Genomic DNA, 57,075 nt, shown 5'->3' with positions numbered 1-57,075 from the left:
CGGCACCAGTTTGCCGAAGGCGGACAGCACCAGATTGAACGAGCAACCCGACAGGCCAAAACCGATCAGCAGTCCAGCACTGATATTCAGCTCGAGCGGTGTCGAGGAATAGCGCATCATCAGCAAACCAGCCGCATAGAGGAAGGCGCCGATGCAGATCACGCGCACGCTGCCGAACTTGTCGGCGACGGCGCCGGCGAAAGGCTGGCCGATGCCCCAGAGCAGGTTTTGCACGGCGAAGGCGAGCGCGAAAACGTCACGACCCCAGCCGAACTCCTGGCTGAAAGGCTGCATGAAGAAGCCGACGCTGGAACGCGGCCCGAAGGTCAGCATGCCGATCAGCGATCCGCAGATGATGATCACCAGCGGCGTACGCCAGCCAAAACCAGATGCCGGGCGCGTCGCGCCGTCAATTGCCGCCATGTCGTTTCCCCGGATCAAATTCGGATTGAAAATTCAGCCGGCCCGAGAGCACAAGCCCGGTCCGGATTAGACTGGAGATTAATGCATTCGCATGGAAATCCCAATGGCGATGATGGGGATTTCGGGGGATGCATTGCTGGGATGCAGGGCCACGCAGACGTCATCCCGGCCCAGGGTCGGGATAACATTCTGCGGAATCCGGAATGAAAAGAGCGATGCCGGGCATGGCATCGCTCTTGGCAGGCTCGGAGGTAAAGTCGTGGCTGCTACGGCTTGATTTCGGAGAGCTTGGCGGAGATTTCCGCCGTCTGCGCCGCAGTGCCCCAGCTCGGTGCTTCGCTGCCGTCGCCCCAGTTACGTGGGCGATAGAAGGAGTGCACGCCGGTCTTGTACATCTTCTTCATCTCGCGGACCCAGGACGGATGCACCCAGTATGCGTGGTAGTGCGTGGACTTCGCGACTTCCGGCAGCCAGATCCGGCCGTCCAGCGTCGCCTTCGCGATCTTGCGGGCGCGCTCCCACATATCCGGCTCTTTCACGACATCCGGAATGCCGTCGCAGGCGAAGGTGAATTGGCAGGCCAGGCGGCGATGCTTGTTCTGATAGACGACGCCGCAGACGGTTGTCGGATAGAAACCTGAGAACACGCGATTCATCACCACCTGCGCCACCGCCATCTGGCCGCGCACCGCCTCGCCGCGGGCCTCAAAATAGATGGCTTCCGTCAGACACTTTTCCTGCTTGCCGCGGGTCTGCTCAGTGAGGCCCATACGTTCGGCCGGCGTCTTCGCACGCTGATTGGCGCTGTTGACCTCGCCCTTGCCGGCAACGCTTTCGCCGCCGTCGGTCGGGTTGATCGCCGCACTCGGCACCACCGCCGTAGCCTTCATGTCCGGATCGAGGCTTGAGCCCGGCATGGCCATGCCTGGCACGGCTGTGCCCGGCACAGCTGTGCCTGGCATTACGATGGTCGGCTCTTCGCCGGGCTGCCAGCGTTCCATTGTCTCGACCGATGCGCCAAGCGACGAGCTACCGAAAAACAGGCTCGCGGTCTTCACAGAGAAGCCGTCCTTGGCCGGCGCCGGCTCGACGGGGATCACCGCTGCATCGGTCTTGGCGTCCTCGGTGGGCTGCACGGGCTGCGACGTGTCGTATTGAGCGAGCGGCGGGGCACGCAGCGCTTCATCGAGTTCGGGATCGAGCGGGGCATGCTGCACGGATGGCAGTGCATCGACGGTCTTCGCGCCCATCACCGATCTGTTGTCGTCGAAAGAGTCCTGTCTGGCCGGCTCATCGGGCGCCACGGTCTCCGGCGTGCGGATGGCGAGGCGATCGCCCTTCAGCGAGCGATCCACTTTTGGAAAATCTGCAGCTTCATAGCGGCGGGGCGGCTGCGCCAGCGGATTGCGGGTCAGTGCACCGGTGATGTCAGTCAGCGCTCCGCTGGCGGCGATGCCGGAATTGTCGAGGCTGGCGAGTTGCAAAGTCGGATTGCGCGAGCCCGTGCCCATCGGGCGGCCGAACGAGAATGTCGCAACCTGGATGGAGGAGACGGCGGGCGCGAACACGCGCTTCTGCCAGCGTTCGGTCACGCCCGGCTGGCGAGCCAGCAGCGAGGCGATGTCCTGATAGCCAGATTCTGTCGGGGCCAATGCGAAAACGCAGAGACCGAAGCCGAAGAACGCGCCACGCGCGCCCTTCGGCCGGTTACGCAGTACTAACATCGATACGCTCACGCAACGCTTACACCAGCATCGCCCTGCACGGCACTAATCTGCACATCCGTACATTTCGATCTATTTCGTTAGTACGGAATCAAAGTTGCCGCGGAGTTAATCGGCGATGCAACGACGCCACACGCAAGCTGTACGAGCGCAGCGCAAAATCATTCGAAAGCCTTGGTAAACCGCGGCTCCACAAAAGTAGTAAACATCGCGTTGACAAAGATGATGAAGAGAAATTCGCGGATGCGTAAAAATGTTTGCGAGTTCCATTCCGACGCACGAACAAACACGGCATGAGGCACGCAATAAAAATGGCCGGGGAACTCCCCGGCCATTTTTCAGATCATGAAATCAGCGAAGCACTTACGCCTGGCTGGAAATTTCCTTGCCGAGCGCAGCCTGTGCGGCAGCGAGACGCGCGATCGGCACGCGATAGGGCGAGCACGACACGTAGTCGAGGCCGATCTCATGGCAGAAGGCTACCGATGCCGGATCGCCGCCGTGCTCGCCGCAGATACCAACCTTGATATCAGGTCGAGTCTTGCGGCCACGCGCGACGCCGATCTTCACCAGCTCGCCGACGCCGCTGCGGTCGACCGTGATGAACGGATCGACGGGCAGAATGCCCTTGGCGATATAAGTACCGAGGAAGCTCGCGGCGTCGTCACGGCTGATGCCGAAGGTCGTCTGCGTGAGATCGTTGGTACCGAACGAGAAGAATTCGGCGGTCTCGGCAATCTCGCCGGCCAGCAAACAGGCACGCGGCAGTTCGATCATGGTACCGACCGAATAGTTCAGCTTGCCGCCGGTCTCCTTCATCACCGACACCGCAGTGGCATCGATGCGCGCCTTGATGAGATCGAACTCCATCTTGGTGACGATCAGCGGCACCATGACTTCGAGGCCGACCTGTTCGCCAGTGCGCTTGCCCGCTTCGATCGCGGCTTCGAACAGCGCGCGCGCCTGCATCTCGGCGATTTCCGGATAGGCGATCGCAATGCGTACGCCGCGGAAGCCGAGCATCGGATTGAACTCGGCGAGATCACGCGCACGATCCGCAAGCTTGCGCGGATCGGTGCCCATGACACGCGCCACTTCCTCGACTTCGCCCTGGGTGTGCGGCAGGAATTCGTGCAGCGGCGGATCGAGCAGACGGATCGTGACGGGCAGGCCCTTCATGATCTCGAACAGCTCGACGAAGTCGGCACGCTGCATCGGCAGCAGCTTGGCGAGCGCGGCGCGGCGGGCCTGCTCGTCTTCGGCGAGGATCATCTCACGCACGGTGCGGATGCGGGTCTCTTCGAAGAACATGTGCTCGGTGCGGCACAGGCCGATGCCTTCAGCGCCGTACTTGATGGCGGTGCGGGCATCTTCCGGCGTGTCGCCATTGACGCGGACCTTGAGCTTGCGGACCTTGTCGGCCCAGCCCATCAGCGTTGCGAATTCGCCCGACAACTCCGGCTCGATCATCGGCATGCGGCCGGACAGCACATGGCCAACCGAACCGTCAATGGTGATGACGTCGCCCGCCTTGAACACGCGGCCACCAATGCTCATGGTGCCGCGGCCATAGTCGACGCGGACAGTGCCGCAGCCAGAGACGCAAGGCTTGCCCATGCCGCGCGCAACCACCGCCGCATGCGAGGTCATGCCGCCGCGGGTGGTGAGAATGCCTTCGGCGGCATGCATGCCGTGAATGTCTTCCGGCGAGGTTTCGACGCGAACAAGAATAACCTTTTTGCCGTCAGCCTGCAGCTTGGCGGCTTCATCCGACGAGAACACAATCTCGCCCGATGCGGCGCCCGGCGATGCCGGAAGGCCGGTGGCGATGACGTCGCGATTGGCTGATGGATCGATGGTCGGATGCAGGAGCTGATCCAGCGACGCCGGATCGATGCGCGATACCGCATCCTTCTGCGAGATCACGCCTTCATTGGCGAGTTCGACCGCGATGCGGATCGACGCCTTGGCAGTACGCTTGCCATTGCGGGTCTGCAGCATCCAGAGCCGGCCCTGCTCGACCGTGAACTCCATGTCCTGCATGTCGCGGTAGTGCTTCTCGAGCTGGGTGTAGATGCGCGTCAATTCCTTGAACGCCTCCGGCATCGCCGCTTCCATCGACGCCTTGTCCGAACCGCTCTCGATCCGCGCGTCTTCGGTGATGTCCTGCGGCGTGCGGATGCCCGCCACCACGTCCTCGCCCTGCGCGTTGATCAGGAATTCGCCATACAGCTTGCTCTCGCCGGTCGACGGGTTGCGCGTGAACGCAACGCCGGTGGCCGAGGTCTCGCCCATATTGCCGAACACCATGGCCTGCACGCTGACGGCGGTGCCCCACGACTCCGGGATATCGTGCAGGCGGCGATAGGTCACCGCGCGGGTATTCATCCAGGATGAGAACACGGCGCCGACGGCGCCCCAGAGCTGCTCGTGCGGATCCTGCGGGAAGTCCTTCCCCGTTTCGCGCGCGACGGCTTCCTTGTACTGGCCGACAAGTTTGACCCAGTCGTCACCATCGAGATCGGTGTCGAGCGTGTAGCCCTTGTTGTCCTTGTAGGTGTCGAGAATGTCCTCGAAGTGATGATGCTCGAAGCCGAGCACCACGTCGGAATACATGGTGATGAAGCGGCGATAGCTGTCATAGGCGAAACGCTTGTCGCCCGAGAGTTCGGCCAGCGCTTCCACCGTGGTGTCGTTGAGGCCGAGATTGAGGACCGTGTCCATCATGCCCGGCATCGAGGCGCGGGCGCCGGAGCGCACCGAAACCAGCAGCGGATTTTTCTCGTCGCCAAAGCCCTTGCCGGTGATCTTGCCGACGGCCTCGAGCGCCTTCTCCACCTGCGACTGCAATTCCTTCGGATAGGATTTGCCGTTCGCGTAGAAATAGGTGCAGACCGAGGTCGGAATCGTGAAGCCGGGAGGCACCGGCAGGCCCAGATTGGCCATTTCGGCGAGGTTCGCGCCCTTGCCGCCGAGCAGGTCGCGCAGGCCAGCCTTGCCCTCGGCCTTGCCGCCGCCGAACGAATAAACCCACTTGCCAGCCTTGATGACGTCGGTCACCGGCTTGCTGGTGGCCTTCTTGACGGCCTTGGTCGCCGAAGTCTTGGCTGTAGAAGATTTGGCCACAACCGCCTTCTTGGATGCGGGAGCCTTTGCAACAGGCTTCGGAGCAACCTTTGCTTTCACAGCCGTTTTGGCCTTCGCCGCGGATTTTGCTGCAGGTTTTGCAGCTGACTTCTTAAGCGCCTTGCGGGCCACCGAAGCTACTTTGGGCGCAGCCTTGGACAACTTTGACTTCGCAGGGGCTTTCTTGGACTTCGAGGCGGTTTTGGCCATGGTTCTCAATCAATCCGCGAGAGGAAACGACAGGGAAATGTGCCGCGTTACACCACGTTTCAGGGACGTGGCGCAAGCAGCCCGGAGGTACCGCTGTAGGTAACGGCCGTGTCGAAATTTAGCCGATTTTCAACATCCTGAAGACGCCGAGTCCGGCCAGTCCGACGAAGATCAGATAGATCGCCACCACCAGATTGAGAAACCGCGGCATGATCAAAATCAGAACGCCAGCGATAAGCGCGACAATCGGCTGGATGTGAGCTGCCGTGATGACCATGAAGTGTCTCCGTGAGGGAATCGATTCGGGTGCGATGCGCCGCGGGGATTTAGCAGCATAAAGACGCCCTGCCCATCAATGGGTTCCCGCATACCTGCCTGCAGTGCATCAAAAACCAGCAATTGCGCGTGGAAAATTCCGGAACGATCGCTGGCGGCATGCATTGGCCGACGGTGAATAAATCAGACCAGGCTGGATGGCACAGACCGGCGCGGCAAGCCGGACATCGTTCACGAAGGAGACGATCATGCGAAACAAACTTATTGCAGCAGCGGCCCTTTTCGGCGCGCTCGGCGCACCGCTGGCCGTGCAGGCTCAGGGCGTCACCGTCGGTGTATCGGGCGGCGATCGCGTCATCGTCGACAACAACGATCCCGATGGCATCACCGTGCAGGAGCGCCCGGCATTCCGTGAATATGTGGTGCGCGAACGCGTGCCGACCTTCACCGTGCCCGATCGCATCGTCGTCGGCACCACGCTGCCTGAAGCCGGCGTGACCTATTACGACGTGCCGCAGACGGTTGCGACGACGCCGTATCGCTACACGGTGGTGAATGGTCAGACAGTGCTGGTGGAGCCGCGCTCGCGCCGCATCGTGCAGGTCGTCGACTAGCACGTCACGTTGAAAGAAGATTCGTTCGGGCGCCGCGAATGGCGACCGGGCGAAGAAGCCCCGCCCCGGTCATCCCCCACCGGGCGGGGCTTTTTTTGTTTGCGCATGACGCCACAAGCTCCGCCTCATGGTGAGGAGCGCGACTTCGCGCGTCTCGAACCATGAATGGGTGAGCGCCGGCGTTTGCAGCCATCCTTCGAGACGCGGCGAAGATGCCGCTCCTCAGGATGAGGACGGAGTGTTGCAGCACCTTCCTGTATCGACGCTTATCCGCTCTTCAGCAGCGACAGGATGTGATTGGTCGACTTGTAGCTCGCCACTGCATTGTCGCGGAAACTCGGCGTCCAGTTGGAAGCGGTCCGCTCCTCATCGCTCATCGCCGAATAGGTATTGAGAATGCCGAGGCTGAACTGGCTGGGATCGCCGCTCTTCTGGCTTGCCTGCAATGCCTCGAGAATACTGGTGCGATTGCGTGAATCGAGCACCTGCTTGGCGGCAAAGCTCTCTTCCTTCGAGAACAGACCATCCTGATTGAGCGAGATCGCTGACAGCGAACGGTTGTCGACGGCGGAGAAATCCGCGAGCTGGCCGGTCTTGCGGCGGCTGTCGTAAACGAGTTCGCCCTTGCCCGCCTCTTTCGCCGCCTTGGCCTGCGCATCCAGCGCCGCACGCACGCTCTTCGCAACGGTGGCGATGTCCTGCACGGGCGTCGTTGTATCGGGCTGCGCGAGATAGGCTGCGACGGGATCGTTGGCGATGCCTGATGGCGCCTTGGTCGGTGTCTGCTCGGTCGCCTGAATGCCCTTCAGCACGGCCTCGCGCTGCGCGGACCAGGCCGCCGAGGCTTTCTCTTCGCTGCCGGCGGCATCGAGATAATCCAGCGCGGCCTTGTAGATGCCGCTGAAATCGCCGGTCAGCTTGGCCGTGCCTGCAGCAGGCGCCAGCGCCGCGTTGAAGCGATTGCCCAGTTCGGCCTGGGCGACCTTCTGCTCGTCGGCGGTGAAGGTGCCGCCATTGTTGGTGGCCATGGCGTAGAGCGAACGGCGATCCAGCGTCGAGAGATCGATGGTCAGCTTGCCGTTGGCATCCAGCGGCCCCGTCGCTTTCGCGGCCACATATTGGGCCGCCAGCTTCGCCCGCAGATCCGTGACGACGGTCGCGATATCCTTGTCGGAGCCGGAGCTCGCAAGCTTCGCCCGCGCCGCCTCCGACAGCGTCAGATTGGTCGCCGCATCGGACGAAGACGACGATGCGCTCTCATTGCTGTTGAGCGCATTGGCCAGCGATGGCTGGGCGGTGGCGGCGGCCCGCGCATAGGCGGAGCCGTAATTGGCATAGGGATTGAGGCCGGTATTGACCGAAGTCATGGGGCGATCCTTGGGCAGTCCTGCCCGCGCTGGGAAGCGACGGTTAAGAAACCGTTACGGAACCGGACCATTTCAAGGGATGGTTAATGTAAGGTAAATGTTTCGGGAGATTGCTGGAAATATCGCGTCAGCCGACGACTGCCGCGCCCTCGGTTCAATCTCCGTCATGCCCCGCCTCGTGCCGGGTATCCACGCCTCGGCACAGAGAAAGACGTGGATGGCCGGGTCAAGCCCGGCCATGACGTGGGGAGAGGCCCGTGTGTAAGCCTTAGTCCTGGATCTTCGAGAAATCCGCCACCGCACGCGTTGCCGCGCGGATCTCGTTCAGCAGCTTCAGACGATTTTCGCGGACCGCCGCGTCGTCGTCATTGACCTTCACTCTGTCGAAGAACGCATCCACTGCCGGACGCAGCTTGGCCATGGCAGTCATCGCGCCGGCGAAGTCTTCCTTGGCCACGGCATCGCTTGCTTCCGGACCGACCTCGGCAATCGCCCTGGCCAATGCCTTTTCTTCATCGAGCTTGAACAACGCAGCATCTGGCGCGCCGTCGAACTTGCGCTTGTCCTTCTTCTCCTCGATGGCGAGAATGTTGTTGGCGCGTTTGGTGCCGGCCAGCAGGTTCTTGCCGTCGTCGCTGTCGAGAAACTTGCCGAGCGCCTCGACGCGGCGGACAACCATCAACAGATCGTCCTGACCGCCGAGCGCGAACACCGCATCGACGAGATCGTGACGCGCGCCTTGATCGCGGAGCTGGCCTTTGAGGCGGTCGGCGAAGAAGGCGAGAAGGTTGTCACACAGCGCTTTCGCGGCTTCGGTTTCAGCATCGCTAAACTGTTCGCCTTGTTCTTGAACTCGCGCATTCCAACTTGGAATGATGGGAGAAATATCGATCTTAGTCGCCAGCTCAGCTAACGGAGCGTTGCTGACCTGCGCAATTTGAGCGATACGCGCTTCCACAAAGGGGAAGAGTGCGCTGAGGAACGTTCGCCACAGCGAAATTCGCTTTTCGTTATCAACAATGAGCCGGATTACGCCGAGCGCCGCACGGCGCAGCGCGAACGGATCTTTCGAGCCGGTCGGCTTTTCGTCGATGGCCCAGAAGCCAACAAGTGTATCGAGCTTGTCGGCAAGCCCCACGGCGATACTAACGGGATCGGTTGGCACACTGTCGCCCGCGCCCTGCGGCTTCCAGTGTTCTTCGCTCGCGGCGGCGACAGCAGCACCCTCGCCCTGAGCCAGAGCGTAATACTTACCCATCAAGCCCTGCAGCTCGGGGAATTCGCCGACCACTTCGGTCAGCAAATCCGCCTTGGCGAGCTGCGCCGCACGCTTGGTCTTTGCCGGATCGGCGCCGACCAATGGCGCGATCTCGCCAGCCAGCTTTTCGATACGGGCGATACGCGCGGCCTGGGTGCCGAGCTTCTCATGAAACACGATCTGCTCGAATTTCGGCAGCCGCGCTTCAAGCTTCGTCTTTAGATCCGTCTCGTAAAAGAACTTCGCGTCCGACAAGCGCGCGCGGATGACGCGCTCGTTGCCGGCGATGATCGCCGTGCCGCCGTCGCTCGCTTCAATATTGGCGGTGATGATGAACTTGTTGGTCAGTTTCTGCGTCTTGGGATCGCGGACCACGAAGCACTTCTGATTGGCGCGAATGGTGGCGCGGATCACCTCGTCGGGGATCGACAGGAAGTCCTTGTCGAACGAGCCCATCAGCACCACCGGCCATTCGACCAGGCCCGCGACTTCGTCGAGCAGCGCGGGGTCTTCAACCAGCTCATAGCCCTGCGCGAATGTGAGCTGTCGCGCATCGGCCAGGATGATCTCCTTGCGGCGCTCGGGATCGAGCACGACCTTGGCGGCCTGCAGCTTCGCCACGTAATCGTCGAAGCGACGCACCTGGATCGCATCAGGCGCGAGGAAGCGATGGCCGTAGGTGGTCTGGCCGACACTGACGCCGCTGAGGTCGAACTGCACCACTTCCGGCTCTTCGGTTTCGATACCGAAGGTCGCAACGATGGAATGCAGCGGACGCACCCAGGTCAGCGCACTGGACTTGGCGGAGAGTTCGCCCCAGCGCATCTGCTTCGGCCACGGGAAGGTGCGGATGATAATGGGGAGGATCTCGGCCAGCACGTCGACCGTCGGCTTGCCCGGCTTTTCGGTCAGCGCGATGTAGAAATCGCCCTTCGGGTCGCGCTGGATCTTGGCCTCATCCAGCGAAGCGAGGCCGGTCGCCTTGAGGAAGCCCTGGATCGCGGCTTCGGCACCGCCGACGCGCGGTCCCTTGCGTTCCTGCTTGAGGTCGGATTGGCGCGCGGGAATGCCATGCACCGTGAGCGTCAGACGACGCGGCGTCGCGAAGGCTTTTGCGCCTTCATAGACGAGACCTTCGGCAACCAGTCGGTCGGTTACCATGCGGCGCAGGTCTTCCGCCGCCTTGGCCTGCATGCGGGCGGGGATTTCTTCAGAGAACAATTCGAGGAGAAGATCAGGCATTACTGGTTCTCCCCATGGGAAGACTTACCCTCCCCTGGAGGGGGAGGGTCTCCCGCCTCTTGCGGGCGGGGTGGGGTGACAGCGGTCATGTTATGGATAACTTCCAGCACAGCGTCGGTCCTGCTCATCACGTCATTGTTCCAAAATCGTATCACTCGGTAGCCTTCCGACTGCAGCCAGCGCGCGCGGCTTTCGTCGTGGGCAAGCCCCTCATCGTCGCCGTGTTGCGAACCATCGACCTCGATAATCAGCCGCGCCGCGAGGCAGGCGAAATCGGCGATATAGGGTCCAATCACAACCTGCCGTCTGAAATGGCTTCCCTTCACATCGAGTCTTCGCAAATGCCGCCAGAGAATTTGCTCGGCAACCGTCGTATTTTCGCGCAGCCGTTTCGCACTTTGGCGTTTGAAGTCGCTGATGGGCCGCTTGACCATATCACCACCGCTGTCACCCCACCCCGCCCGCAAGATGCGGGCGACCCTCCCCCTCAAGGGGAGGGTAAAGAAGAACCGGCTTCGGTATGCACCCACGCTTCGCCGCAGGCCTTGGCGAGTTCGCGGACGCGCATGATGTAGCTCTGGCGTTCGGTGACCGAGATCACGCCGCGCGCATCGAGCAGATTGAAGACATGGCTGGCCTTGATGCACTGGTCATAGGCCGGCAGCGCCATCAGATGTTCTTCGCGCTTGTCGCTCTTCCAGCCGGCGTCGAGATATTTCTTGCAGGCGGCCTCGGCCATCTTGAACTGCTCGAACAGCATCGCGGTATCGGCATGTTCGAAATTGTGCCGCGAATATTCCTGCTCGGCCTGCAGGAAGACGTCGCCATAGGTCACCTTGTCGGCGCCGTCGCGGCCATTGAAGTTGAGATCGTAAACGCGGTCGACGCCCTGCACATACATCGCAAGACGTTCGAGACCGTAAGTGAGTTCGCCCGCCACCGGCGCGCATTCGACGCCCGCGACCTGCTGGAAGTAGGTGAACTGGCTGACTTCCATGCCGTCGCACCAGCATTCCCAGCCAAGGCCCCAGGCGCCCAAAGTCGGGCTTTCCCAGTCGTCCTCGACGAAGCGCACGTCATGCAGCGCGGTGTCGATGCCGATGGCCTTCAGCGATTGCAGATAGAGATCCTGCAGGTTCGCCGGCGACGGCTTCATGATCACCTGGAACTGGTAATAATGCTGCAGCCGGTTCGGATTCTCGCCGTAACGGCCGTCCTTCGGCCGGCGCGACGGCTGCACATAGGCGGCCTTCCAGGGCTTCGGCCCCAGCGCGCGCAAGGTCGTCGCGGGATGGAACGTACCGGCGCCCATTTCCATGTCGTAGGGCTGCAGGATCACGCAGCCCTGCTCGGCCCAAAACCGCTGCAGAGCGAGAATGAAGCCCTGGAACGAACGTTCCGGGCGCATGTGCGGAGGCAGGGAGTCCATGGTGGTTTCTGGGCCGTTTTTCCGGGGATTCGCCAAGGGGATCAAGGCGGATCAAAGCGCGCGGACCGTATCGGCGCGGCCTTGCGGAATCAAGGCAATGTGGCCCGATTTGGCGGTAACCGACGGGTAACCGCGCCGGCACATCGCCTGATCAGCAGGGGCAGTCGTTAAGTCCCGCGCACTATCCTGAATGGCATCGGTGGGAACGAACCCGGTCGTCGGGACTTGCCCCATTGAACGGTCCGGCAACGACGGTTGCACGGACCGGAGACCTCCAAGTCTTAAGTTGTCCAAATCTCCAGGGCCGAAGGACCTCCAAGCCTGAAAGCCCAACTTTGTCGCCGGTCTCAAGGACGTGCCCCGTCCTCAGGCCGGCGCAAATGTTTTGGGGCCCAATTTACGGCGGCTAGCCCGGCCGATACGCGCCCGTGACGGGATCGCGGCGCAGGGTCGGGACTTCCGTGGTCCCGCTGCGTTCAGCCACCCGCGCCTGGCGGGCTTCTTCCAGTTCATGATTGATCCGCTTGGCGGTTCTATAGGCCCAGCGGACAACGGCTGCGCTCCCAAGCGCGCCTGCAAGTGCGACCAGCGGCGGCATGTGTCGATTCCTGTCGTTCATCTCAAGCCCCCTGCCAATAGTCTCGCGCAAGTGCCGGATTCCTGCAATTAGCTTTTAAGCCACCAAATGCCGCGCAATACCGTCCTGCTAAAAGCCGTATTTGGACCACAGCGCGCGAGTCTCCAGCGCCGAGATCAGCTGCTCCGGTAATCCCGAAAATCCGTCGAGCGAGAGCTGCGAGCCCGCGCCCGATTTGCGGCCGAGCAGACCCGACAACATGCCGGATGGCTGCGCGATCACCGGCATCTGCACCTTGTCGCCATAGCGCGCGCGCAGCACCGAGCGCAGATCGCCAATGGCATCGCTGAGGCCGAGCGCGATGGATTTTTCGCCGGCCCAGTATTCGCCGGAGAACAACACATCCTCGGCGCCCTTCAGCCGGGCACCGCGGCTCTCCTTCACGAGATTGATGAAGATGGCGTGGATTTCGCGCTGAAGCGATTTCAGCCGCGCCACATCATCGGCATCTTCCGGCAGGAACGGATCGAGCATCGCCTTGTGCTCACCCGCCGTATAGAGGCGGCGCTCAACGCCGATCTTCTTGATCAATTCCTGAAAACCGAAGGTGCCGCCGACCACACCGATCGAGCCGACGATCGATGACGGATCGACAAAGATTTCATCGCCGGCGCAGGCGATCATGTAACCGCCGGATGCGGCGACGTCCTCGACGAACACGAACACCGGTAGTTTCTTCTCCGCCGCGAGCTGGCGGATGCGCAGATAGATCTGCCGCGACTGCACCGGCGAGCCGCCCGGTGAATTGATCACCAGCGCAACAGCCTTGGCATTCTTCGTCGCAAATGCCTTGTCCAGCAGCCTCGCGACGCCTGCGAGCGACAATCCCGGCCGCAGCGGCGTGACGGCGCCGATCGTGCCGGACAGACGCACCACCGGCACGACTGCAGTTGCGCGACGGAAACGCGCAGGCAGCAGCCTTGTGATCGCCGCTTTTAAATTGGATTCGCTCATTCAAATTTCCTCGACATTAACCAACTTTTATCACGCTGCTGTCATTGAACCGAGAGACGCTTTCAGCGTTTGAAAACCATAACAGGCCTTTACGCCGCAGCGGGAGAAGACATGAAAATCTATCTGCTCATGCTGATCATCGGTACGCTGCTCACGGCGGTCCACTTCACGTCGGCGCCGCAGAAACGTTCCGAAACAGCTCCTCAATAAACAATACGCTGACTGCGGCATCGCCTAGAGCGATGCCCGAAGCGACGACCATGGCAGAACCGCCTGCCCGGCCAGCACGCGCTGGATATGGAGATCAGGCGCGCCATCCGCATCCCGCAGCGAGATGCCGGGCTCAATTGCCGCAGGCGCGCGGCCACCCTTCACAGCACGCACCAACACCCTGATCGCCGGCGCCTCCGCATCGCCATGCACCGGCATGATTGCGACACTCCCGAAGCCGCGACCCAGCGCCGCCAGCACATCGGCCAATCCGTCCGCTCGCCAGATCAATGTCAGCACGCCGCCGGATTTCAGCACGCGGCGCGCCGCGTGAATCCATGTCTGCAGCGTGTCCTCCGTCGCGACATGGGCGATCTCGCGCGATTTGTTCGGCGAGGCGCGATGGCGCGCGGGATCGTTGAAGGGCGGATTCATCAGTACCGCGTCGGCGCTGTCTTGCGGCAGGCCTGCGGCAGCGAACAGCTCCGCGCTTGCGGCAATATCGAGCGTCACGACATCCGCAGCAATACCATTCGCTGCAGCATTTTCCCTCGCCAGTTCAGCCAGTTGCGGATCGATCTCGACCAGCGTCAGGGACAGGCCGGGGACACGCCGCGCCAGCGCCAGACCGGCCGTCCCCACGCCCGATCCGAAATCGACGACCTTGTGTCCGGCTTGCGCCGAGGTTGCAGCAGCCAGCAGGATCGCGTCATGGCCGGCGCGATGACCGGATTTCGGCTGCCGCAGCCGCAACTGGCCACCCAGGAAGCCGTCCTCCGTGGTCACGATCGCGTCAGCCATAGGCTTAATCCTGCACCCGCAGCTCGTGGGCCAGCCCGGCATCCGTCAGCACACGGCGCGCCTGCAGGTCATCGTCTTCATGCACCAGGATCCGGCGCGGAATGATGCCCAGCGATCCTTCGATCACGCTCATATTCTGGTCCAGCACCAGATGGTGGATATTCGCGCCGTCGAGCAGCGCGCCCACCGCCGAGACCAGCACCACATCGTTCGTCCGCATGATTTCGCGCAATTGGAGGTCACTCCCTGCCAGTAACCGGGTGTGTATCTATGGGGAAGTCAAGGTTCCGATGCCCTTGCCGCGCCGCTGCGCAGTTTCTATTGTGCGGCCCGATATCGGTCGACGGCAATTCAGCAGATGGGGACACCTGTTTTCAACGTGAATTCGCCCTATTTGAATATAAGCGCTGCCAGTGCCTGCCTTTTTCATGGCCCGACGAAGCGCCCTTGTAATTCGGAGAGCCCAGCGTGGCGGTGATTGTTCCCTTCGAGAGTCACGCGACAGCGTCGATCGACCAGTTGGTCAGCCTTGTCGCCCCTGACATGGAGCGCGTCAATGCGACGATCCTGTCGCGGACCGGCTCGGAAGTCACCATGATCCCCGAGGTCGCCAACCACCTGATCTCCTCGGGCGGCAAGCGGCTGCGCCCGATGCTGACGCTCGCGATGGCCAACCTCACCGGCTACACCGGCGACGGCCATATCAAGCTCGCGGCGTCCGTCGAATTCATGCACACCGCGACGCTGTTGCATGACGACGTGGTCGACCAGAGCGAACTGCGCCGTGGCAAGCTGTCCGCGCGTATGCTGTGGGGTAACGAGGCCAGCGTTCTCGTCGGTGACTTCCTGCTCGGCCAGGCCTTCCGCATGATGGTCGAAGTCGGCTCACTGCGCGCGCTCGATATTCTATCCTCGGCTGCCGCCACCATTGCGGAGGGCGAAGTGATGCAGCTCGCCGCCGCCAAGAACACCGCCACCACCGAAGACGAATATCTCGCGGTCATCCGCGGCAAGACGGCCGAACTGTTTGCCGCCGCCTGCGAAGTTGGCCCGGTGATCGCGAACCGCCCGAAGGCCGAGCAGACCGCGTGCCGTTCGGTCGGCATGAATCTCGGCATCGCCTTCCAGCTGATCGACGACGTGCTCGACTACGGCGGCAAGGCCGCCAAGCTCGGCAAGAATGTTGGCGACGATTTCCGCGAGGGCAAGATCACCCTGCCCGTGGTGCTCGCCTTCCGCCGCGGCAACGACGCCGAGCGCGAATTCTGGATCAAGGCGCTGGAGCGCGGCGAGATCGGCGAAGGCGACCTCGATCACGCGATCGGCCTGATGACCAAGCACCGCGCACTGGAAGACACGATCAACCGCGCCCAGCATTACGGCGCCATGGCGGTCGATGCACTGGCGCTGTTTCCGTCGTCGCCGATGAAGACTGCACTGGAGCAGGTCGTGGCGTTCTGTCTGGCACGGACGCACTAAGGCCAGACCTCACTGCACCGCGATGACCACCTTGCCCTTCGCGCGGCCGGTCTCGACATAGGCCAGCGCATCCCCGGTGTTCTCGAACGGGAACACCTTATCGACGACCGGCCGGATCACGCCGGCTTCGATCAGGGACGTAATCTCGCTCAACTGCTGCCCCTGCGCGCGCATGAACAGGAATGAATAGCGTAGGCCGAGGCGCTCGGCTTTTTTCCTCACGCCACGGCTCAGCAGACGCATGATCAGTTTCAGGAACAGGTTCAGACCGGCTTCCTTGGCGAAAGCCGGATCGGGCGGACCGGAAATGGAAATGAGCTGGCCGCCCGGCTTGAGCACACCCAGAGATTTATCGAGCGTCTTTGGATCCTGACTATTCAGCACAAGATCGTAGCCCGACAGGACCTTCTCGAAGTCCTGCGTCTTGTAGTCGATGACCACATCCGCCCCGAGACTTTTGACCAGTTCGGCATTCTTTACACTGGTTGTCGTCGCAACTGTAGCGCCGAGATGCTTGGCGAGCTGGATTGCAAAAGTCCCGACACCACCGGAGCCGGCCTGAATGAAGACCTTCTGGCCGGGCTTCACCTTGCCCACTTCGACCAGCGCCTGCCACGCCGTTAGCCCCACCAGCGGGATGGATGCCGCTTCCGTCATGCTGAGATTTTTCGGCTTCAGCGCCACGTCAGCTTCATTGATGGCGATGAATTCGGCGAATGTACCGACCCGATGATCGCGCGGCCGCGCATAGACTTCGTCGCCCACCTTGAACCGGCTGGCCCTGGATCCTGTCCTGACAACCGTTCCGGCGACGTCGTGACCCAGGATAAAAGGCGGACGATAGGGAAGAATAAGCTTGAACTCTCCATCCCGGAGCTTGGAATCCAGCAGGTTCACAGCTGTGGCGTGAACCCGGACCAGAACATCAGTGTCCTGCACTTCCGGTTCGGGCACGTTGGCCAGGCGCAGAGCGCCCTTCTTTTTGTACTTATCAACGACGAATGCCTTCATGGGCTTTCTCCAATCTCAAGTTAGCAGCGGCGCCAATCGCTCAGGAAGGAAAGAGCCTTCGGCACGAAATCAGCGTGGTACTGGAATATCCCGCCATGCCCGGCGTCTTCGTAGATCACCAGTTGCGCTCCGGGGATGCGTTCGGCCAAGTCGGTGCTGTTCACAGTCGGGACCATGATATCGTTGTCGCCATTCGCGATCAGGACGGGGATCTTGATACGGCCGAGATCCTGAGGCGCCTGTCGGCCCCAGGCTTTGATTGCCTTGAGTTGCCGCAGGAAGGCGCCAGGAGTCGGGCCCTTGTCCCTGTCCGCCTTGCGTTCCTTCAACCGCTTCAGAAAGGCCTTCGCGGCCTGGCGACCATTGGCCGTAGATGTGAAAAACAGATACAATTTCGGGTCGTGTAGCGTCAGCAGACCCTTGATCATGAGCGGCCAGGACACCGCTCCGACCTTATCGATACCTTTGCCGCCCGCAGGACCGGTGCCAGTCAGGATGAGCTTTCGCACAAGACCGGGAGCTTTAAGCGCAACATCCTGCGCCACAAATCCGCCGAGGGAAAAGCCGAGCAGATCGACCTTCTCGAAACCCAGCGCCCGGATCAGGGCAATCGCGTCGCGCGCCATTTCGTCGATAGTCACAGGTGCTGTTCCGCCCGACGCGCCGATGCCGCGATAGTTGGTCGCGATCACGCGGTGTTTGCTGGCGAGGCCGTCAACGATCCGCGGGTCGAAATTGTCCAGCACTGCTCCCCAATGATTGAGGAGAATGAGCGGCACGCCGCCCCGGGGGCCTAGATCTCGATAGGCAAAGGCAGTTCCTCCGACGTTGATGGAGAGATTGGGCGCCTCAACGTAGCGCGCACCAGATCCAACGTTGCCAGGAGCACTCGTCATTGTTTGCTCCATTGCCGCAGCACCTGTGCTGTCACCAACCCGACACGGCTGCGCTCTCCTGTACTCATCGCTTCTGCCTTCATTTTATCGTGGAACATCCTTGGAGACGGTGTTACTATCGAATTAATAGTAAGTCACTACTAAAAAGATACCGACATGAAGAATCTTTCGGACCAGCCATGCCTGATTGCCCGAAGCCTTGCGGTAGTGGGGGACGCATGGAGCATGCTGATCATGCGCGACGCCCATGCGGGGCTGACCCGCTTCGATGATTTCCGCAAAGGCCTCGGTATCGCGCCAACGATGCTAACGGGGCGTCTTTCAGCCCTGACCGACGAAGGGCTGCTGGAGAAACGTCGCTATTCCGAGCGTCCGCCACGGGACGAATATGTGCTGACGGAAGCCGGCCGCGACTTTCTGCCGGTGCTATTTGCGATCGGTGCGTGGGGACGCAAGCATCGCGGCGGGGGCGACGTCACCCGGTTCTTCGACGCAGAGGCCGGAACGGAGATCGATCCCGTTACCATCGACCGCGAGACCGGCGCTCCGGTCGGAACACGTCCCATTCGCGTCACCGCAATCGAATGAGCCGCGCGGCATTCCGGCGCCATGGCCGGCAATGCGCTGGCGATCACGCCACGGAGCGTGCCTTGTCACGCGCAGCCTCGATGTCGCGTACCGGCGGCGCGCCGAACATGCGGCCATATTCCCGGGTGAATTGCGGCACGCTCTCATAACCGACGGCGAAGGCCGCGCTGCTCGCGGTCGCGCCCTCCCACAGCATCAGCCGCCGCGCCTCGATCAGACGCAACTGCTTCTGAAATTGCAGCGGCGAGAGCGACGTCACGCTGCGGAAATGCTGGTGGAATGATGACGGGCTCATGCCCGCAACATCTGCAAGACGCTCGACCAGCACCGGCCGCGCGAAATCGGCGCGCAACACCGCGACCGCGCGCGCGACACGTTGTGCGTGACTATCCGGCCAGCCAAGCCGTCGGATCGCCGGCCCGTGGCGACCAGCCAGCAGCCAGTAATGCATCTCCCGCACCAGCTGCGCGCGCAGCACCGGCAATGACGCCGGACGATCGAGCAAGCGCATCAGCCGCAACGCCGCGTCCGCAACTTCGGCATCGGTGGGCTCGACCCGGACACGCGCGAGATCAGCGCTTGGCTCCGCTTTCATCTCAACAACCAGTTCGGCGATCACGGCCAGATCAAGTTCGAACACCAGCGAGAGATAGGGCGCGGCAATGCTCGCCCGCGTGATTTGACTGACGATCGGAACATCGGCCGTGATGATCAGCGAATCCCCGGCGGCGAAGACAAAACTCTCCGTGCCCATGGTGACATGCTTGGTGCCCTGCACGACGAGGCAGATCAGCGGCTGGAAGATCGCGTGGATAATGTCGCTGGGTGTGGTTGCGCGCACGGCAGCAAGGCCAAGGATCGGCGTAGTCGCGATGCCGGCACTATCAGCATGGGTCTCTGTGTAACGGCGAACGGCATTGAGAAGCGTGGTCATGAGGCTCAGCCTACATCATCGTAAATGCGCCAGCACATGATTTTGGAGGATTAGGCAAGGAACGTCGAGCTTCGGGCAACTAGCCCTGGTTCGTCGGGGCGATATCGGAATGGTCACACCACAGGAGCTGACCATGACCAAGATTACCCTCATTACCGGCGCCAGCCGCGGTCTCGGCCGCAATACCGCTCTCAACATCGCCCGTCACGGCGGCGATGTCGTCCTCACCTATCAAAGCCGCAGCGAAGACGCACAGGCTGTCGTCTCTGAAATCCAGCACATGGGCCGCAAGGCGGTGGCGCTGCAACTCGACACCGGCAAGATTGCCGGCCTCGCCAAATTTGCTGGCCGTCTGCGAACAGCGCTGCGCGAAACCTGGTCGCGCGAGACGTTCGACCATCTCGTGAACAATGCCGGACACGGCGATTATGCACTGATCTCCGACACTACCGAGGCGCAGTTCGACGGGCTGGTGAACGTCCATTTCAAGGGCGTGTTCTTTCTCACGCAGGCACTGCTGCCACTGATGGCAGACGGCGGTCGCATCGTGAACCTGTCGTCCGGACTGACCCGCATGTGCCTCCCGGGCTACGCCGCTTATGCCGCCATGAAAGGCGCCGTCGAGGTGATGACCATGTATATGGCGAAGGAACTGGGCAGCCGCCGGATCACCGTGAACACGGTCGCGCCCGGCGCAATCGAAACCGATTTCGGCGGCGGTGCCGTGCGTGACAATCCAGACATCAACAAGACGATCGCCGGCATGACCGCCCTTGGCCGCGTCGGCCTGCCCGACGATATCGGACCGATGATCGCGAACCTGCTGTCGGAGGACAATCGCTGGGTGAACGCGCAGCGGATCGAGGTGTCGGGCGGACAGGGGCTGTAGACAAAACAATCCCGGCGCTGACGAGCGGCGCCGGGATACGTCTCACATACTCAAATTGCTGGTCTGATTCTAAATCCGCGCGACCAATTCCTTGATCAGCGTCGTGATCCGCCCCGTCGGCGATTCCAGCTCTTTCATGATCGAGAAGTGATCAGCGCCCGGGATCTCCTCATAGCTCACCGGCAAACCGTACTTTGCCCGGTGCACGGCAAGGTCCGCCGTCTGCTGGCGCAGGATCGGCAATTCGCCGCCGCCAACCACCAGCGCGAGCGGCTTGTTCGGGCCGCCATCCTGCAGCAGCGGCGACTGCCGCTTCGACATCGCCTCGTCCAGCTTCAGCTTTTCATTCAAATAGGACGCGCGGATCGGCTCGAGATCGTAGATGCCCGAAATGGCGACGCCGCCCTTCACCTTCGGATGCGACAGCGTCGTCGAGGTGAGATGACCACCGGCGGACCAGCCGGACACCACGATGCGGTTCGGATCGCCGCCGAGCGAGGGAAGCTTCTCAACCAGCGCATCGACGCCGGCATGCATCTCGGCCACGATCTCCTCCAGCGTCGCATCCGGCGCGAGTGTGTAACCAATTGCAGCGACGTTGATACCGTGGGCGATGGGACCTGCAGCGAAGCAGGTGAAAAAATCCTTCGAGCGCATCTGCCAGTAGCCACCATGGATCAGCAGCAGTGTCGGCCCGCCGTCGGCGGCCTTGATGAAATCGAACCTGTTGCGCTCGCGCGGGCCATAGGCGACGTCGAGATGCGCGGGATACTTCGCCTTCATCGCGTCAGAGCGCTGGCCCCATCCGGCGGCGATGTCGGCGCTGCCCGCAACGGCAGTCGAGTTGTTCAGACCGGCATCGAGCTGCTCGCGCGTCATCGCGCGCCAGTTGGAATCGCCGAAAGGCTTACTCATGGTTGCATCCCTGCATTGTGTGAGGCGACACTGCCTGCGAGTCCCATTTATCCAGAAAATGGTCTACACGGCTACGTCGGGATCGACATCCCAAGCATACGAATTGCTCTGCATCCGAAATTGGAGACGTGCGTGGCCTCTCAGCAAGATCTCATCAAAGCAACGGCCTGCGCCGTGGTCGATCAACTCAATGCCGGGACGGTAACGCCGCTCGACCTGCTGGACGCGCTGGAAGCGCGCATCAAGGAAGTCGATGGCCAGGTCAACGCGCTGCCGATCCTGTGTTTCGATCGCGCCCGCGATCACGCGAAGGAATTGATGAAGAAGCCGCTCGGCGAACGCGGCATCCTTGCCGGCCTGCCGGTGCCGATCAAGGATCTCACCGCCGTCGCCGGCGTGCGCACCACACAGGGCTCGCCGATCTACAAGGACGTGGTGCCGACCAAGTCCAACGTGCTGGTCGAACGCCTCGAAGAAAACGGCGGCGTGATCTATGCGAAATCCAACACGCCTGAATTCGGCGCGGGCGCCAATACGTTCAACGAAGTGTTCGGTGCGACGCTGAATCCGTGGGACCTGTCGAAGTCGGCCGCCGGCTCGTCCGGCGGCGCCGCGGCAGCACTTGCCAGCGGCACGGCGTGGATTGCCCATGGCTCCGACATGGGCGGTTCGCTGCGCAACCCCGCCAGCTTCTGCGGCATCGTCGGCCTGCGTCCGAGCGTCGGCCGCGTTGCGTCCACGCCCGCCGTGGCGCTCGCCCGGATGGTGAGCGTGCAGGGCCCGATGGCCCGCACCGTGGAAGACCTCGCATTGATGCTCGACGCCATGAGCGGCGAGCATCCTGCCGATCTGATCTCGCTGCCGAAACTGCCGACCTCGTTCCGCTCCGCCGTGCGCGCAGGCACCAAGCCGAAGCGGATCGCCTATTCGCCGGATCTCGGCATCACCCCCGTAGACCCTGAAGTGGTCGCCATCACCCGCAAGGCAGCGATGGCATTCGCCGACGCCGGCGTCATCGTCGAGGAAGCACATCCCGATCTGCGCGAAGCCCACGAATGCTTCCATGTGCTGCGCGCCTATGACTTCGCGATCTCGAAGCTCCAGCTGCTCCGCGACAAGCGCGATCAGCTGAAGCCGGAAGTGATCTGGAACATCGAGCAGGGCCTGAAGCTCACGGTCGATGACTTGGCGAAGGCGGAAGCGCAGCGTGTCACGCTGGCGGCACGTGCCTACGAGTTCTTCCAGACATACGACCTGCTGCTGTGCCCCGCGACCATCACGCCGCCGTTCCCGATCGAGCAGCGCTATCTCGCCGAATGCAACGGCACCAAATTCGATAACTACGTGCAGTGGCTGGGCATCGTCTATGCGATCACGCTGACCTGCTGCCCGGCGCTGTCGATGCCCTGTGGCTTCACCTCAAAGGGTCTGCCGGTCGGTCTGCAGGTCGTCGGCCCGCCGCGCGGCGAAGCCTCGCTGCTCGCCGGCGCGCGCGTGCTGGAAGACATTCTGGGCCTGCGCGACTCCACGCCGATCGATCCGCGCCCGGCGAAGTAACGGAACTCCGCCCTCATACTCGCTCGTCCTGGCTGGCCTTGTGCCGGCGAGGACGATGCCTTGGGGCAGCGCCGCCCGGAGTACCGCTACCCTTCATAGACTTTTGTCTAAGCCACATTGTCGCACATCGCGGCTAGTCATGCGTGGCCGCAGGCGGGATGCACGCATCGCCTGACAGAACGATCCTGCCAGCAGCAATGCATTCCGCGGCATTGGCTTTTCGTGCCGAGCGTGGCAACGGGACATTTCATTTCACGGAATACGAGGGTTCTACGTGGCAGATTCATTCGCACCGCCGGCGGACGGCAAACTCCATTTCGACGACGCCAAGAAACGCATCAAGGCGATCTTCATCGGCTCAATGGGCAATCTCGTCGAATGGTATGACTTCTACGCCTACACCGCCTTCGCCCTGTATTTCGCGCCGGCCTTCTTCCCGAACTCCGACCCCGTCGTTCAGCAGCTCAATGCGGCCGTGCTGTTTGCCGCCACCTTCCTGATGCGGCCACTCGGCGGCTGGCTGTTCGGCTATCTCGCCGACACCTATGGCCGTCGTATATCGCTGACGATCTCGGTCCTGTGCATGTGCTTCGGCTCGCTGATCATCGCCTGCACGCCGACCTATGCCACCATCGGCATCGCGGCACCGATCCTGCTTGCGCTCGCCCGCATCATTGAAGGCCTCAGCCTCGGCGGCGAATACGGCGCCAGCGCCACCTATCTCTCGGAAGTTGCCGATCCCAAGCATCGCGGTTTCTATTCGAGCTTCCAGTACGTCACCCTGATCGGCGGCCAGCTGACCGCGATCATCGTTCTCCTGCTGCTGCAGAAGGTATTCCTCACCGAGCAGGAGCTAAAGGACTGGGGCTGGCGCATTCCGTTCGTGATCGGCGCAGGCCTTGCGGTCTTCACCGCCGTGATGCGTCGCGACATGCACGAGACTGACCAGTTCGTTGAAGCGAAGAAGCAGGCCAAGCCAATGGGTTCGCTGCGCGCGCTGATGGCCTATCCGCGCGAATTGCTGCTGGTTGTCGGCCTCACCGCCGGCGGCACCGCAGCGTTCTATACCTTCACCACCTACATGCAGACCTTCGTCAAGCTCTCGGTCGGCCTCACTGCGGACCAGACCACCACGGTGATCTTCGGCACGCTGATATTCGCCTGCCTGCTGCAGCCGATCTATGGCGCGATCTCCGACCGCATCGGCCGCAAGCCGCTGCTGATCTTCTTCGGCGTTGCCGGCACGCTGGCGACTGTTCCGATCCTCACCACGCTGCAAACCACCAAGTCGCCATTCACAGCGTTCCTGCTGATCTGCGGCGCCTGGGTGTTCGTCGCCGGCTATACCTCGATCAATGCGGTGGTGAAGGCCGAACTGTTCCCGACCAATATCCGTGCGCTGGGCGTCGGCGTGCCCTATGCGCTGACGGTGTCAATCTTCGGCGGAACGGCGCCGGCGATCGCGCTGTACTTCAAGCAGATCGGTCATGAACAGTGGTTCTACTATTACCTGTCGGGCATGATCTTCCTGTCGCTGCTGATTTACGCCACCATGCGCGACACCAAGCACAAGTCGGCGATGCACCGTCACGAGTGATGGTCAACGTCTAGCCAAGGAGCGTCAGCCATGACCGAGGATCACACCCCGCCGGAATCCAAGCTGACGCAGACCAAACAGCGCTGGGCGCGCGAAGGCCGGTTTCTCACCGGCAAGATTGCGCGCCCGGACGACCAGCGGCTCCCGCCCGGCCAGCACCTGACCCAGGATTGGCCGGTACTGGATCTGGGCATCACGCCAAACATCCCTCGCGAGCGCTGGCGCCTCGATGTCTACGGCGCCGTCGAGACGCCGCTGTTCTGGGATTTCGGCCAGTTCAGCGCGCAGCCGCAATCGACCTTCATCTCGGACATCCACTGCGTCACCACCTGGTCGCGTTACGACAACCAGTGGGAGGGTCTTTCGACCCGCGCGCTGCTCGACGCCTGCCAGCCGAAGCCCGAGGCACGCTTCGTGGTGCTGGAATCCCATGACGGCTACACCACCAACCTGTCATTGGAAGACTTCGCTGCCGAAGACGCACTGCTGGCACATTCGTGGCAGGGCTCCCCGATCGAGCGCGACCATGGCGGCCCCGTGCGCGTGATCGTGCCGCATCTGTATTTCTGGAAGAGCGCCAAGTGGCTGCAGCGCATCCAGTTCGTCGGCGACGACAAGCCCGGCTATTGGGAAGTCCGCGGTTATCACAACCGCGGCGATCCGTGGCAGGAGCAACGGTATTCGGACGATTGACGACTGCGCGTTGATGGAATTCTATTTCACCACTTCGCAAACGCTGCGATGGTCCTGACGTATAAGTCCCTCGGTGCGACAAGAGACTTTCGCCCACCAGCCGTCGAGCGACTCGCGATCGCAATGCAGCTTCACGCTCATGCCATCGGCAAATGCGATCCATTCGGCGAAGCGATGCGACGGCACGGCGATCACCACGGGGATATCGCTAGAGAGCGCGCGCTCGATCAGATAAGCGAGCCCCTTGCCCTCGCGCTCCTGCTTGCCGAACCGGTTGATGATGACCAGATCGGCGCCCTCGTCGATGGCGTCGGCGACCTGCGTGCCGGCATCGAGCAATTGTCCGACATCGAGCTTGCAGCCCTTGGCGCCGGGACCGAGATCCTGAAACAAGCGCACGTGCGCACCGGTGTGCAGCATGACCGCAGTCAGCTTCGGCACGTCGAATTCGCGATGCCCGAGTTGCACCAATCCGACGGCGCGAATGCCCTGCTTGCTCAAATCCGCCGCGAAGGTGTGCAACACTGCGTCGGGATCCTGATCCTTGTCATAGACAAGCGCAGCCAGATCGCATTGGGCGTCGAACATTGCGAAGTTCCAGTTTAGACCACGGCGCGCCACGAGCGACCAAGGATGGATCAATCCTATTCCAGAAAAGAGCCATTCGAAAGCGCGATCGGGGTGACCGTCACGATATATTTATCCGGATACAACGGTGATACCGCCGGCTGGACCGGTTAGAACCTGCGCTTCTTGCCGATGTCGCCCTTCAGCGCCAGCAGCTCCTTGCGCGCGGCGGTGGCCGCAGCGTTTTCGATGCCGCGATAGCGCTTGATGAGCGTAAGGCCGAATGGCGTGAGGAGAGCTCCGCCCCCATTCTTGCCGCCAGTCTGGCGCTCGACGGCAGGCTGCCCGCAGATCCGGTTCAGTTCATCCACCAGATCCCAGGCGCGCTTGTAGGACATCGCCATGGCGCGGCCAGCGGCCGAAATCGAACCGGTGGCATGAATATGTTCGAGAAGCTGAATCTTGCCCGGTCCGATCCGTCCCTCGGGATCGAGGTCGATGCGGATACTGAGGGCTGGCGCGGGCGGGCTGGCTGGCTTCGACATAGCCGAAGTCTACGTCCCCAGACGCAACGTTGCCAGTCCAACAATCGAGGAACGTTTCAGTGTTGGCGGCATTCGGGGCAAACGACTTCGCCCCTGGTCACATGCGCGATGCCGCGACAAAGCCATTTCCGGGCCATCGCGTGCAGCGGCCGCCGGGCCAGCTGATAGATGAAATACACGTCGAGCATGATGAAATCGAATCCGTTTGTTCCAGCATAGATAAGGCGGCGCTCTGCAATCAGAACGCCGCCTTTCTCTTGTCAGCCATCTCTTTTTAGTTAGCCACGCAGCTTAACCGTGAAGTTTCTTCGCGGTCTCGGCGATCGCCTTGCCCTGATAGCGGGCACCGGCCAGCTCGTTGGCCGAAGGCTGGCGGCTGCCGTCGCCACTGGTCAGGGTGGTCGCGCCGTAAGGCGAACCGCCGGTGACTTCATCGAGCTTCATCTGGCCCTGGAAGCCGTAATTGAGGCCGACGATGGTCATGCCGAAATGCAGCAGGTTGGTGATGATGGAGAACAGCGTGGTCTCCTGGCCGCCATGCTGGGTCGCGGTCGCGGTGAAGGCACCGCCGACCTTGCCATGCAGCGCGCCCTTCATCCACAGGCCACCGGCCTGATCGAGGAAGTTGGCCATCTGCGAGGACATGCGGCCGAAGCGGGTGCCGGTGCCGACGATGATGGCGTCGTAATTGGCGAGATCGTCGATGGTCGCGATCGGGGCAGCCTGGTCCATCTTGTAGTAGGACGCCTTGGCGACCTCGGCAGGCACCAGTTCAGGCACGCGCTTGATATCGACAGTGGCACCGGCTTCGCGGGCACCTTCGGCGACGGCATTGGCCATCGCTTCGATATGGCCGTAAGCGGAATAATACAGAACGAGTACTTTGGTCATGGTCAGTCTCCGTTGGATTGGGATGAATAGGTCGGGTTGATGATTGGTGGGCGCCTTTGACTTGCGTCAGGCGGCGTCCACCAGAACGAGTTCGGAATCTTCCAGCGCCTTGATCGTGACGTTTGCTTCATCACGGATGGCGACGCCGTCGCGGGCGTTGACGCGAATGCCGTTGATCTCAATCGCGCCAGCCGCCGGCACGAGGTAGCCGTTGCGCGAGCTACCCAGCGGATATTGCGCGGTCTCACCGGCCTTCAGCGTCGTTGCCAGCACGCGGGCGTCAGCCCGGATAGGCAGTGCCCCAGCGTCGTCCTTGAAGCCACTGGCAATGGTGACGAACTGGCCGGAGCGATCGGCCTTCGGGAACGGCTTGGCGCCCCAGCAAGGCTGGCCGCCCGTTTGTGTGGGCTCGATCCAGATCTGGAAGATCCGCGTGGTCGATGCCTCCAGATTGTATTCGGAGTGCCGGATGCCTGAGCCCGCACTCATCACCTGGACGTCGCCAGCCTCGGTGCGACCCGTGTTGCCCAGACTGTCCTGATGCGTGATCGCGCCTTCGCGGACATAGGTGATGATTTCCATGTTGGAATGCGGATGAGCCGGGAAACCGGTGTTCGGCGCGATCTCGTCGTCGTTCCAGACGCGCAAGCTGCCGTGGCCCATATTCTCGGGGTCGTAGTGGCTGCCGAACGAGAAATGGTGCTTAGCCTTGAGCCAGCCGTGGTCGGCGCCGCCGAGTTTGTCGAAAGGTCTGAGGTCGATCATGACGAAATCTCCGTCGTTTGATGCATTTGCATCCTGGGCATCTGGATATGGCCTCTCAGATGGCGCATAAATAGAAATGATTGAAACTCATCGTTTCGGATTTTGAGATGTCAAAACTTCCCGACTTCGAGGCGCTGGCGATTTTCGCCAAGGTGGTCGAACTGCGGTCCTTTGCGGCGGCGGCAACCGAGCTGACCCTGTCCAAGGCCACCGTCTCCAAGGCGGTGAGCCGGCTGGAGGACCGCCTCGGTGCCAGGCTGTTCAACCGGACCTCGCGGCGGCTGGCGCTGACCGATGCAGGCCGGACGCTGGCGGTGAAGGCTGCGCAATTGCTGGCGGACGGCGAAGCGCTCGAGAACGAGGCGCTGGCGCAGTCGGCGACGCCGCGCGGGCTGGTACGGCTGGCCGTGCCGATGACCTACGGCACCAATACGGTGGCGCATCTGCTGCCGGAGTTCCTCGCCAAATATCCGGAAGTCTCCATCGACCTCAGCCTCAGCGACGCCACCGTCGATCTGATCGGCGAAGGTTTCGATGCTGCAATCCGCATCGCCACGCTGCCGGACTCATCGCTGATCGCGCGGCGGCTCTGCCCGGTGAAGCGCCACATCGTGGCAGCGCCGTCCTATTTCGCAAAATACGGCCGGCCGACGCACCCCATGCACCTCGCCGACCACAAATGCTTTGGCTACACCTATCTCTCGACCCCCGGCGTCTGGCACTTCACCAATGTAGCCGGCGAACAGGCCAGCGTTCGGCCGGCCGGACCGCTCCGCGTCAACAATGGCGAGGCGCTGCTGCCTGCGCTGATCGCGGGATTGGGGATCAGCGATCTGCCGGATTTCATCGTCGGCGATGCATTGGCGAGCGGCGCGCTGGAGGCCGTGTTGCAGGACTGGTCGCAATCGTCGAGCGGTGTCTACCTCGTCACGCCACCGGGCGGTCCCCGCCCTGCCCGTGTCGAAGTGCTGCTGGAATTTCTTGCTGACAAACTCGCTGCCACCGGCAAGCGCGCGCGCAAGACATCAGGCTAGCTCACCTTCATCATCTGCCCGTAGATGCCGAAATACTGGTCGCGCATATTGGCGATATCGAATTCGGTGACGAAATCCTTCGCCGTCCTTGCGATCTTCGCGGCAAGCTCAGGCTGCGCCGCAAGCGCCGCGATCTTGTCGGCGAGATCCTCGGCGGATCCGACCTTGAATTTGATACCGTTCGAGCCGTCCACCAGCAGTTCGGCCGGGCCATCGACATCCGCGGCGATGACAGGCAGGCCGACCGCCATGGCTTCGAGCAACACCAGTCCGAAACCTTCGAAACGCGATGGCAGGACGAAGATATCGGCCTCGTCCAGCGGACGGCGCACATCGGTACGCCCGCACAGGAAGCGAACACGATCGGCGACATTCTCGGCGATCGCCTGCGCCTTCAAACTCAGGAGGGTCGACTCGTCGCCCTCCGGTGGGCTGCCGACGAAATCGCAGCGAATGTCGAGCCCACGCGCGGCGCAGAGGCTGACCGCCTTGATCAGGATGTCCTGGCCCTTCTGCTTGGGATAGATGCGGGCGACATTGATCAGACGCAGAGCCGGTCCGAGGCGACGTTGCCGCGCCACTCTATCGAATGTCGCGAGCGGTATGCCGTTATGCACCTTGAACAGGCGCTTCAGTTTGACAGATTCACATTCACGCTCGACCGCAGCAGAGATCGCGATGTTCCAATCGACGAACCGCTGATGCAGCCGAAGCTTTACGCGGTCCCACGCGTTGACGAGGCCGGTATTGTGAATCGTGTAGCCGACGCTCATCGGACGATACAGTTTACTCAACATGGCGAAGTGCTTGGCGCCGCTGTCATGCGCATGGATGATACGAATATCGTGACGGCGGATGATGTTGAGTAAACTTAGAATGACACGTGGATTGCGGTTCCCGGGTGGACGCTTGAGGAAGTAGACCGGATGACCTGTCGCGGAGAGCTCGGCAGCAAGATCGGGATGGAAAAAGTCGTTAATCACGACGAAAACCTGCGGAATGTCCTCTCCCGGCGTGCAACTGGCAGCGAAATTGATCAGCAGTCGCTCGGACCCGCCCACGGTCAGCGACGAAATCAATTGAAGCACACAACCCACTTTGAAATGCTCCCGGCCCGAATGCCGGGCGACTTCCAAATCCGTCGCGCTCCAAACGGCCCGATTGCGAAATAGCGCCAGGGTTTTTGTCTGTTCGGAGTAATCCATTCCCTATTTCGGCTGACGCTCGTGGCTATTCTGCGGCGCACCAAATGCGCCGCGGAAGGGAATTCTGGCGGAAAGGCGGCAGAGTTGGGCGGGAATACGCACGCAGGTTGACGGTGGGCCAAAACACATCAGACTTTCTGAAAGTGCAAAACTTCCACGCCATTTCCAGCAGCGCTACATTCGTTGCTTTCGCTCGATGATATTCAGTCAGCCATTTCATTGACTGAATCCGTGTCGGACGTAGCTTTGATGCTCGCCATTGCATCAGAGAAAGTGACCATGACCACCGCCTCCCCTACACGCCGTTTGCTATCAACGCTCATCGCCGCAGCCTTCAGCGCAACGCTCGCCACCTCCGCTTTCGCGGCAGACCAGATCACGCTGCGCGTTGGCGACCAGAAGGGCGGCAACCGCTCGCTGCTGGAGATCTCCGGCTTGGCGAAGGACTTGCCCTACAAGATCCAGTGGTCGGAATTCCCTGCGGCAGCGCCGATTCTCGAAGCCATCAATGCCGGCGCACTCGATGTCGGTTACACCGGCGACCTCTCGTTCCTCACGGTCTATGCCAACGGCGCACCGATCAAGGCGATCGGCGGCACACGCTCCAATGCGGACACACAGGCGATCCTGGTGCGCAACGATTCACCGATCAAGACCGCAGCCGACCTCAAGGGCAAGCGCCTCGCAGGCACCCGCGGCGGCTGGGGCCAGTTCCTGATTGAGGCGACGCTGGAGAAAGCCGGTTACAAGACCAGCGAAGCAACTTTCGCGCCGCTCGGTCCCGTCGATGCCAAGATTGCACTTCTCGCCGGTTCGATCGACGGCTGGGCCGTATGGGAACCCTACATCTCCTACGCCGTGCTGAAAGACAATGCACGGGTGGTTGCCGATGGCACCGGTCTGACCCCGACCCTGACCTTTATCGTCGCTTCCGAACAGGCGATTGCCACCAAGCGCGAGGCCGTCGCCGACCTGTTGCAGCGGCTTAACAAGGCCCGCACCTGGTCGCGCGAGCATGTCAATGAATATGCCAAAAACACCGCCGAGCTGACCAAGCTGCCGGAAGACGTGCTGGCGCGCGCCTACAAGGCGCAGGACACACGGCCGATCGCCATCGACGATGGCGTGGTAAAGGAATTCCAGGAAGCCTCGGATCGCGCCACGCGCTACGGAATCCTGTCGAAGCAGGTCGATGTCAGCAAGGCCGTCGATCGCAGCTTCACGCAGGCTGCGCCGGCATCGAACTAGCGGGCGGTTGCGCGGCGAGAATGCGCATCGTTGCAATCGCCGCGATCAGCGACAACACTGTGGCGATGCTGAACAGCGTCCCATAGCCGAGCAGGTCGGCAATGCGGCCCGACAGCATCGAGCCGATGAAGTAGATGATCAGCTGGGCGCAGGCGAGAATCGTGAAGTCGGTGCCCGGCTGATCCTTCGATGCCGCCGCCATGAACAGGCTGTAGAGCGCAACGATCTCCATATAGCGGATCAAGGTCTGGAATCCGGCCGCGCCGAAAATCGGCCAGATGCCGATCACGACACCCAGCGCATGCGCCGTGAACAGCGCAAAGCAGATGGTGCGGAGAATGCCCAGCAGACCCAGCGTCCAGCCGGTGCCGCAGCGTTGCAACAGCCATGCTGCGCCAGCGGCACCCGCGAGACCCGCCGTCGTCGCGGCGCCGCCGGAAAGATAACCGATCTGTTTGAGCGGCACGCCGGCATCGACGAGGTAGCTGCCCTCCATCGCCTTCACGAGGCCCTCGCTCATCCGGTAGATCAGTGCGATCCAGAGAATGTTGCGCACCTCGCGGCGGCGCAGGAAGGCCATCACGGAAGGCCGCGGCTTCGACGGATCGATCTGCCCGGCTTCGTCCTCGCGCATGGCGAAGGCGGCAAAGAGCGGGATCAACGAGAAGCCGGCGATGGTCAGCAGCATACCGGTCCAACCGATCTGCGCATACAGCACCAGCCCGAGCGTGCCTCCGATCACGACACCGAACGCGACCGAGCCGCCCTGGATGGCGTTGCCGATGGCACGATCCTCCGGCGCCAGATATTTCGCAGCATAGCCATCGGTGGCGATATCCTGCGTCGAGATCAGCAGTGAACCGAACAGGCCCACCGTGATGATGCCCCAGATATTGGTTGCGCCGAGCGGAATCAAACACAGCAGGCTGATGATGACCCCGGTTTGGGTCACGATCACCCAACCGGCACGATGTGCGCGCGCGAACGGGCGGATGCGATCCACCACCGGCGCCCAGAAGAACTTCAGCAGCAACGGCAGAAACCAAAGGCTGAGATATCCGATCTCGCTGCGCGAGACGCCGGCTTCGCGCATGATCGGCGGCAGGGCGGCGGCGAACAGATAGGACGGGATCGCCTGTGCCAGATACAGCCCGCCAAGCACGACGAACAGACGCTTGCGTCCCATGACGGCGACCGGCGCAGATGCGTTAAGCTCCGCGGTGCTCATGCGAGGCCGCGATGTTCGGCGAGAAAGGCGCGCGCGGCGATCTCGTCCTCGAGCGCCACCAGCGGCATCGGCCAGAGCTTCCGAAACGTCTCTTCCATCTTCTTGTTGGCGCCGGGGCGTACAATCGCCACAGCACGGCAGCGCGCGGAGATATGGCCGCGCGTCGCCTTGAACCACAGCGCCTGCTCCCGCTCGCCGGCGACGGACAGTTTCCCGCCGCCCCCGAACACGGTCAGAAGTTCGAATGGCGCATCATGCTCGCCGACCCGGGCCAGCGCGGCCAGATAATCGCGCTCGTCCGACTCCGCATAAGGCGGCAGGAACCGTAGCGTCAGCAGGCTCCCATCAATCTCCAGATCCACCATGATGGCAATTAGAACTCCCTGGGAAGTGGCCTTGGAAGGTTTGGTCTTAGAACGTCTTGCGATAGCCGACCGTCACGGTGCGACCCCAGGAATAGACCGGCAGGTTGCGCACTGAGGTTGCGGTCGGGTTCTGCAATTCCGCGTCGAACAGGTTGTTGACCGCAGCATAGGCCTCGCCGCCATAGACCGGCCCGCTCAGCGCGGCATTCATCGTAAAGCCGCCTTCAATGGGATAGACCGTATTGGTCAGGTTGATGCCGCGATTGCGAGCGGCATAGCCCTCGCCCTCGAGGCGCAGTTTGATGCCGTTGTCGAAGCGATAGTCGCCGAAGATCAGACCACGCACCGGACTGCCGATCCTGTTGTTAGGAAGCCAGCTATCGAGCACGCCATCCTTGTTGGTGTCGTAGCGGCCTTCCTTGTAGCCGATCGTGGTACCCAGCGTGAAATTCCGGTTGATCGCCATCTCGCCGATATATTCGACGCCGTAGATCATTTCTTTCTGCTGCGAGATCAGGTTGGTGACGGGATCGAAGGTCACGCCCTTCTCGGAGGTGCTGACAAAACCGGTGATGCTGCCCTTATAGGGGCCGTCGCCGCCGCGGATGCCGATTTCGTAGTTATTGACGATCTGGGCTTCCGGCGCGATCGAGGTGAAGGAGATGGTCTGGCGTGCCAGCGGCAGGCAGTTCGGCGTCGCTACCGGACAGGCAAAGGCGGTGGATGACAGGCCGGCGCGGCGCGTATAGGCGCCAACATCGGGCAGCGCATAGCCCTGCGAGAAACCGCCGAACAGATCGATCTTGTTGTTGAGCTTGAAGGTCGCGCCGAGATTGTAGGTCGGCGAAGCATATTCGTACTGGCCGCCGATAACATTGAGCGCCGGCAGAACGAAGCGCGTCACGGGCGAGATCGCGGCATAGGCGGCCGGACGCAGGAAGTCGTCGACACTGAGATCGAAATGCTCGTAGCGAACGCCGCCCCGCGCGGTCAGCCGATCGGTGATCGGGACTTGTACCAATGCAAATCCGGCGGTCGTCACCTGGGTCAACGGCGTGAACACATCGCGGCCATCGGTCAGCGTCTGCCATGTCTTGTCATGAACGACGTCGGTGCCCCAGGTCACCTTGGCGCCGTTCCAGATGCGGTCGAGCGGCGTATCGATCGTCAGATTGACGCCACCGCGTTCGGAATACAGCGTGGTCTGGTTGGCGGGGCTGGTCGGGCTCAGCGGATTACCGGAATAGTAGACCAGCGAGTTGTAGGGATAGGAGAACTCCGAATAGTTGAAGCGCTTCTTGATGTCATTGTAGAAGCCGACCACGCTGAGATTGCCGAGCACGAAGTCCGTATCGCTGTAGCGCAATTGGAACGAGCGCGAATCTTCCAGTACGCTCTGCCCGGTATAGGGCTTGGTAAAATCCGGCTTCGCATAGGCGCCCGAATAGTCGGTAAGATATTTTGGCGTCTGGTCAAGATAGAACTGGCTGATCGAGGCTTCGATGCGCTTGCCGCCATCGAAATCGTAACCGATCTTGCCCAGGAAATTGCCGCTGGCGAGACGATCGCCACCTCCCTGGCCGAGCATGGCATCCGATGGCAGCTCGCGGCCCGCGCCATCATAAGTCTTCTGCGCGCCGCGACCGCTGCCGACGAATACATAGTCGATGCCATTCGTGCCCTTGCCACTGACCGTCGCCGACATTTCCGGTGCCAGCGAACCGCCGGGATCGGCGGTGAAGGTGCGCAGCGCCGTGTTGACGCTGACGCGCGGACCGCCCGGCTGCGCTTTCTTGGTAACGAAATTCACCGTACCGCCCGTCGCGCCGGCGCCATACAGGCTCGATGCACCGGCGACCAGTTCGATGCGCTCGACGGAATTCAGATCGATCAGCGACAGGACGCGCGAGACGTCGCGGAGCGGCGTCGTCAGCGGCACGCCGTCCATCAGCACCAGGAGGTCGCGGCCGCGGTAGCTTTCGGAAGCGCCGGAGATGGTCTGGTTCGACACCGAGAAGCCCGGCAGCAATTTGGCCAGCAGCGCGGATGCGCTGCCGCTTTGCTTGAGCTGTTCGTCGATCTCCTTCTGGTCGATCACCTGCACGGTCTGCGGAATATCCGAAATCGAGCGCTGGGCACGCGCGGCCGTTACCGTGATCTCGTCGAGCGTGACGCCCGCGCTCTGCTGCGCAACGGCCTGCGACGACATGAGCCCGACGGCGGGGATGAGAAGGAACTGGCTGTAACGCATGAGCTCGGGGTCTTCCGTATGTTCGTGGCGACGAAGCACTGGAGAGGTCGAGCCGGTCAATTCGACCGATGCCGCAGCAGTTTGGAATCAATGTAAATTCCAACCGCGGCTTTACTCTTCTTACGCCTGTGCATTCCGTCTATCGTCACAGCGATACGGCACAGCCCATGGCATGACTTGGACTCGGTGAATTGATAGTCGGACTGGAGCGAACGAAGCGGTTTGGATTCGATGCTGTGGCAAACGCGCATCAGTCGCGGTCTCCATCCTGCGTCGATGCCGCTCCCGATTGCCCTCTCGTCCCGCTCTGGCTGGTTGCGGACGATATCGATGACATCCTGCGCAAGCCGCTTGAGAGCCGCCTGCCGTGGAAGACCGTGCAACGCAATTCGCTGGGATCGTTTCGCGCCGCGCCGTTCCAGTCGAAGGCGATCCTGCGGATGCAGCCGCACCTCGGACTGATGTCGTGTTTCGATCCCGCGCCGCTCTGGACCATGCCCGACAACGACCCGTCGCAGGATATCCTGGTACTGCGACCATCCGATGGCGTGGTGATCGTCCAGCAGGATGGCCAGCGCCAGACATGCATGCCACGCGAGGCGATCATTCTCGATCCCAGCCGCGCCACCACCTTCATCATGAATGATGTGAGCCGTGTCGATTGCCTGCTACTCCCCAGCAATGGCCATACCGGATTACGCCACATCGCCCATGACAATGGCGGGCTGATCGCGCTCGGCCATTACGCCGCTGCCGTAATGCGCGGTCTGTTGCCGATGAATTCCGCTGCGCTGACGGGTCTTGCCATCGATTATATGAACGGCCTCGTCGCCACCATGATCGATGAAGCCGATGCGCCGGCGCGGCGTGGCGCATGGCGCCAGGATCGGCCGACTATCAGCCTGTTGTCGCTCAAGGCCGATATCGAGGCCAGCCTCAGCCAGCCGACGCTGTCACTGGAGCGGCTCGCGACCACCCATGGCGTCACCGCGCGTTATTTCCAGAAATTGTTCGAGGCCGAAGGCCGGACGTTTTCGGACTACCTGCTGGAGCGCCGTCTGGAACGCGCCTTCCACATGCTGCGCGACGGCAACCGCGGGGATCGCGCCGTCAGCACCATCGCCTTCGAGGTCGGCTTCGGCGATCTGTCTTATTTCAACCGCACCTTCAAGAAGCGTTTTGGCGCGACACCTCGCGAGATACGTGCGCGATTTGAGACGATGCTGCTGGATACGATGCCGGATACGGACGCCTGAAGCGTCAGTTCACCTTCGCAACCGTCGTCCCGTTGCCCGGCAAAATCTCCACCGTCGCCGTGCGGCCCGCGACCAGCGTCGTACCTGCCGGAACAGCGTCGAGCGCGATGCGCACCGGCACGCGCTGGGCGAGACGGACCCAACTGAAGGTCGGGGTCACATTGGCGAGCAGGTTGCTACCCTCTGCGCGGTCGCGGTCCTCGATGCCGGCGGCAACGCTCTCCACATGGCCGGTGAGCTTGGCGGCATCACCCATCAAGTGAATGTGGACGGGATCGCCGACGTGGATCCGCGACAGCTTGGTCTCCTCGAAATAGCCGTCGACATGCAGGCTCGACGTATCGACCAATGCCATCACGCCCTTGCCTGCCGAGACATAGGTACCCGGGCGCAGATCCATGTTGGAGATCACGCCCGAGACCGGCGCATGAACCTCGCTGCGATCGAGATTGAGCTGCGCCACCGCCTGATCGGCGACGGCCTGATCCACTGACGCCTTGGCGAGCAATTGCGTCGCCAGCACCTGCTCCTTCTTCTGCTGCGACACAGCCGCGGTGGTGAGATCATTGTAGCGCTTCAGATCCAGCTCGGCCTGTTCGAGGCTGGCCTTGCGACCGGCCACAACGGCGTCGGCCTGCTGCAGTGCCAGCGCGAAACGTGCGCGGTCGATCCGCATGATGACATCGCCGCGGGCCACCTTCTGATTGTCCTTCACCAGAATCTCGGTAACGAAACCGGACACATCCGGCGCCACTGTCACCACGTCAGCGCGGACGCGGCCGTCACGTGTCCATGGTGCATCCATATAATAGACCCAGAGATAGTGCCCGACGGCGAGCGCGGCGACGACGGCCAGCGCGGTGACGGCGAAACGGCGAATAAAACTCACAGCGTTTTTCATGACAGCAATCCGGAGGATAAATAAACCACGCCGCCCAGCAGGCAGACATACAGAGCAAGATCGAACAGCGCGCGGTGCCAGACATAGCGATAGAGGCCGGAGCGCTCGATCAACGGGCGCAGCAACGCGCCGATGGCGTAAGTGATGACCAGCCACAGCATCAGCGATGGCAACAGCACACCGAACAGATCGATTTCATATCTCATGCCGCCACACTCCCGGCGAGAAGGCCCGATTCGGGCAGATAGGCGGGTGCTGTCGGAAACAGACCGCGGCGAATGCCGACAAGCCCGATCAGTGCATCCGCGCGCCCTGCCCCGCGCTCGCTGATGGCCTCCGACAGCGCGTGATCAACCTTCGCCAGCAGTGGCTCTGGCATCGCTCCGCCTTTGTAGTTGCGGAAGCTCACGGCCAGTTCGTCCAGCATCGCGTCCATGGCACCGAGCGTCGGTGACGACAGGTAATGCCGCGCACGGCGCAGATCGACGATGTTCAGCCCGACGCGCAATTCGCGCAGGTTGTCGACAGCACGCAGCGGCGAAGCCTTCAGCGCCGTCAGCCGCGGCGCGAGAAGGCCGATGCGATTCAGCATCAGGCCGGCAAAAGCCGCGCGGTCGCGGTTGCCGCGCTGTTCGGCAGCCTGCGCGATGGCGATCCAGCCGCGCCGCATCAGCCGCTTCACACTCCATTCGGAGCCGACTGAGCGGATCAACTGGATCGAGATGACGGACAGCTCGGTGCCGACGAAGAAAGCCACGCTGGAATTGGCGAAACTTGCGAAGTCGGCATTGTAAGTCGTCTGCAACGCCATCAGCGTCGCGGTATTCGCCGCCAGCAGCATGCCGATGAAGAAGGTGGCGGGGCGTGCGATGAGATAGCCGAACAGCAGGAACGGCGGCGCCAGCACGGCGACCAGCACTTCGACATCGGTGATGGCCGGCAGGATCGCGAACAGATAGAGCGCGATGATCACCATCGCGGCCAGCGTCCATTTGGCAAAGCCGCGCAACCCCACCGCGGGATCATCCATGCTGGCGAAGAACGAGCAGCCGACAGCCGCCATGGTCGGTGCTGTCGCGCCATCGGTCCAGCCGGTGGCGATCCAGAACGCGCAGCAGACGAGGATGGTAATGAACACGCCGGCTGCGGACCATAGCGCCATGCCGTGATCGACATGCCGCACCGGGGCCACACCGGCTTCAGCCTGAAAGGCGAGTTTCGCGCCCGGCGGACGGCCGCCTTCGGCAATCGCCTGATTGAGGACCCGGCAATCCGCTGAGATATCGACGAGCTCGCGCATCCGCATCAGCAGACTCGCGATCATGATCTCGTTCCACGACGACGACGCGTTCAGCTTCGGCTGCTGCGCGGCGATCATGCTGCGCAGCCGCTCGGCGGGTTCACGGTCGGTGCTGTTGTCAGCAATCCAGGCGGAGACGTCGTCGATCAGCGCCATCAATTGCGGTGAGGTCGTCCGCGCGTCTTCGCCCAGCGCGTCGATGCGATCGCCCATGGATGACAGCAGCGGCAGGAATGTCAGCATGCGCGTGCGCAGGGCGCGCATCCAGCGTGAGGTCTCGCGTCCGCCGAGCCGATCATAGGCCAGATGATCGGCGAGCGTATCGATATCGACGGCATCGGCGGCGAGCTTGAGGCGCAGATCGCGCGTGGCCGGATCGGCGCTGCGGCCGGCCAGCACGTCTTGGGTCAGCTTGCGCGCACCGGCGAGCCAGCTATCAACCCGCGCTGCAACCGCCGGACCGACGCTGCGCGGCAACAGGATCGTGGAGACCAGTGTGGCACACAGGATGCCGACAATGATCTCCTCGCTGCGCGCCACGGCGGTATCGAAAATGGCTGCGGGTTCGTTGATCGAGGGAAAGCTGATCAGCGCACAGGTGTAGCCTGCCAGCATGAACATGTAGCCGCGCGGCGTCCTGTCCAGCAGCGACACATAGAGACAGAGACCGACCCACAGCGCTATGGCGAGGCTGAGCAGTTCCGGCGAATTGACGAGATTTGGCACCAGCACGACGCTGGCCGAAGCCCCAACCAGTGTGCCGATGACGCGAAACAGCGCTTTCGAACGCGTCGCGCCGGCCAGCGGCTGCGAGGCGATATAGACCGTGGCCAGCGCCCAGTAGGGCCGCGGCAGATCCATCGCGAAGCCGATCAGCAGCGCCATCATGCCGGCGATGAAGGTTTTCACGGAGAAGATGATATCGGCGTGACGGACAAGAAACGGCGGTTGGGCAGCAGCGGAAGTCATGGCAGTGCGTCCGCCTCCTCGGCGGCCTCATACAGGCGATTGGCCGATTGCTCGATCCGTCCGAGCACATCGAAGGCAATAGCGAGTTCATCGGGCGCGATGCCCTTCATCAGGTCACCGCGCAGCCGGCGCATGACACGCCTGATCTCTTCGGCCTTGGCTTCGCCGAGCAGCGTCAGATGCAGCACCTTGGCGCGGCGATCGGTCGGGTCCTCGCGGCGCTCGACGAGCCCTTCGGCCGCCAGCAGGTCGATCAGCCGGACCACCGACGGGCCCTCAAGCCCCATTTCGTCGGCCAGCACGCCCTGACGCACATTCTCCCGTCCGGGACGGGACAGGATCAGCAGCGGATGGGCCGTGGCTTCGGACAGGCTATGCGCCGACAGGGTCTGGTCAGCCTTGCGGCGCCAGACCCGTGCCAGTCGCGCAACCAGCAGGCCTAGCTCGGCCTGGATATGCGCTTGGGAGTGGGGCATGGAAATTAGATAGGACCCTATCGATTAGGCTGCAATCTATTTTGTGCGTCGCATCAATCACGGTGTGGTGAGCGCCGCCGGGGACCCCGGCACCTGCAAGCCCGGTCAGGTAGCCGTAACGCGGGAAACAACGCCGGCAGCCAAATATTGAGAATTTCCCAATGATTTCCGTGGGCCATATCTTTCAGCGATTGAAATCCCCCTTGTTTATGCCATGTTCGCGCCCAAAGCAGGCATCGGGTAGTGTTCTCCGGCGCGCGAATCTCCATCGCGCGGATGCTCCAGTTGAAAGCGGCAAAGGAATTCCATGGCGAAGCCAGCAGTGATTGTCGTCGGCGCGGACAAGGGTGGGGTCGGCAAGACCACGGTTTCGCGGACGGTTCTGGACTATTTCAGCGCCAACAACGTCCCGACGCGCGCTTTCGACACCGAAGCGCCGCGCGGCACGCTGAAGCGGTTCCATTCGGACATCACCGAAATCGTCGACATGACGACCACATCCGACCAGATGAAGATCTTCGATACGCTCAACAGCGCATCGCCCTCGGTGACCGTGATCGACGTCCGCGCAGGCCTGCTGTCCCGGGCGCTGGCCGATCTGCGTGACATCGGCTTCCTCGATGCCGCCAAGTCCGGCCAGATTACCTTTGCCGTTTTCCATATACTCGGCCCGTCGATCGCCTCCCTGGACGAGATCGCCGAGACCGCCGGCTTCATGGACGGTGCGAAGTATTTCCTGGTGAAGAACTTCATTAACAACACCAGCTTCTTCGAATGGGACCAGGCGACCTACAACTCCTATTTCCACCGCATCAAGGGCGCCACCGAGATCACCATCCCGAAGCTGAACGAAATGGCCTATGAGCAGGTCGAAGTCTCCAGCGTGCCATTCCTGAAATTCGTCGCCAACAAGGGACCGCATGACGAGACCGCGAATTATTCGTTCGTGCTGCGCGGCTATGTCCGGCACTGGCTGGCCAATGTCTGGAGCGAATTCGACCGCATCAAGCTGACCGACATCGTCCACGACAAGCCCGGCGCCCGCAGCCCCGGCGAGAAGTAAGTCCATTTAACGATTGGAGCGGCGTCGGATTCGCCTGATATTGCGCCGATGCGACGCACGCCTGTCTATATCATCTGCTCGACGCGACCGATGGTCGGCAAAACCCTCGTCGCGCGCCTGTTGTGCGAATTCCTGAAGCTGCAGCGCGGCGATGTCACCGCTTTCGATATCAGCCTCAAGGAACCTTCGCTGCTGGATTTCCTGCCGAAGCTGACCGAGACCGCCGACGTAAATGACACGTTCGGCAAGATGTCGTTGATGGACCGGCTCATCATCAATGACGACATCGCCAAGGTGATCGACCTCGGCTATTTCGCCTTCGACGAATTCTTCAAAATGACCGGCGAGATCGGTTTCGCCAAGGAAGCCGCACGCCGCGGCGTGGCGCCCATCGTGTTCTTCATGGGCGACAGCGACCGCGCCTCATTGCGCGGCTATGAGATGCTGCAGCAGCAATTCACCCGCAATTCGCTCTATGTGATCGACAACGAACACGTGCTGCGCGGCGAAATCCCGGTGGCGCTGGCGCAGGGCCGCATGCTGCGCATCGCGGCACTGCCGGTGTTCCTCAAGACCTATATCGACCGGCTGAATTTCTCCTTCACCGGCTATTTGCGCTCGGAGCAGGATTCATCCACCGAGCTGCATCAGTGGATCAGGAAGAATTATTTCAGCTTTCGCGAGATCGAGCTGGGGCTGCTGCTGCAGGGGTCGTGACGGGCAATCAATGCCCGTCGAACGTCATCAACGTCCGCACCGGCACATTCATCGCCCGCAGCTTCGCCGCGCCGCCGAGATCCGGCAGGTCGATGATGAAACAGGCTGCCATTACCTCCGCACCGATCTGGCGCATCAGCTTGACCGCACCTTCAGCCGTGCCGCCGGTGGCGATGAGGTCATCCACCAGGATCACGCGCTCACCGGGCTTGATGGCGTCGGCATGCACTTCCATCTCGTCGATGCCGTATTCGAGAGAGTAAGCGATGCGCACGGTGGTGTGCGGGAGCTTGCCCTTCTTGCGGATCGGCACGAAACCGGCCGACAACTGATGCGCCACCGCGCCGCCGATGATGAAGCCGCGCGCTTCCATGCCGGCGACCTTGTCGATCTTCAGCCCCGCCCAGGGCTGCACCAGCTCATCCACCGCGCGGCGGAACGAGCGCGCATCACCCAGCAATGTGGTGATGTCGCGAAACAGGATACCCGGCTTCGGATAATCCACAATGGTGCGGACGGAGGCTTTGAGATCGTGCGCGAGTTCGGGTGTCATCAGGGTCTTTCGATTCTTCAGATGGACATCAGTTGGGGCGTTGCCCCAACCGAAATGCGTTTTCGACAATGCGTAAGCCGACCTCGCCGCCAAGCGACATCAGCGATTCCGGATGAAACTGCACGCCGCCGACCGGCAGCGTCTTGTGTTCGATGGCCATGGCGACACCGTCCTCGGTGGAGGCCGTCACGGTGAGCACATCGGGCATGCTGTCCTGCTCGACGAATAGCGAGTGATAGCGGCCGATGACGATTTCATTGGGCAGACCGTTCATCAACTTTCCGCCCCGCACCTGTACGCGCGACGGCCGTCCATGCGCCGGCTGCGCGAGCTGGCCCAGCACGCCGCCGAAATATTCGCCGATCGCCTGCACGCCCAGGCAGACGCCGAACACCGGCAGTTTCTTGTCCAGCGCGGTATCGAGCGTCTTGCCGATGCCGAAATCGGCGGGACGTCCCGGCCCCGGCGACAGCACCAGCAGGTCGAAACTCTCGCGGTTCAGGACGGTCTGTGCATGGACATGACGAACCACGCTGACGGTCGCGCCGACCTGACGGAAGTAATCCGCCAGCATGTGCACGAAACTGTCGTCGTGATCGATCAGCAGCACCTTCTTGCCCGAACCGGTTGCATCCGGCGCGAAGGCCGACAGCCGCTTCGGCGGATCGCCGCGCAGCGCCTGGAACAGGGCTGCGGCCTTGGTCTGGCATTCCTTCTCTTCGGCCACAGGATCCGAATCGAACAGCAGCGTCGCGCCGACGCGCACTTCGGCGAGGCCATCCTTCATGCGGATGGTACGGATGGTAATGCCGGTATTGATGCCGCCATCGAATGACACGGCACCAATCGCGCCGGCATACCAACGCCGCGACGAGCGCTCGTTATCCTCGACGAACTGCATCGCCCACAGTTTCGGCGCACCGGTCACCGTCACCGCCCAGGCATGGGTCAGGAACGCATCGAGCGCGTCAAAGCCCGGCCGCAGCATGCCTTCCACATGATCGACAGTATGGAACAGTTTTGAGTAGGTCTCGATCTGCCGACGCGCCAGCACCTTGATCGTGCCGGGCACGCAGACGCGCGCCTTGTCGTTACGATCGACGTCGGTGCACATGTTGAGTTCGAACTCGTCTTTCTCCGAATTCAGCAACTGCCGTATCTGTTCAGCATCGCCGATGGCATCGACGCCACGCGCAATGGTGCCGGAGATCGGACAGGTCTCGACGCGGCGACCGTCGGAGCGCACGAACATCTCGGGCGAGGCAGCGACGAGAAACTCGCCATCGCCGAGATTCATCAGCGCGCCATAAGGTGACGGGTTGATGATGCAAAGCCGCTGGAACACTTCCGCCGGCGAACGTTCGCAGGGCTCGGCGAACAACTGACCGGGCACGGCCTCGAACAGATCGCCGCGTGCAAAGGCGGCACGGGCGTTCTCGACCGTCTTCTGATATTCGCCGGGCGCATGATCGGCAAAGCCCTGGCGCGGCGCCTTGTTATAGCCGCTGTCAGGCGTATCGCGTGGCAGGCCCTCGGTCGAGCGATCCTTCCAGGTGAAGTCATAGGACATCACCACGCCGCGGCCGGTAGCGCGGTCATAGGCCAGCAGCGTGTCGGGCAGATACAGCACGATGTCGCGCTGGTCGGCCTCGCGCGTGCGCTTCTGCTTTAGGTCTTCCATCTGGAACACGAGGTCATAGGCGAAGGCGCCATAGAGCCCGAGCATGGAATCGTCTGAGGAGAACAATTGCGCGACCATGTCGCGCACCAGCGACATCACGCTGGCGCGGCGCGTGCGCTGGTCTTCCTCGACCGGCGCCTCGCCGCGGATGATGTGGCCCTTGAGCTTCGACATCGTCCGCCCGTCGAGCGCGATACAGGGATCCTGCAGCGTGTCGGCGAGGAAGGCGATCAACACCTGGCCACGCTTGTTCAGCGCCGTCAGCGTGAAATCCGTCCCGGTGGTTTCCAGCAGCAGCGGCGGATCGGCGAAACCGAGATCGAAGCTCTCATAGCGGCCAGGCACCGTGGTGCCCGACGACAACACCACACCGCGGCGCTGGTCGAGCCGGACGATCAGATCGTCCAGCGCGGTGCCGCCGGTGAAATAATCGACATGGCGCGCCACGGAGAGACCCGCGCGGGTCTTGTAGGCGCTGTCAGCGGGGAGCGAAAACACAGTCCTGTTCATGGTGTCCTCTTAGGAAACATGCCGGAGGGGGCGCCACACAGAACAAACAAGCAAAGGCCGTCGCACTGCGATGGCGGCCTTCGACGATTGAAAATAAGCAAATCGCACCGACCACCTCTTCAGGAGGTGCGCCACCAACGACGGCTGTTGCGGACAGGGGTGCTCATGGCCGGCAAATCACCATGGCCGGCCCGGAACGTCAAGGGACTAAACGGCCCCCGGCCGCTCCCGGACGAATACCGTCAGTTTGAGCGCCCCGACGCCGTCCTCGATCGGGGTCCAGCCGATGCTCTCGTACCAGGCCCGACGGGGCGGGGCAGCGCAGAGATAGACCCGGGCATGCCCCCGGGAGAAGGCCTCCAGGCAGGCCCGCTCGATCAGCGCCGGGGCGATGCCCTGTTTGCGGGCATCTGGCTCGGTCCAGACCGCCGCGACCCAGGGCGTATATTGCGGACGCTCGTCGAGATCGGACACCAGCAGCGACGCCGTTCCGAGAAAGTCTGGCCCACGATGGGCCACCAGCGCGATCGGCAGGTCGGTCCCCTGCATGTTCTCGCGCAGCCGCTCCACGATATAGGCCTCGGGCACGCCATGGCGCTTCCACCACGCCTGCCAGATCCGATCGGCGACGATGTCGAAGAAGTCGGCCTGCTGGCGCAAATCGGAAATAGTGTAGTCGGAGGTCATTGGCCTCGACCTACAGGGTCGGGCCTGTCGCATCAAGCTGCCACGCGGCTATGTCTCATGATGTGTGAGATTCGCCGGTGAGCCGCTTCAGCATCGGAAAGGATGACGTCGTGCCGAATTTTCCCTGCGGCACTCCGCAGTCTTCATAGCCGGCGGATAGATACAGGCGATGGGCTGTCTCGGTGCTGATCAGATGGCAGACATCGTTGCCATGGTCCTGTGCGATCGCCTCAAGCTGTGCCAGCATCGCCTTGCTGACGCCCCGGAACCTGGCATCCGGCGAGACGTAGTTGCACGTAATCTCGCCATCGTGTCTGACGATGCCGACGGCGAGCACTGTTTCTTCCTCGACCGCGACGAGAACGAAATTGTCCGGATGGGCGATCCAGCCCTCCACTATTTTAGGAGTCTTGTTGGCGAGCCAACGTCTCAGGATCGCTGGATCGTCATGATGATCGGCGCCGCAGAGCTCGGCGATGGAGCGGCGCAAGACATCGCATATCTCGGCCGCCTCATCGGGTCGCGCTCTGCGGATCAGCATCCGATCATAGGACCTCAGCCCAGGTGCTTCTTGAAGAACGCGGTCGCGCGGCCCCAGGCCAGTTCGGCGGCTTCGCGGTCATGCACCGAGACGCGCTGCTCGTTGACGAAGGCGTGGTCGGCGTCATAGCGGAAGAACTCGGCCGACTTGCCGGCAGCCTTCAGGCCGTTCTCGAACGCATCGACCACCGCAGGCGTGCACCAGTCGTCGCGATTGGCGAAGTGGCCCTGCAGCGGCACCTGCACATCGGCGGGCTTGGCGGCCTGCTCCGGCGGAATGCCATAGAACGCCACGGCGGCCTTGAGTTCGGGAATCTTGCACGAACCGATGATGGTCACGGCGCCGCCAAGGCAGAAACCGGTGAGACCGACTTTGGCACCGTTGCGCGACAGGTATTGCGCCGCGCCGCGCACGGTCTGCGTGGTGGCGTCCATGAAATCGAGCGAGTTCATCTCTTTGCCGGCCGCATCCGTGTCGTGATAGGGCACGACCACGCCGTTATAGAGATCAGGCGCCAGCGCATCGAAGCCGGCCAGCGCGAGACGATCGGCCAGGCCCTTGATCTGCTCCTGCAGACCCCACCATTCCTGGATGACGACGACGCCGGGCGCATTGCCGGCCTGGGCATTGGCGAGATAGCCCTTGGCTTCCTTGCCGTCCGGCCGCTTGAAGCTGATCGATGTTCCCATGATGTCCTCCGCTGGAATGGTTCGGGGCAACTTATAGACCCCTCACGTGTCAACTCAACCGGGCCAGCACGCGCTGCAGGTCTCGCTTGTAGGTCAGAAAATCGACAAACAATCCGTGTTCGCCGCCGTCGCGCCGAGGCGGCCGCGCGAACCACTGTGTGATCTCCTGCCGCAGCGTTGCCGCCGCATCCGGCCGAGCACTGCGCGCTGTGAGATAGGCTGCAATCACGCGGGCCTGCAATGCACGCCCTTCCCAACCCACGCCCGCGCCTTCCAGCAGCCCGGCCACATACAGGCCGTTATCCTCCGACGGAAACATGTTCATGAACAGCCTGGGCGCACCGATCGCGTCCTGCCAATCGAGTGCACGGAGATCGCCGAGGAACGGAAACGTGATCCGGTAGCCGGTCGCAAGCAACACCAGATCGACCTCGTCGCAGCGGCCATCGGCGAACACGACCGACTTGCCGTTGAATTCGCGGACCGGCTTGCGCAGGGCGACATCGCCCTGGCCGAGATGCTGCAGCACCAGCGAATTGACGATCGGTGTGCGGTCATAAAGCCGATGCTGCGGCTTCGGCAGACCGAAACGCTCCGGCGCGCCGACGATGAAGCGGAGGATCGGCTCGTGCAGCCTTGAGCGCAGGTTCTTCGGGATGATGAAGCGCTTCGGCTTGTGATTGCCTTCATCCGCCGGCTTGCCAGCGAGAAACTTCGGCACGAAATGATTGCCGCCGCGCACGCTCCACAACACCTTATCCGCGCGATGGATCGCATCCACGACAATGTCGCAGCCGGTATTGCCCATGCCCACCACCAGCACGCGCTGCCCAGTGAAGATATCGGCGGTCTTGTAGTTCTTGGCATGCATCAGTGGGCCATCAAAGGTGCCTGACGTTTTGGGGATCAGGGGATCGCTGAGATGGCCATTGGCGATGATGACGCCGGCATAGTCTGCCGACGTGCCGTCGCTGAAAGCAGCGTGCCATCCACTTTCCTGCCGCGTCAGGCTGCGCACGCCGGTGTTGAAGCGGATCAGCGGATAGAGATCGAAATGCCGGGCATAGCTCTGCAGATAATCCAGCACCTGACGATGGCCGGGATAGGCCGGCCAGTCCTCCGGCATCGGGAAATCCGCAAAGGCCGTGGTGCGCTTCGACGAGATCAGATGCGTCGAGGCATAGACCGCACTCGGCGCCGCGCCGTAGAGCCACTGGCCGCCGACATCGGCGTTCCGCTCCACGGCTTCCGCCGCATGACCGGCAGCCTTCAGGCTCTGGATCGCGGCAAGACCGGCGGGACCGGCACCGATGACGAGGAAGGTCATGAGACCGGCTCCGGGCGCTCGTCGCGATAGCGTTCGAACACGGCGCGCGCATCAAGCTCGGGCGAATATCCGAATTCGGATTTGAGCCGGGTGTTGTCGAGCACCGGACGGTACTGGATGAATTTGACATTCTGCGGCGTCAACTTGGTCAGCCCGAGCGCATGGAGCAGCCACAGCGCGCCCTTCATCACCGCGGGCGGAATCGGAACGAATGGCTTGCCATTGAGCCTTGCGATCTCGCGCAGGCTGAGTGTGCCATCGCCGGCGAGATTATAGATCCCGTCTCTGCCGGTGCGTACGGCCTGCGCCAGGGCGGCCACCACATCGCTATCAGCGATCAGCGAGAATGGCGTTGCAGTGCCGCTCAGACCGGTCACGACGGGGCGCTCGAACAGCGCAGTGATCTGGTTGTTCGTGGTCGGCCCCAGCACCGTGCAAGGGCGGAACACGGTCTGCCGCAATTGCGGACGATCTTGCCGCCATCGCGCCAGCATCTCCTCGACCTCGCGCTTGTTACGCGCATAGGGGAAATCCTCGTTGCCCCGTAGCGGATCGGCCTCGCGCAACGGGACGGGATTGTCGGCGTGATAGCCATAGGCCGCGCCGCTCGACGTGACGATGAGGTGGCCAACACCAGCCGCAAGACAGGCTTCCAGCACATTGCGCGTGCCCAGCACGTCGATCTCGTAGTCACGCTGCGGGTCGCCTCCGACGGCAACGACCGAAGCGAGATGCACCACGGTGCGCGGCTTCACGCGGGCGATGATCTCCTTCAGGGCGGGATCGCGGATGTCGCCGTGCTCGTAGGCAATGCCGTCGAGACGCTGTTGTGACGGCACCTCGCGCAGATCGAGCGCTGTCACCGGCCCGTCGCCGCCGGCCGCGGATGCGCGCAGCAAAGCACTACCAATGAAGCCTGCCGCGCCGGTGATCAGCACGCCGCTATTCGCCATCGCGTCGCTCATGCAGCACCTTCAATGCGTGCCGGATGCGGATCGCGCCGTTTCCACCAGGCCGCCAGCGCCCAGCCGGAGACGAGGTGCCAGACTCCCCAGCCAGCGGCGACCAGCGCTGCGCCGCCAAGGCCGTCGAATTGCGTGAGGATCAGCGCCAGCCCCAGGCCGGAATTATGCATGCTGACTTCAATGGTGAGCGCGCGGGTGTCGTAGTCGCTGAGCCCGAGGATCTTCGCGACGCCCCAGCCAAGTGCGACGGCGATCGCGTTATGCAGCACGACGAAGGGCAGCACCGCTGTCGAGAATACCGCGATGTAGCGCCAGTTGATGATCGTCGCGGCCAAAATAAATCCGATCAGGAACACGAAAGACAGGATCTGCAGCGGCCGGCGCAGACGGTCGGCCAGCCCCGGCAGATGACGCACCGTGAGCAGACCGGCAACCATCGGCACGCCGAGCAGCAGCACGGTCGATCCAATAAACGAGACGGGATCGACGCTCACCTGGCGCAGCAGCGCGGCGGTTTGCGGATTGAGCCCGGCCCAGAACAGGATGTTCAGCGGCGTCGTGACGGACGCAAGCAGGCTGGAGATGCCGGTCATCGACACCGACAGCGCGGTGTTGCCCCGCGCCATATGAGTGATGAGGTTGGAGATGTTGCCACCAGGACAGGCCGCCACCACCATCATGCCAAGCGCGATAGAAGGCTGCGGCTTCAACACCATGGTGATCGCCCATGTGACCGCCGGCAGGAGGATCAGTTGCGCGGCGAGCCCCGCGAGCGGCGCCGCCGGACGTCGGAACACATCGACGAAATCGGCGACGCGAAGATCGAGCGCGACGCCATACATGATCAGCGCCAGCACGATGCCGAGCGCCATCTGGCCACCCGGACTGATGTTCAGCAGAATATCGTCGATCGCCGCGCCCGCCATCCATCCCCCCGATGAGCGTGGATATCCGTGACGCTCACCGAGCCCGCGTCTCCCGCCTTTGCGCGAAGCTTAGTCAACGGCTCCCCGAGAATCCATGGTCGGGGTGCGCACAGGCTGAAAACGAAAAAGGGCCCCATCGGGGGCCCTTTTGAAAGAATGTTTGCGACGCTCAGTGAGCGTTCGCCCAGACCTTCTTCTTCGTGAAATACATCAGGAACGCGAAGATGATCAGAAACACCATCACCTGCAAGCCAATACGCTTGCGGGCCTCGAGATGCGGCTCTGCAGTCCACATCAGGAAGGTCGAAACGTCCTTGGCATAGTTCTCGACCTTCTGCGGGGTGCCGTCATCGTAGGTCACCTGATCGTCGGAGATCGGCTTCGGCATCTTGATGGCGTGGCCGGGGAAGTACTTGTTGTAATACGCGCCCGGCGGCAGCGCGAAATCCTTCGGCGCCGGATCGACATAGCCCTGCAGCAGGGCGTCGATATAGTTCGGGCCCTTCTCCTGGAACTGGGTGAAGAAGTCGAACACGAATTGCGGGAAGCCGCGGTCGTAGTTGCGGGCCTTGGCCATCAGCGACAAGTCCGGCGGATAGGCGCCGCCATTGGCCGCGCGCGCCGCGTTCTCGTTCGGGAACGGCTTGGGGAATGGATCCGCGAGACGACCGGGACGCTCAAACATGTCGCCGGCATCGTTCGGACCGTCCTGCACCTTGATCTCGGATGCCACTGCCAGCGCCTGAGCCGCAGAGAAGCCCGGGCCGCCCGCGTCCGCGAGGTTGCGGAAGTGGATCAGGCTCATCGAGTGACAGGTCGAGCAGACTTCCTTGTAGACCTTGTAACCGCGCTGCAGGGCACCGCGGTCAAACTTGCCGAACGGGCCGGCAAACGACCAGCTCAGAGACGGCGGCGTCGGGCCGCCATGCTCGTCGGCAGCCTTGGCGCTCTGCGTACCGCCGGCCATCAGGCCACCGGCGAGGACCAGTGCGACGATCGCGGAGGCTGCCTTCTTGCCGTATTTGGCCAGCACATCGTCAGCGATCGAGTTCGGCACTGCGCGCGGCGTTTCGATACGGCTGAGGATCGGCAGCACGATCAGGAAGTAGGCGAAGTAGCAGAAGGTCAGGACACGGCCGGCGATGATGTAGATGCCTTCCGCGGGCTTGCCGCCGAGCCAACCGAGCAGGACCGCCACCACGACGAACATCCAGAAGAACTGCTTGGCCAGCGGACGATACTTCGACGACTTGGTCTTGGCGGTATCGAGCCAGGGCAGGAAGGCCAGCACGATGATCGCCGAGAACATCGCGATGACGCCGCCGAGCTTGCTCGGGATCGAACGCAGGATGGCGTAGAACGGCAGGTAGTACCATTCCGGCACGATGTGCGCGGGCGTCACACCCGGATTGGCCGGGATGTAGTTATCGGGATCGCCGAGATAATTCGGGATGTAGAACACGAACCAGGCGTAGAAGATCATGAAGCAGACCATGCCGAAACCATCCTTGATGGTCGCGTAGGGCGTGAACGGCACGGTATCCTTCTCGGTCTTCGGCTCGACGCCGGCCGGATTGTTCTGACCGGCGACATGCAGCGCCCAGACGTGCAGCACGACGACGCCGGCGATCACGAAGGGCAGCAGGTAATGTAGCGAGAAGAAGCGGTTCAGCGTCGGATTGCCGACCGAATAGCCGCCCCACAGCAGGGTCACGATGCTCTCGCCCACATAGGGAATCGCCGAGAACAGGTTGGTGATGACGGTGGCGCCCCAGAAGCTCATCTGGCCCCACGGCAGCACGTAGCCCATGAAACCAGTCGCCATCATCAGAAGGTAGATGATCACGCCGAGGATCCAGAGGATTTCGCGAGGTGCCTTGTACGACCCGTAATACAGGCCACGCAGCATGTGGATGTAGACGGCGATGAAGAACATCGATGCGCCGTTGGAGTGCAAATAACGCAACAGCCAGCCGTAATTCACATCGCGGACAATGCTCTCGACCGAATTGAACGCCATATCCACATGCGGCGTGTAGTGCATCGCCAAGATCACGCCGGTGACGATCTGCACGCCGAGCATGAAGGACAGGATGCCGCCGAACGTCCACCAGTAATTCAGGTTACGCGGTGTCGGATAGGCAACGAAGGAGGAATGGACGAGGCCGATAATTGGCAGACGCTTTTCAATCCACTGCAAAGCGGGATTGGTCGGCTGGTAGGTCGATGGTCCGCTCATGATGCGATCCTGAGAAGAGAAAAACACTATCGGCGCGAGATCGGATGGGATCCGACAGCTCAGCCGATCTTGATCTTGGTGTCAGAGACGAAGGCGTAAGGCGGGATCGGCAGGTTGAGCGGCGCCGGACCCTGACGGATGCGACCCGAAGTGTCGTAGACCGAGCCGTGGCAGGGGCAGAAAAAGCCGTCGTAAGCGCCTTCGTGAGCAATCGGGATGCAGCCCAGATGGGTGCAGATGCCGATGACGACCAACCACTGGTCGTGGCCTTCCTTGACGCGGGCCTGATCGGTCTGCGGATCGGGCAGGCTCGACACCGGAACGGCGCGCGCCTCTTCGACCTGCTTCTTGGTCCGGTTCATGATGTAGATCGGCTTGCCGCGCCAGAACACCTTGATGTCCTGCCCCTCGGCGATGGGGGCCAGATCGACCTCGATCGGCGCACCCGCCGCGATGGTCGAAGCATCTGGATTCATTTGAGAAATCAGCGGCCAGACGGCGGCTGCGGCGCCCACTGCAGCCACTGCCCCAGTGGCCACGAACAAGAAATCACGGCGCGTGTGTTCCGCCGAAGACGTTGTCGTCACGATCCCAACCCTTTCTTATCTGCAGCCGGCTTAGACACTCCCGGTCACGCCTTTACGTTGACCTGAGCAAAAAACCGACGCCCGCGATTCTCCCCACGGCGGCAGAGGCCTACTAGTCCTTGCCTAACAGGCAGAACACGCAGTCCAGAATCGTTCTATTGGCACCCTTGGTGCGGCAGTGCAAGCCTACGATCGGCGAAGCAAGATGCGATGCACCACAGAATCAACGCCTTTCCGCGCGGCGGATAATTCGGCACGTCGTGGCTATCGGAAACGGCCATCAGGCTTTTGGCGGGACAAGGGATCGCGATTCGCAGTCGATCGCGCTCCGCCGATTTTCCGGACACCTCGCGCGCGCCACGATTCGCGCGACGGTCAGGCAAAAACAGCAACAATTCATGATCGTGAATAATTCTGCGTCGTTTCAGCAACAAATCGCGCTCAAGTAGCGCGTTTGAAGACGTTCTAAATCCCTAATTCTGTTCTCATTCTTCGCCTGCGCTAAAGCGAAAGCATCCAAATTTTACCGGTAGAGCCGGCCTAACTGGGGCATCGCAGCGTCATGACAACATCCCACTTCATCGAATCGGCAACTCGGCTGCACACGCTTCGGGCTCTATGTCTTTGCGCCGTCAGCGGTCTCGCTTTGTCGATTCCGACAGGTACTGCCGACGCTCAGTCTGCCCTGCCGCCAGTGACGGTGGATGCGCCGCAGCAGCGTACGCGTCCGGCGACGGCCAGGCCGACCCAGCGCGCATCGACCAGCCGCGCCGCCCGTGCCAATCGCACGGCCCGTGCGCCGCAGGCGGCGCCGGTGGCACCAGCCAATCCCAACGCCGGTGAGCGCGCCGGCGGCCCCGTGATCGGCTTCGTCGCCAATCGCAGCGGCTCCGCCACCAAGACCGACACCCCGATCATGGAAACTCCGCAATCGATCTCGGTGATCACCTCTGACCAGATCAAGACCCAGGACGCACAGACCCTCACTCAGGCGCTGCGCTACACCGCGGGCGCCAATGGCGACGTCAATGGCGGTTCCGACACCCGCAATGGCGGCATCCAGATCCGCGGCTTCGACATGACTCAGCAGGGGCTGTATCTCGACGGCCTGCGGCTACCCAGCACGCCCTATATCCATTTCGACAGCCTCGATCCCTTTGGCGCGTCTCGTCTCGAAGTGCTGAAAGGGCCGTCCTCGGTGATGTATGGTGGCAGCGGGCCGGGCGGCATCCTCAACTATGTCAGCAAGCTGCCGACCGCCCGCCAGTTCGGCGAAATCTCGGTGTCAGGCGGCAGTTTCGACCGCTATCAGGGCGAGTTCGATTTTGGCGGCCCCGCCAACAAGGAAGGCACAGTGCTCTATCGCCTGACCGGTCTGGTCCGCGACGGCGGCACCCAGGTCGATGACGCCAGGGACAGCCGCGTCTTCATCGCGCCGGCCGTCACCTTCAAGCCGAACGAAGACACCACACTCACAGTGCTCGCGAATTATCAGAAGGAGAAGAACGGCTGGGGTCTGCAGTTCCTGCCGGCATCCGGCACGATCTATCCGAATGCGGGCCGTATCATCCCTATCAACCGCAACACCGGCGAACCTGGCTTCAACAGATACGACAACGAGATCGCTTCGGTTGGCTACCTGTTCGCGCATAACATCAACGACAACCTGACCTTCCGGCAGAACCTGCGCTACTCGTGGATGCACAACGAATCCGACAGCATCAATGCCGGCGGTTACCTCGACGAAGCCGCCGGGCTGCTCTACCGCTACGGCGGATCATCGGCCTCGACGATCAACTCCATCGCCGTCGACAACCAGATGGAGGGCCACTTCACCACCGGCATCCTGAGCCACACCACGCTGTTCGGCATCGACTATCGAAACACGACATCGACCGACGTCAACACGAGCTACAGCGCCGATCCCCTCAACGTCTTCAACCCCGTCTACACCAACACCTGGACCAAGGGCGCGCTCTACGAAGACTATCGTGTGAAGCAATCGCAGGTCGGCATCTATGCCCAGGACCAGATCAAGCTCGGTCGTCTTTCGGTCCAGCTCGGTGGCCGGCAGGATTTTGCCAAGACGACCTACGACAACTACATGGACGGTTCATCGACTTCCACCGACGCCTCGGCCTTCACCGGTCGTGCAGGCGTGATCTACAATTTCGACAGCGGCGTGGCGCCCTATTACAGCTACTCGGAATCTTTTCTGCCGGTGCTGAACATCGCCAATGGCAGCCTGCTGGCGCCGGAAACAGCGCATCAGCATGAGGTCGGCATCAAGTATCAGCCGGTCGGCGTCAATGCGATGATCACACTCGCCGCATTCGACCTGACGCGGCAGAATGTCGTTCGCTTCCTGCCTGTTAACCCGTTCACGGCGATCCAGACCGGCGAGGTCAATTCGCGCGGCATCGAAGTGGAGGCCACCGCCACCCTCGCCGCCGGCTTCAACGTCCGCGCTGCCTATTCCTACATCGACATCGAAGTGACCAAGGATCCGGTGAACGTTGGCAAGGCTCTGACCACCGTGCCGATGAATCGCTTGGGCATCTGGAGCGACTACACGATGCAAGGCGGCCTGTTCGAGGGCGTCCAGGTCGGCGGCGGCATTCGCTATATCGGCGATAGCTGGGCCGACGATGCCAACACAAGCAAGGTGCCGGGAGCCACCGTGGTCGACGCGCTGCTGGCCTATAATCAGAAGAACTACCGGCTCGCGCTCAACGTCACCAATATTGCGGACACCCGCTATGTTTCATCCTGCTACAGCCCCGTCTATGGCTGCTTCTACGGTGACTCGCGCAAGGTCGTCGCCAAGCTGACCTATCGCTGGTGAACATTAGAATCACCCTAAAACGCGACAATACGCCACCGCCGGTCTCTCGACCGGCAGTGGCGACACTTGGTAGTAAACGCGACGACAACAACACGGGCGGAACGCCATGAGATTGATCTTCGGGCGCCTGCATCGCTGGGCTGGACTCCTCACCGCCGCCTTCCTGTTCTTCTCGGGCGTCACCGGCGCGGTCATCTCGTGGGATCACGAGCTTGACGATCTCCTCAACAGCAAGCTGAAGGACGTCACCACCGCGGGCCCCGCCAAACCGTCGATCGAACTCGCGGGCCTGATCGAGCAGCGCGATCCCCGCGCGCGCGTGATCCACATGTACATGACGCCGGAAAAGAATGAGTCGCTCTCGTTCTTTGTTCTGCCGCGGATCGATCCCACGACAAGCAAGCGTTACACGCTCGATTACAATCAGATCTTCCTCGATCCCAACACCGGTGAGGAACTCGGCCGCCGCTATTGGGGCGCCGTCTGGCCCGTGACCCGCGAGAACTTCGTCTCGTTTCTCTACAAGCTGCACTACACGATGCACATCCCGGAATTCTGGGGCAGCGACCGCTGGGGCATGCGCATCCTTGGCGTCATCGCCATCATCTGGACCATCGATTGCTTCATCGGATTCTATCTGACACTGCCATCGCGCAAACGCGTCAAGGCGGGAGCCGCTCCCGCCGTCGCGCGCGAACTCGGCAAGGGGTTCTGGGCGCGCTGGAAGCCGGCCTGGATGATCAAGACCTCGGGCAGCGCCTACCGGATCAATTTCGACATCCACCGCGCCTTCAGCCTGTGGACCTGGGCCCTGCTCTTCATCATCGCCTTCACGGCGTTCTCGCTGAACCTCTATTTCGAGGTGTTCTCGCCGCTGATGAAGAAGTTCTCGGACTACACGCCGACGCCTTACGAGCAGCGTGAGTATCGTCACCTCGATAGTCCGATCGAACCCAAGATGACTTGGGCCCAGATCCTCGAGCGCGCCACCGCCGACGGCAAAGCGCGCGGCTGGATCACACCGATCGGTTCGCTGTTCTACGGCCCGGCACACGGCGTGTATCAGGTGTTCTTCTTCGAGCCTGGTGACGATCACGGCGCCGCAGGCGTCGGCCCGCCGTCGCTGTTTTACGACAGCGAAGACGGCCGTCCGCTCGGCGCCAAGCTGCCCTGGGTCGGCACTGCCGCGGACATCTTCGTGCAGATGCAGTTCCCGATGCATTCGGGACGAATCCTGGGTTTGCCCGGCCGCATCCTGATTTCGGCGATGGGTCTCGTGGTGGCGGTGCTCTCAGTCACCGGCGTCGTGATCTGGTGGCGCAAGCGCCGCGCCCGCGTGAAGGTACGCGAGACAACGGAAGCGCGTTCGAATACGCGACTCGCGCCGGCGGAGTAGAGCCGCCGGCCTTGTCCGACTGCATGTCAGGCGCTATCGCCTGACATGGGTCGCGTCGATCAAGATGCGGCCGGAGAAAGTCCGCCGTGCGCATCGCCCTCTACCAGCCTGACATTCCGCAGAACACCGGCACCATCCTGCGGCTCTGTGCCTGTCTCGATGTCGAAGCTCATATTATCGAACCGGCGGGCTTTCCGACCTCCGACCGCCATTTCCGCCGCGCCGGCATGGACTATCTCGATCAGGTATCGATCGTCCGGCACGATTCATGGCGGCATTTCGAGGACTGGCGGCGCGAGGCCGGTCATCGCCTAGCGCTGTTCACCACCAAGGGCGCCACGCCCTATCTCGAGCATCGCTATTCTGACGATGAGATTCTGCTGTTCGGCCGCGAGAGCGCCGGTGTGCCGGAGGATGTCGCGGCTGCTGCAGACAGCCGCGTTGTTATTCCCATGCGTGAGAGCCTGCGGTCGATCAATCTGGCGATGACGGTGGCCATGGCATTGGGAGAGGCCCTG

The 57,075-nt window shown here is 62.2% G+C and carries 55 protein-coding genes (2 of these 55 running past the window's edge); 16 read left to right on the top strand and 39 right to left on the bottom strand.

Annotated elements, in window-relative coordinates:
- The 5 genes from AB7813_RS24505 to AB7813_RS24485 form a co-directional block, all read right to left on the bottom strand.
- A protein-coding gene (locus AB7813_RS24505) for an MFS transporter (RefSeq protein WP_441228607.1) crosses the window boundary here: on the bottom strand, positions 1-423 show its start. Its footprint begins 831 nt before the window's first position; only the first 423 of its 1,254 coding nucleotides appear in the window; it begins with the start codon at positions 421-423; its stop codon lies off the left edge, out of view.
- A 266-nt stretch (positions 424-689) separates the two neighbouring features.
- Positions 690-2,147: a cell wall hydrolase gene (locus AB7813_RS24500; protein WP_441228606.1), complete on the bottom strand. Its 1,458-nt coding sequence runs from the start codon at positions 2,145-2,147 to the stop codon at positions 690-692.
- 161 nt (positions 2,148-2,308) lie between these two features.
- The gene (locus tag AB7813_RS24495; protein WP_441228605.1) at positions 2,309-2,482 is read right to left on the bottom strand and encodes a hypothetical protein; all 174 of its coding nucleotides are present in this window, start codon (positions 2,480-2,482) and stop codon (positions 2,309-2,311) included.
- A 28-nt stretch (positions 2,483-2,510) separates the two neighbouring features.
- Positions 2,511-5,483, bottom strand: a complete 2,973-nt coding sequence (gene ppdK / locus AB7813_RS24490; protein WP_170849757.1) for a pyruvate, phosphate dikinase — start codon at positions 5,481-5,483, stop codon at positions 2,511-2,513.
- 118 nt (positions 5,484-5,601) lie between these two features.
- Positions 5,602-5,760, bottom strand: a complete 159-nt coding sequence (locus AB7813_RS24485; RefSeq protein WP_089262456.1) for a DUF3096 domain-containing protein — start codon at positions 5,758-5,760, stop codon at positions 5,602-5,604.
- A 247-nt stretch (positions 5,761-6,007) separates the two neighbouring features.
- Here AB7813_RS24485 and AB7813_RS24480 point away from each other — a divergent pair, with 247 nt between their 5' ends.
- Complete coding sequence (locus tag AB7813_RS24480; RefSeq protein ID WP_093760047.1) at positions 6,008-6,373, top strand: DUF1236 domain-containing protein; 366 nt, start codon at positions 6,008-6,010, stop codon at positions 6,371-6,373.
- A gap of 266 nt (positions 6,374-6,639) precedes the next feature.
- Here AB7813_RS24480 and AB7813_RS24475 read toward each other — a convergent pair whose 3' ends face one another.
- The 8 genes from AB7813_RS24475 to AB7813_RS24440 all read right to left on the bottom strand — a co-directional run bounded on the left by AB7813_RS24475 (position 6,640) and on the right by AB7813_RS24440 (position 14,503).
- Complete coding sequence (locus AB7813_RS24475; protein WP_441228604.1) at positions 6,640-7,740, bottom strand: hypothetical protein; 1,101 nt, start codon at positions 7,738-7,740, stop codon at positions 6,640-6,642.
- A 268-nt stretch (positions 7,741-8,008) separates the two neighbouring features.
- The gene (gene glyS / locus AB7813_RS24470; RefSeq protein ID WP_441228603.1) at positions 8,009-10,240 is read right to left on the bottom strand and encodes a glycine--tRNA ligase subunit beta; all 2,232 of its coding nucleotides are present in this window, start codon (positions 10,238-10,240) and stop codon (positions 8,009-8,011) included.
- Positions 10,240-10,674: an endonuclease domain-containing protein gene (locus tag AB7813_RS24465; RefSeq protein ID WP_441228602.1), complete on the bottom strand. Its 435-nt coding sequence runs from the start codon at positions 10,672-10,674 to the stop codon at positions 10,240-10,242. Before AB7813_RS24465 ends, glyS begins: the two co-directional genes overlap by 1 nt.
- Before the next feature lie 53 nt (positions 10,675-10,727).
- Positions 10,728-11,669, bottom strand: coding sequence for a glycine--tRNA ligase subunit alpha (locus tag AB7813_RS24460; protein ID WP_439073231.1), 942 nt, complete (start codon positions 11,667-11,669; stop codon positions 10,728-10,730).
- Positions 11,670-12,075: 406 nt separating this feature from the next.
- Complete coding sequence (locus AB7813_RS24455) at positions 12,076-12,267, bottom strand: hypothetical protein (protein WP_089262464.1); 192 nt, start codon at positions 12,265-12,267, stop codon at positions 12,076-12,078.
- Between the two features lie 108 nt (positions 12,268-12,375).
- Complete coding sequence (locus tag AB7813_RS24450; protein ID WP_441228601.1) at positions 12,376-13,260, bottom strand: S49 family peptidase; 885 nt, start codon at positions 13,258-13,260, stop codon at positions 12,376-12,378.
- Between the two features lie 234 nt (positions 13,261-13,494).
- Positions 13,495-14,271 (bottom strand): tRNA1(Val) (adenine(37)-N6)-methyltransferase, encoded by a 777-nt coding sequence (locus tag AB7813_RS24445; protein WP_441228600.1) that lies wholly within the window; start codon positions 14,269-14,271, stop codon positions 13,495-13,497.
- A 4-nt stretch (positions 14,272-14,275) separates the two neighbouring features.
- The gene (locus AB7813_RS24440) at positions 14,276-14,503 is read right to left on the bottom strand and encodes a putative signal transducing protein (RefSeq protein ID WP_116661319.1); all 228 of its coding nucleotides are present in this window, start codon (positions 14,501-14,503) and stop codon (positions 14,276-14,278) included.
- 236 nt (positions 14,504-14,739) lie between these two features.
- On the opposite strand from AB7813_RS24440, the gene AB7813_RS24435 reads away from it, so the two are divergent.
- Positions 14,740-15,750, top strand: a complete 1,011-nt coding sequence (locus AB7813_RS24435; RefSeq protein ID WP_089262468.1) for a polyprenyl synthetase family protein — start codon at positions 14,740-14,742, stop codon at positions 15,748-15,750.
- Positions 15,751-15,759: 9 nt separating this feature from the next.
- Here AB7813_RS24435 and AB7813_RS24430 read toward each other — a convergent pair whose 3' ends face one another.
- Together AB7813_RS24430 and AB7813_RS24425 are read right to left on the bottom strand one after the other, a co-directional pair.
- Positions 15,760-16,761, bottom strand: a complete 1,002-nt coding sequence (locus AB7813_RS24430) for an NADP-dependent oxidoreductase (RefSeq protein WP_309947681.1) — start codon at positions 16,759-16,761, stop codon at positions 15,760-15,762.
- Positions 16,762-16,781: 20 nt separating this feature from the next.
- A complete protein-coding gene (locus AB7813_RS24425) occupies positions 16,782-17,657 on the bottom strand; it encodes an alpha/beta fold hydrolase (RefSeq protein WP_120288388.1) in 876 nt (291 codons plus the stop codon).
- A gap of 156 nt (positions 17,658-17,813) precedes the next feature.
- Here AB7813_RS24425 and AB7813_RS24420 point away from each other — a divergent pair, with 156 nt between their 5' ends.
- Positions 17,814-18,245 carry a winged helix-turn-helix transcriptional regulator gene (locus AB7813_RS24420; protein WP_441228599.1) on the top strand — a complete coding sequence of 144 codons (432 nt, stop codon included), beginning with the start codon at positions 17,814-17,816 and terminating at the stop codon, positions 18,243-18,245.
- Between the two features lie 43 nt (positions 18,246-18,288).
- Here the strand turns inward: AB7813_RS24420 and AB7813_RS24415 are convergent, their stop codons facing one another.
- Positions 18,289-19,179, bottom strand: a complete 891-nt coding sequence (locus AB7813_RS24415; protein WP_120288387.1) for an AraC family transcriptional regulator — start codon at positions 19,177-19,179, stop codon at positions 18,289-18,291.
- 133 nt (positions 19,180-19,312) lie between these two features.
- Here AB7813_RS24415 and AB7813_RS24410 point away from each other — a divergent pair, with 133 nt between their 5' ends.
- Positions 19,313-20,068 (top strand): SDR family oxidoreductase, encoded by a 756-nt coding sequence (locus AB7813_RS24410; protein WP_120289105.1) that lies wholly within the window; start codon positions 19,313-19,315, stop codon positions 20,066-20,068.
- Between the two features lie 69 nt (positions 20,069-20,137).
- On the opposite strand, the gene AB7813_RS24405 is transcribed toward AB7813_RS24410, so the two are convergent.
- Positions 20,138-20,983, bottom strand: a complete 846-nt coding sequence (locus AB7813_RS24405; RefSeq protein WP_120288386.1) for an alpha/beta hydrolase — start codon at positions 20,981-20,983, stop codon at positions 20,138-20,140.
- Positions 20,984-21,115: 132 nt separating this feature from the next.
- Here AB7813_RS24405 and AB7813_RS24400 point away from each other — a divergent pair, with 132 nt between their 5' ends.
- From AB7813_RS24400 to AB7813_RS24390, 3 genes are all read left to right on the top strand, one after another.
- Positions 21,116-22,540, top strand: a complete 1,425-nt coding sequence (locus tag AB7813_RS24400; protein WP_184513414.1) for an amidase — start codon at positions 21,116-21,118, stop codon at positions 22,538-22,540.
- 361 nt (positions 22,541-22,901) lie between these two features.
- The gene (locus AB7813_RS24395) at positions 22,902-24,137 is read left to right on the top strand and encodes an MFS transporter (RefSeq protein WP_093760053.1); all 1,236 of its coding nucleotides are present in this window, start codon (positions 22,902-22,904) and stop codon (positions 24,135-24,137) included.
- Positions 24,138-24,167: 30 nt separating this feature from the next.
- Positions 24,168-24,830 (top strand): sulfite oxidase-like oxidoreductase, encoded by a 663-nt coding sequence (locus AB7813_RS24390; RefSeq protein WP_089262482.1) that lies wholly within the window; start codon positions 24,168-24,170, stop codon positions 24,828-24,830.
- A 21-nt stretch (positions 24,831-24,851) separates the two neighbouring features.
- Here AB7813_RS24390 and AB7813_RS24385 read toward each other — a convergent pair whose 3' ends face one another.
- Positions 24,852-25,418: a DUF2478 domain-containing protein gene (locus AB7813_RS24385; protein ID WP_441228598.1), complete on the bottom strand. Its 567-nt coding sequence runs from the start codon at positions 25,416-25,418 to the stop codon at positions 24,852-24,854.
- A 149-nt stretch (positions 25,419-25,567) separates the two neighbouring features.
- Positions 25,568-25,942, bottom strand: coding sequence for a winged helix-turn-helix domain-containing protein (locus AB7813_RS24380; protein ID WP_120288382.1), 375 nt, complete (start codon positions 25,940-25,942; stop codon positions 25,568-25,570).
- A 59-nt stretch (positions 25,943-26,001) separates the two neighbouring features.
- Here AB7813_RS24380 and AB7813_RS24375 point away from each other — a divergent pair, with 59 nt between their 5' ends.
- On the top strand, positions 26,002-26,220 hold the full coding sequence (locus AB7813_RS24375; protein ID WP_309947695.1) for a hypothetical protein: 219 nt from the start codon (positions 26,002-26,004) through the stop codon (positions 26,218-26,220).
- A 13-nt stretch (positions 26,221-26,233) separates the two neighbouring features.
- Here AB7813_RS24375 and wrbA read toward each other — a convergent pair whose 3' ends face one another.
- Complete coding sequence (gene wrbA, locus AB7813_RS24370; protein WP_441228597.1) at positions 26,234-26,833, bottom strand: NAD(P)H:quinone oxidoreductase; 600 nt, start codon at positions 26,831-26,833, stop codon at positions 26,234-26,236.
- Positions 26,834-26,899: 66 nt separating this feature from the next.
- A complete protein-coding gene (locus AB7813_RS24365) occupies positions 26,900-27,598 on the bottom strand; it encodes a pirin family protein (RefSeq protein ID WP_120288381.1) in 699 nt (232 codons plus the stop codon).
- A 107-nt stretch (positions 27,599-27,705) separates the two neighbouring features.
- Between AB7813_RS24365 and AB7813_RS24360 the strand changes: the two genes are divergently transcribed.
- Positions 27,706-28,632 (top strand): LysR substrate-binding domain-containing protein, encoded by a 927-nt coding sequence (locus tag AB7813_RS24360; RefSeq protein WP_439057134.1) that lies wholly within the window; start codon positions 27,706-27,708, stop codon positions 28,630-28,632.
- On the opposite strand, the gene AB7813_RS24355 is transcribed toward AB7813_RS24360, so the two are convergent.
- Positions 28,629-29,729 carry a glycosyltransferase family 4 protein gene (locus tag AB7813_RS24355; RefSeq protein WP_439057133.1) on the bottom strand — a complete coding sequence of 367 codons (1,101 nt, stop codon included), beginning with the start codon at positions 29,727-29,729 and terminating at the stop codon, positions 28,629-28,631. The genes AB7813_RS24360 and AB7813_RS24355 overlap by 4 nt on opposite strands.
- 387 nt (positions 29,730-30,116) lie before the next feature.
- On the opposite strand from AB7813_RS24355, the gene AB7813_RS24350 reads away from it, so the two are divergent.
- Positions 30,117-31,085 (top strand): ABC transporter substrate-binding protein, encoded by a 969-nt coding sequence (locus AB7813_RS24350; protein WP_439057132.1) that lies wholly within the window; start codon positions 30,117-30,119, stop codon positions 31,083-31,085.
- Here AB7813_RS24350 and AB7813_RS24345 read toward each other — a convergent pair.
- From AB7813_RS24345 to AB7813_RS24335, 3 genes are read right to left on the bottom strand one after another with little or no spacing between them, the layout of a single operon-like run.
- Positions 31,057-32,313 (bottom strand): MFS transporter, encoded by a 1,257-nt coding sequence (locus AB7813_RS24345; RefSeq protein WP_441228596.1) that lies wholly within the window; start codon positions 32,311-32,313, stop codon positions 31,057-31,059. The two genes, AB7813_RS24350 and AB7813_RS24345, sit on opposite strands and share 29 nt — an antisense overlap.
- Positions 32,310-32,678, bottom strand: a complete 369-nt coding sequence (locus AB7813_RS24340; protein WP_089262497.1) for a hypothetical protein — start codon at positions 32,676-32,678, stop codon at positions 32,310-32,312. The genes AB7813_RS24345 and AB7813_RS24340 overlap by 4 nt, the downstream gene beginning before the upstream one ends.
- Before the next feature lie 46 nt (positions 32,679-32,724).
- Positions 32,725-34,929, bottom strand: coding sequence for a TonB-dependent receptor (locus AB7813_RS24335; protein ID WP_441228595.1), 2,205 nt, complete (start codon positions 34,927-34,929; stop codon positions 32,725-32,727).
- A 236-nt stretch (positions 34,930-35,165) separates the two neighbouring features.
- On the opposite strand from AB7813_RS24335, the gene AB7813_RS24330 reads away from it, so the two are divergent.
- Entirely contained in the window at positions 35,166-36,185 is a 1,020-nt protein-coding gene (locus AB7813_RS24330) for a helix-turn-helix transcriptional regulator (protein WP_441228594.1), read from the top strand.
- 4 nt (positions 36,186-36,189) lie between these two features.
- Here the strand turns inward: AB7813_RS24330 and AB7813_RS24325 are convergent, their stop codons facing one another.
- The 4 genes from AB7813_RS24325 to AB7813_RS24310 are packed head-to-tail and all read right to left on the bottom strand — an operon-like array spanning position 36,190 to position 39,831.
- Complete coding sequence (locus AB7813_RS24325) at positions 36,190-37,086, bottom strand: efflux RND transporter periplasmic adaptor subunit (protein ID WP_441228593.1); 897 nt, start codon at positions 37,084-37,086, stop codon at positions 36,190-36,192.
- Complete coding sequence (locus AB7813_RS24320; protein WP_068733131.1) at positions 37,083-37,292, bottom strand: DUF1656 domain-containing protein; 210 nt, start codon at positions 37,290-37,292, stop codon at positions 37,083-37,085. The genes AB7813_RS24325 and AB7813_RS24320 overlap by 4 nt, the downstream gene beginning before the upstream one ends.
- Complete coding sequence (locus AB7813_RS24315; RefSeq protein ID WP_441228592.1) at positions 37,289-39,355, bottom strand: FUSC family protein; 2,067 nt, start codon at positions 39,353-39,355, stop codon at positions 37,289-37,291. The genes AB7813_RS24320 and AB7813_RS24315 overlap by 4 nt, the downstream gene beginning before the upstream one ends.
- The gene (locus AB7813_RS24310; protein WP_441228591.1) at positions 39,352-39,831 is read right to left on the bottom strand and encodes a MarR family winged helix-turn-helix transcriptional regulator; all 480 of its coding nucleotides are present in this window, start codon (positions 39,829-39,831) and stop codon (positions 39,352-39,354) included. The genes AB7813_RS24315 and AB7813_RS24310 overlap by 4 nt, the downstream gene beginning before the upstream one ends.
- Positions 39,832-40,138: 307 nt before the next feature.
- On the opposite strand from AB7813_RS24310, the gene AB7813_RS24305 reads away from it, so the two are divergent.
- A complete protein-coding gene (locus tag AB7813_RS24305) occupies positions 40,139-40,894 on the top strand; it encodes a hypothetical protein (protein ID WP_089262507.1) in 756 nt (251 codons plus the stop codon).
- 48 nt (positions 40,895-40,942) lie between these two features.
- Entirely contained in the window at positions 40,943-41,611 is a 669-nt protein-coding gene (locus tag AB7813_RS24300; RefSeq protein ID WP_441228590.1) for a hypothetical protein, read from the top strand.
- 7 nt (positions 41,612-41,618) lie between these two features.
- Here AB7813_RS24300 and AB7813_RS24295 read toward each other — a convergent pair whose 3' ends face one another.
- The 10 genes from AB7813_RS24295 to petA all read right to left on the bottom strand — a co-directional run bounded on the left by AB7813_RS24295 (position 41,619) and on the right by petA (position 52,316).
- Positions 41,619-42,164: an adenine phosphoribosyltransferase gene (locus AB7813_RS24295; protein ID WP_068733118.1), complete on the bottom strand. Its 546-nt coding sequence runs from the start codon at positions 42,162-42,164 to the stop codon at positions 41,619-41,621.
- A gap of 28 nt (positions 42,165-42,192) precedes the next feature.
- Complete coding sequence (locus tag AB7813_RS24290; RefSeq protein ID WP_441228589.1) at positions 42,193-44,355, bottom strand: anthranilate synthase component I; 2,163 nt, start codon at positions 44,353-44,355, stop codon at positions 42,193-42,195.
- A gap of 207 nt (positions 44,356-44,562) precedes the next feature.
- Entirely contained in the window at positions 44,563-45,042 is a 480-nt protein-coding gene (locus tag AB7813_RS24285; protein WP_175368697.1) for a GNAT family N-acetyltransferase, read from the bottom strand.
- 55 nt (positions 45,043-45,097) lie between these two features.
- Positions 45,098-45,532 (bottom strand): GNAT family N-acetyltransferase, encoded by a 435-nt coding sequence (locus AB7813_RS24280; protein WP_441228588.1) that lies wholly within the window; start codon positions 45,530-45,532, stop codon positions 45,098-45,100.
- Positions 45,533-45,597: 65 nt separating this feature from the next.
- Positions 45,598-46,272 carry a dienelactone hydrolase family protein gene (locus AB7813_RS24275; RefSeq protein WP_093759598.1) on the bottom strand — a complete coding sequence of 225 codons (675 nt, stop codon included), beginning with the start codon at positions 46,270-46,272 and terminating at the stop codon, positions 45,598-45,600.
- Positions 46,273-46,321: 49 nt separating this feature from the next.
- Positions 46,322-47,599 carry a flavin-containing monooxygenase gene (locus AB7813_RS24270; protein WP_441228587.1) on the bottom strand — a complete coding sequence of 426 codons (1,278 nt, stop codon included), beginning with the start codon at positions 47,597-47,599 and terminating at the stop codon, positions 46,322-46,324.
- Positions 47,596-48,564, bottom strand: coding sequence for an SDR family oxidoreductase (locus AB7813_RS24265; protein ID WP_441228586.1), 969 nt, complete (start codon positions 48,562-48,564; stop codon positions 47,596-47,598). The genes AB7813_RS24270 and AB7813_RS24265 overlap by 4 nt, the downstream gene beginning before the upstream one ends.
- Positions 48,561-49,490, bottom strand: a complete 930-nt coding sequence (locus AB7813_RS24260; RefSeq protein ID WP_441228585.1) for a bile acid:sodium symporter family protein — start codon at positions 49,488-49,490, stop codon at positions 48,561-48,563. The genes AB7813_RS24265 and AB7813_RS24260 overlap by 4 nt, the downstream gene beginning before the upstream one ends.
- Positions 49,491-49,659: 169 nt before the next feature.
- On the bottom strand, positions 49,660-51,729 hold the full coding sequence (locus tag AB7813_RS24255) for a cytochrome c1 (protein ID WP_184513370.1): 2,070 nt from the start codon (positions 51,727-51,729) through the stop codon (positions 49,660-49,662).
- Positions 51,730-51,788: 59 nt separating this feature from the next.
- Complete coding sequence (gene petA / locus AB7813_RS24250) at positions 51,789-52,316, bottom strand: ubiquinol-cytochrome c reductase iron-sulfur subunit (RefSeq protein ID WP_068733107.1); 528 nt, start codon at positions 52,314-52,316, stop codon at positions 51,789-51,791.
- 646 nt (positions 52,317-52,962) lie between these two features.
- Here petA and AB7813_RS24245 point away from each other — a divergent pair.
- The 3 genes from AB7813_RS24245 to AB7813_RS24235 all read left to right on the top strand — a co-directional run.
- Positions 52,963-55,161 (top strand): TonB-dependent siderophore receptor, encoded by a 2,199-nt coding sequence (locus tag AB7813_RS24245; protein WP_441228584.1) that lies wholly within the window; start codon positions 52,963-52,965, stop codon positions 55,159-55,161.
- 106 nt (positions 55,162-55,267) lie between these two features.
- Positions 55,268-56,557 carry a PepSY-associated TM helix domain-containing protein gene (locus AB7813_RS24240; protein ID WP_441228583.1) on the top strand — a complete coding sequence of 430 codons (1,290 nt, stop codon included), beginning with the start codon at positions 55,268-55,270 and terminating at the stop codon, positions 56,555-56,557.
- An 86-nt stretch (positions 56,558-56,643) separates the two neighbouring features.
- Positions 56,644-57,075: the 5' portion of a tRNA (cytidine(34)-2'-O)-methyltransferase gene (locus AB7813_RS24235; protein ID WP_441228582.1), read on the top strand. It continues 18 nt past the right edge of the window; the window shows 432 of its 450 coding nt (coding positions 1-432); its start codon is at positions 56,644-56,646; its stop codon lies beyond the right edge, outside the window.

This window comes from Tardiphaga sp. 20_F10_N6_6, from assembly GCF_052076045.1.
Classification (GTDB): Bacteria; Pseudomonadota; Alphaproteobacteria; order Rhizobiales; family Xanthobacteraceae; genus Tardiphaga; species Tardiphaga robiniae.
This window is presented reverse-complemented; position numbering and strand designations above follow the sequence as displayed.

Excerpts from the sequence above, each read along its gene's own strand:
- AB7813_RS24340 (WP_089262497.1), bottom strand. The coding sequence starts at position 32,678 with ATGGTGGATCTGGAGATTGATGGGAGCCTGCTGACGCTACGGTTCCTG.
- AB7813_RS24305 (WP_089262507.1), top strand. The coding sequence starts at position 40,139 with ATGGCGAAGCCAGCAGTGATTGTCGTCGGCGCGGACAAGGGTGGGGTC.
- AB7813_RS24270 (WP_441228587.1), bottom strand. The coding sequence starts at position 47,599 with ATGACCTTCCTCGTCATCGGTGCCGGTCCCGCCGGTCTTGCCGCGATC.
- glyS (WP_441228603.1), bottom strand. The coding sequence starts at position 10,240 with ATGCCTGATCTTCTCCTCGAATTGTTCTCTGAAGAAATCCCCGCCCGC.
- AB7813_RS24380 (WP_120288382.1), bottom strand. The coding sequence starts at position 25,942 with ATGTCGAAGCCAGCCAGCCCGCCCGCGCCAGCCCTCAGTATCCGCATC.
- AB7813_RS24365 (WP_120288381.1), bottom strand. The coding sequence starts at position 27,598 with ATGATCGACCTCAGACCTTTCGACAAACTCGGCGGCGCCGACCACGGC.
- AB7813_RS24425 (WP_120288388.1), bottom strand. The coding sequence starts at position 17,657 with ATGACGAGTGCTCCTGGCAACGTTGGATCTGGTGCGCGCTACGTTGAG.
- AB7813_RS24495 (WP_441228605.1), bottom strand. The coding sequence starts at position 2,482 with ATGGCCGGGGAGTTCCCCGGCCATTTTTATTGCGTGCCTCATGCCGTG.
- AB7813_RS24450 (WP_441228601.1), bottom strand. The coding sequence starts at position 13,260 with ATGAGCGAATCCAATTTAAAAGCGGCGATCACAAGGCTGCTGCCTGCG.
- AB7813_RS24420 (WP_441228599.1), top strand. The coding sequence starts at position 17,814 with ATGAAGAATCTTTCGGACCAGCCATGCCTGATTGCCCGAAGCCTTGCG.
- AB7813_RS24255 (WP_184513370.1), bottom strand. The coding sequence starts at position 51,729 with ATGAGCGGACCATCGACCTACCAGCCGACCAATCCCGCTTTGCAGTGG.
- AB7813_RS24275 (WP_093759598.1), bottom strand. The coding sequence starts at position 46,272 with ATGGGAACATCGATCAGCTTCAAGCGGCCGGACGGCAAGGAAGCCAAG.
- AB7813_RS24460 (WP_439073231.1), bottom strand. The coding sequence starts at position 11,669 with ATGGACTCCCTGCCTCCGCACATGCGCCCGGAACGTTCGTTCCAGGGC.
- ppdK (WP_170849757.1), bottom strand. The coding sequence starts at position 5,483 with ATGGCCAAAACCGCCTCGAAGTCCAAGAAAGCCCCTGCGAAGTCAAAG.
- AB7813_RS24240 (WP_441228583.1), top strand. The coding sequence starts at position 55,268 with ATGAGATTGATCTTCGGGCGCCTGCATCGCTGGGCTGGACTCCTCACC.
- AB7813_RS24290 (WP_441228589.1), bottom strand. The coding sequence starts at position 44,355 with ATGAACAGGACTGTGTTTTCGCTCCCCGCTGACAGCGCCTACAAGACC.
- AB7813_RS24285 (WP_175368697.1), bottom strand. The coding sequence starts at position 45,042 with ATGACCTCCGACTACACTATTTCCGATTTGCGCCAGCAGGCCGACTTC.
- AB7813_RS24445 (WP_441228600.1), bottom strand. The coding sequence starts at position 14,271 with ATGGCTGACGCGATCGTGACCACGGAGGACGGCTTCCTGGGTGGCCAG.
- AB7813_RS24360 (WP_439057134.1), top strand. The coding sequence starts at position 27,706 with ATGTCAAAACTTCCCGACTTCGAGGCGCTGGCGATTTTCGCCAAGGTG.
- AB7813_RS24320 (WP_068733131.1), bottom strand. The coding sequence starts at position 37,292 with ATGAGATATGAAATCGATCTGTTCGGTGTGCTGTTGCCATCGCTGATG.
- AB7813_RS24480 (WP_093760047.1), top strand. The coding sequence starts at position 6,008 with ATGCGAAACAAACTTATTGCAGCAGCGGCCCTTTTCGGCGCGCTCGGC.
- AB7813_RS24465 (WP_441228602.1), bottom strand. The coding sequence starts at position 10,674 with ATGGTCAAGCGGCCCATCAGCGACTTCAAACGCCAAAGTGCGAAACGG.
- AB7813_RS24345 (WP_441228596.1), bottom strand. The coding sequence starts at position 32,313 with ATGAGCACCGCGGAGCTTAACGCATCTGCGCCGGTCGCCGTCATGGGA.
- AB7813_RS24485 (WP_089262456.1), bottom strand. The coding sequence starts at position 5,760 with ATGGTCATCACGGCAGCTCACATCCAGCCGATTGTCGCGCTTATCGCT.
- AB7813_RS24410 (WP_120289105.1), top strand. The coding sequence starts at position 19,313 with ATGACCAAGATTACCCTCATTACCGGCGCCAGCCGCGGTCTCGGCCGC.
- AB7813_RS24300 (WP_441228590.1), top strand. The coding sequence starts at position 40,943 with ATGCGACGCACGCCTGTCTATATCATCTGCTCGACGCGACCGATGGTC.
- AB7813_RS24500 (WP_441228606.1), bottom strand. The coding sequence starts at position 2,147 with ATGTTAGTACTGCGTAACCGGCCGAAGGGCGCGCGTGGCGCGTTCTTC.
- AB7813_RS24475 (WP_441228604.1), bottom strand. The coding sequence starts at position 7,740 with ATGACTTCGGTCAATACCGGCCTCAATCCCTATGCCAATTACGGCTCC.
- AB7813_RS24415 (WP_120288387.1), bottom strand. The coding sequence starts at position 19,179 with ATGACCACGCTTCTCAATGCCGTTCGCCGTTACACAGAGACCCATGCT.
- AB7813_RS24395 (WP_093760053.1), top strand. The coding sequence starts at position 22,902 with ATGGGCAATCTCGTCGAATGGTATGACTTCTACGCCTACACCGCCTTC.
- wrbA (WP_441228597.1), bottom strand. The coding sequence starts at position 26,833 with ATGACCAAAGTACTCGTTCTGTATTATTCCGCTTACGGCCATATCGAA.
- AB7813_RS24265 (WP_441228586.1), bottom strand. The coding sequence starts at position 48,564 with ATGAGCGACGCGATGGCGAATAGCGGCGTGCTGATCACCGGCGCGGCA.
- AB7813_RS24350 (WP_439057132.1), top strand. The coding sequence starts at position 30,117 with ATGACCACCGCCTCCCCTACACGCCGTTTGCTATCAACGCTCATCGCC.
- AB7813_RS24260 (WP_441228585.1), bottom strand. The coding sequence starts at position 49,490 with ATGGCGGGCGCGGCGATCGACGATATTCTGCTGAACATCAGTCCGGGT.
- AB7813_RS24310 (WP_441228591.1), bottom strand. The coding sequence starts at position 39,831 with ATGCCCCACTCCCAAGCGCATATCCAGGCCGAGCTAGGCCTGCTGGTT.
- AB7813_RS24315 (WP_441228592.1), bottom strand. The coding sequence starts at position 39,355 with ATGACTTCCGCTGCTGCCCAACCGCCGTTTCTTGTCCGTCACGCCGAT.
- AB7813_RS24455 (WP_089262464.1), bottom strand. The coding sequence starts at position 12,267 with ATGCCGCCGCTGGTCGCACTTGCAGGCGCGCTTGGGAGCGCAGCCGTT.
- AB7813_RS24335 (WP_441228595.1), bottom strand. The coding sequence starts at position 34,929 with ATGCGTTACAGCCAGTTCCTTCTCATCCCCGCCGTCGGGCTCATGTCG.
- AB7813_RS24390 (WP_089262482.1), top strand. The coding sequence starts at position 24,168 with ATGACCGAGGATCACACCCCGCCGGAATCCAAGCTGACGCAGACCAAA.
- AB7813_RS24405 (WP_120288386.1), bottom strand. The coding sequence starts at position 20,983 with ATGAGTAAGCCTTTCGGCGATTCCAACTGGCGCGCGATGACGCGCGAG.
- AB7813_RS24430 (WP_309947681.1), bottom strand. The coding sequence starts at position 16,761 with ATGAAGGCATTCGTCGTTGATAAGTACAAAAAGAAGGGCGCTCTGCGC.
- AB7813_RS24325 (WP_441228593.1), bottom strand. The coding sequence starts at position 37,086 with ATGAAAAACGCTGTGAGTTTTATTCGCCGTTTCGCCGTCACCGCGCTG.
- AB7813_RS24385 (WP_441228598.1), bottom strand. The coding sequence starts at position 25,418 with ATGTTCGACGCCCAATGCGATCTGGCTGCGCTTGTCTATGACAAGGAT.
- AB7813_RS24295 (WP_068733118.1), bottom strand. The coding sequence starts at position 42,164 with ATGACACCCGAACTCGCGCACGATCTCAAAGCCTCCGTCCGCACCATT.